Origin of the sequence: Enterococcus durans NBRC 100479 = LMG 10746, assembly GCF_001544215.1 — a bacterium.
GTDB classification, from domain to species: Bacteria; Bacillota; Bacilli; order Lactobacillales; family Enterococcaceae; genus Enterococcus_B; species Enterococcus_B durans.
In genome coordinates this window covers 1-51,702 of the sequence record NZ_BCQB01000020.1, presented here as the reverse complement: position 1 = coordinate 51,702, position 51,702 = coordinate 1, and the positions used below count along the sequence as shown (strand labels likewise).

General features: G+C 38.7%; 48 protein-coding genes and 1 pseudogene. 39 read left to right on the top strand and 10 right to left on the bottom strand.

The genetic code is table 11. The features are described 5' to 3' along the window. The coding region (locus ED2_RS07525; RefSeq protein ID WP_161114995.1) for a transposase family protein at positions 1 to 312 on the bottom strand (312 nt) is incomplete at its 3' end. A gap of 351 nt (positions 313 to 663) precedes the next feature. On the opposite strand from ED2_RS07525, the gene ED2_RS07520 reads away from it, so the two are divergent. The 10 genes from ED2_RS07520 (at position 664) to gshAB (ending at position 15,227) form a co-directional block, all read left to right on the top strand. Continuing rightward, the gene (locus tag ED2_RS07520; RefSeq protein WP_005880714.1) at positions 664 to 1,668 is read left to right on the top strand and encodes an ABC transporter ATP-binding protein; all 1,005 of its coding nucleotides are present in this window, start codon (positions 664 to 666) and stop codon (positions 1,666 to 1,668) included. After that, the gene (locus ED2_RS07515; protein WP_005880712.1) at positions 1,669 to 2,613 is read left to right on the top strand and encodes an ABC transporter ATP-binding protein; all 945 of its coding nucleotides are present in this window, start codon (positions 1,669 to 1,671) and stop codon (positions 2,611 to 2,613) included. Beyond that, a complete protein-coding gene (opp4B, locus tag ED2_RS07510; RefSeq protein WP_005880710.1) occupies positions 2,613 to 3,575 on the top strand; it encodes an oligopeptide ABC transporter permease in 963 nt (320 codons plus the stop codon). Before ED2_RS07515 ends, opp4B begins: the two co-directional genes overlap by 1 nt. A 26-nt stretch (positions 3,576 to 3,601) precedes the next feature. After that, positions 3,602 to 4,516, top strand: coding sequence for an ABC transporter permease (locus ED2_RS07505; protein WP_005880708.1), 915 nt, complete (start codon positions 3,602 to 3,604; stop codon positions 4,514 to 4,516). Between the two features lie 22 nt (positions 4,517 to 4,538). Continuing rightward, positions 4,539 to 6,323 carry an oligopeptide ABC transporter substrate-binding protein gene (locus ED2_RS07500; protein ID WP_005880706.1) on the top strand — a complete coding sequence of 595 codons (1,785 nt, stop codon included), beginning with the start codon at positions 4,539 to 4,541 and terminating at the stop codon, positions 6,321 to 6,323. 219 nt (positions 6,324 to 6,542) lie between these two features. Next, positions 6,543 to 7,229: a ribonuclease III gene (rnc, locus tag ED2_RS07495; protein WP_016177197.1), complete on the top strand. Its 687-nt coding sequence runs from the start codon at positions 6,543 to 6,545 to the stop codon at positions 7,227 to 7,229. Positions 7,230 to 7,251: 22 nt separating this feature from the next. Next, complete coding sequence (gene smc, locus ED2_RS07490) at positions 7,252 to 10,830, top strand: chromosome segregation protein SMC (RefSeq protein ID WP_016177198.1); 3,579 nt, start codon at positions 7,252 to 7,254, stop codon at positions 10,828 to 10,830. A gap of 8 nt (positions 10,831 to 10,838) precedes the next feature. After that, positions 10,839 to 11,648 carry a Cof-type HAD-IIB family hydrolase gene (locus ED2_RS07485; RefSeq protein ID WP_005880700.1) on the top strand — a complete coding sequence of 270 codons (810 nt, stop codon included), beginning with the start codon at positions 10,839 to 10,841 and terminating at the stop codon, positions 11,646 to 11,648. 10 nt (positions 11,649 to 11,658) lie between these two features. Continuing rightward, the gene (gene ftsY / locus ED2_RS07480; RefSeq protein ID WP_005880698.1) at positions 11,659 to 12,657 is read left to right on the top strand and encodes a signal recognition particle-docking protein FtsY; all 999 of its coding nucleotides are present in this window, start codon (positions 11,659 to 11,661) and stop codon (positions 12,655 to 12,657) included. A 296-nt stretch (positions 12,658 to 12,953) separates the two neighbouring features. Beyond that, positions 12,954 to 15,227 carry a bifunctional glutamate--cysteine ligase GshA/glutathione synthetase GshB gene (gene gshAB, locus ED2_RS07475; protein WP_025481373.1) on the top strand — a complete coding sequence of 758 codons (2,274 nt, stop codon included), beginning with the start codon at positions 12,954 to 12,956 and terminating at the stop codon, positions 15,225 to 15,227. Between the two features lie 180 nt (positions 15,228 to 15,407). Here the strand turns inward: gshAB and ED2_RS07470 are convergent, their stop codons facing one another. Then, positions 15,408 to 15,854 (bottom strand): YueI family protein, encoded by a 447-nt coding sequence (locus ED2_RS07470; protein WP_005880695.1) that lies wholly within the window; start codon positions 15,852 to 15,854, stop codon positions 15,408 to 15,410. Between the two features lie 147 nt (positions 15,855 to 16,001). Between ED2_RS07470 and ED2_RS07465 the strand changes: the two genes are divergently transcribed. Genes ED2_RS07465 through ED2_RS07450 form a run of 4 tightly spaced genes read left to right on the top strand, consistent with a single transcriptional unit; the run spans position 16,002 to position 19,628 of the window. Beyond that, positions 16,002 to 16,952, top strand: coding sequence for an ABC transporter permease (locus ED2_RS07465; protein ID WP_005880693.1), 951 nt, complete (start codon positions 16,002 to 16,004; stop codon positions 16,950 to 16,952). After that, positions 16,945 to 17,901, top strand: coding sequence for an iron chelate uptake ABC transporter family permease subunit (locus tag ED2_RS07460; protein ID WP_016177200.1), 957 nt, complete (start codon positions 16,945 to 16,947; stop codon positions 17,899 to 17,901). Before ED2_RS07465 ends, ED2_RS07460 begins: the two co-directional genes overlap by 8 nt. Continuing rightward, on the top strand, positions 17,898 to 18,653 hold the full coding sequence (locus tag ED2_RS07455; protein ID WP_005880689.1) for an iron ABC transporter ATP-binding protein: 756 nt from the start codon (positions 17,898 to 17,900) through the stop codon (positions 18,651 to 18,653). Before ED2_RS07460 ends, ED2_RS07455 begins: the two co-directional genes overlap by 4 nt. Positions 18,654 to 18,674: 21 nt before the next feature. Further along, positions 18,675 to 19,628: a siderophore ABC transporter substrate-binding protein gene (locus tag ED2_RS07450; RefSeq protein WP_016177201.1), complete on the top strand. Its 954-nt coding sequence runs from the start codon at positions 18,675 to 18,677 to the stop codon at positions 19,626 to 19,628. A gap of 242 nt (positions 19,629 to 19,870) precedes the next feature. On the opposite strand, the gene ED2_RS07445 is transcribed toward ED2_RS07450, so the two are convergent. After that, positions 19,871 to 20,167 (bottom strand): hypothetical protein, encoded by a 297-nt coding sequence (locus ED2_RS07445; RefSeq protein WP_005880685.1) that lies wholly within the window; start codon positions 20,165 to 20,167, stop codon positions 19,871 to 19,873. Between the two features lie 237 nt (positions 20,168 to 20,404). On the opposite strand from ED2_RS07445, the gene ED2_RS07440 reads away from it, so the two are divergent. From ED2_RS07440 to ED2_RS07430, 3 genes are read left to right on the top strand one after another with little or no spacing between them, the layout of a single operon-like run. Beyond that, entirely contained in the window at positions 20,405 to 20,986 is a 582-nt protein-coding gene (locus ED2_RS07440; RefSeq protein ID WP_005880682.1) for a GNAT family N-acetyltransferase, read from the top strand. A 47-nt stretch (positions 20,987 to 21,033) separates the two neighbouring features. Beyond that, positions 21,034 to 21,390 (top strand): iron-sulfur cluster biosynthesis family protein, encoded by a 357-nt coding sequence (locus ED2_RS07435; RefSeq protein WP_005880681.1) that lies wholly within the window; start codon positions 21,034 to 21,036, stop codon positions 21,388 to 21,390. Positions 21,391 to 21,414: 24 nt separating this feature from the next. Next, positions 21,415 to 22,314 (top strand): metallophosphoesterase, encoded by a 900-nt coding sequence (locus ED2_RS07430; RefSeq protein ID WP_016177202.1) that lies wholly within the window; start codon positions 21,415 to 21,417, stop codon positions 22,312 to 22,314. A gap of 26 nt (positions 22,315 to 22,340) precedes the next feature. Here the strand turns inward: ED2_RS07430 and ED2_RS07425 are convergent, their stop codons facing one another. The 3 genes from ED2_RS07425 to ED2_RS07415 form a co-directional block, all read right to left on the bottom strand. Beyond that, complete coding sequence (locus ED2_RS07425) at positions 22,341 to 22,526, bottom strand: hypothetical protein (protein WP_016177203.1); 186 nt, start codon at positions 22,524 to 22,526, stop codon at positions 22,341 to 22,343. Positions 22,527 to 22,530: 4 nt separating this feature from the next. Continuing rightward, the gene (locus ED2_RS07420) at positions 22,531 to 23,388 is read right to left on the bottom strand and encodes a hypothetical protein (protein WP_231373186.1); all 858 of its coding nucleotides are present in this window, start codon (positions 23,386 to 23,388) and stop codon (positions 22,531 to 22,533) included. Positions 23,389 to 23,757: 369 nt separating this feature from the next. Further along, entirely contained in the window at positions 23,758 to 24,492 is a 735-nt protein-coding gene (locus ED2_RS07415) for an MIP/aquaporin family protein (RefSeq protein WP_005880675.1), read from the bottom strand. 318 nt (positions 24,493 to 24,810) lie between these two features. Here ED2_RS07415 and ED2_RS07410 point away from each other — a divergent pair, with 318 nt between their 5' ends. The 6 genes from ED2_RS07410 (at position 24,811) to ED2_RS07385 (ending at position 29,164) form a co-directional block, all read left to right on the top strand. Next, positions 24,811 to 25,221 (top strand): CidA/LrgA family protein, encoded by a 411-nt coding sequence (locus ED2_RS07410; protein WP_005880673.1) that lies wholly within the window; start codon positions 24,811 to 24,813, stop codon positions 25,219 to 25,221. Then, on the top strand, positions 25,214 to 25,915 hold the full coding sequence (locus ED2_RS07405; protein ID WP_005880671.1) for an LrgB family protein: 702 nt from the start codon (positions 25,214 to 25,216) through the stop codon (positions 25,913 to 25,915). Before ED2_RS07410 ends, ED2_RS07405 begins: the two co-directional genes overlap by 8 nt. Before the next feature lie 63 nt (positions 25,916 to 25,978). Next, a complete protein-coding gene (locus ED2_RS07400) occupies positions 25,979 to 27,499 on the top strand; it encodes an AcpB/EbpR/MafR family transcriptional regulator (RefSeq protein ID WP_016177205.1) in 1,521 nt (506 codons plus the stop codon). Between the two features lie 5 nt (positions 27,500 to 27,504). Next, positions 27,505 to 27,726: a DUF2829 domain-containing protein gene (locus ED2_RS07395; RefSeq protein ID WP_005880667.1), complete on the top strand. Its 222-nt coding sequence runs from the start codon at positions 27,505 to 27,507 to the stop codon at positions 27,724 to 27,726. Next, positions 27,723 to 28,484 carry a 3-oxoacyl-ACP reductase gene (locus ED2_RS07390; protein WP_005880665.1) on the top strand — a complete coding sequence of 254 codons (762 nt, stop codon included), beginning with the start codon at positions 27,723 to 27,725 and terminating at the stop codon, positions 28,482 to 28,484. The genes ED2_RS07395 and ED2_RS07390 overlap by 4 nt, the downstream gene beginning before the upstream one ends. A 170-nt stretch (positions 28,485 to 28,654) precedes the next feature. Then, positions 28,655 to 29,164, top strand: coding sequence for a QueT transporter family protein (locus ED2_RS07385; RefSeq protein ID WP_060789737.1), 510 nt, complete (start codon positions 28,655 to 28,657; stop codon positions 29,162 to 29,164). A gap of 128 nt (positions 29,165 to 29,292) precedes the next feature. Here ED2_RS07385 and ED2_RS07380 read toward each other — a convergent pair whose 3' ends face one another. Next, entirely contained in the window at positions 29,293 to 29,850 is a 558-nt protein-coding gene (locus ED2_RS07380) for a biotin transporter BioY (RefSeq protein ID WP_005880661.1), read from the bottom strand. 539 nt (positions 29,851 to 30,389) lie between these two features. Next, a complete protein-coding gene (gene rpsD, locus ED2_RS07375; RefSeq protein WP_005880660.1) occupies positions 30,390 to 31,001 on the bottom strand; it encodes a 30S ribosomal protein S4 in 612 nt (203 codons plus the stop codon). A gap of 322 nt (positions 31,002 to 31,323) precedes the next feature. On the opposite strand from rpsD, the gene ED2_RS07370 reads away from it, so the two are divergent. The 3 genes and pseudogenes from ED2_RS07370 (at position 31,324) to ED2_RS07355 (ending at position 33,573) form a co-directional block, all read left to right on the top strand. Continuing rightward, positions 31,324 to 32,121, top strand: a complete 798-nt coding sequence (locus ED2_RS07370) for a formate/nitrite transporter family protein (RefSeq protein WP_016177207.1) — start codon at positions 31,324 to 31,326, stop codon at positions 32,119 to 32,121. 23 nt (positions 32,122 to 32,144) lie between these two features. After that, a pseudogene (locus ED2_RS14930) lies at positions 32,145 to 32,780 on the top strand (DNA alkylation repair protein). A 19-nt stretch (positions 32,781 to 32,799) separates the two neighbouring features. Beyond that, on the top strand, positions 32,800 to 33,573 hold the full coding sequence (locus ED2_RS07355) for a Cof-type HAD-IIB family hydrolase (RefSeq protein ID WP_005880656.1): 774 nt from the start codon (positions 32,800 to 32,802) through the stop codon (positions 33,571 to 33,573). 304 nt (positions 33,574 to 33,877) lie between these two features. On the opposite strand, the gene ED2_RS07350 is transcribed toward ED2_RS07355, so the two are convergent. Beyond that, positions 33,878 to 35,173 (bottom strand): ISL3 family transposase, encoded by a 1,296-nt coding sequence (locus ED2_RS07350; protein ID WP_016177209.1) that lies wholly within the window; start codon positions 35,171 to 35,173, stop codon positions 33,878 to 33,880. 565 nt (positions 35,174 to 35,738) lie between these two features. On the opposite strand from ED2_RS07350, the gene ED2_RS07345 reads away from it, so the two are divergent. From ED2_RS07345 to ED2_RS07315, 6 genes are all read left to right on the top strand, one after another. Next, entirely contained in the window at positions 35,739 to 36,677 is a 939-nt protein-coding gene (locus ED2_RS07345) for a DMT family transporter (RefSeq protein ID WP_005875261.1), read from the top strand. Between the two features lie 420 nt (positions 36,678 to 37,097). Then, complete coding sequence (locus tag ED2_RS07335) at positions 37,098 to 37,895, top strand: TIGR00282 family metallophosphoesterase (RefSeq protein WP_005875264.1); 798 nt, start codon at positions 37,098 to 37,100, stop codon at positions 37,893 to 37,895. A 14-nt stretch (positions 37,896 to 37,909) separates the two neighbouring features. Next, positions 37,910 to 38,284, top strand: a complete 375-nt coding sequence (locus tag ED2_RS07330; RefSeq protein WP_005875266.1) for a YlbF family regulator — start codon at positions 37,910 to 37,912, stop codon at positions 38,282 to 38,284. Continuing rightward, entirely contained in the window at positions 38,268 to 40,886 is a 2,619-nt protein-coding gene (gene mutS / locus ED2_RS07325) for a DNA mismatch repair protein MutS (protein ID WP_060789736.1), read from the top strand. The genes ED2_RS07330 and mutS overlap by 17 nt, the downstream gene beginning before the upstream one ends. 15 nt (positions 40,887 to 40,901) lie before the next feature. Next, positions 40,902 to 42,992, top strand: coding sequence for a DNA mismatch repair endonuclease MutL (gene mutL, locus ED2_RS07320; protein WP_016177211.1), 2,091 nt, complete (start codon positions 40,902 to 40,904; stop codon positions 42,990 to 42,992). A gap of 19 nt (positions 42,993 to 43,011) precedes the next feature. Then, positions 43,012 to 43,569, top strand: a complete 558-nt coding sequence (locus ED2_RS07315) for a Maf family protein (protein WP_016177212.1) — start codon at positions 43,012 to 43,014, stop codon at positions 43,567 to 43,569. Between the two features lie 514 nt (positions 43,570 to 44,083). Here the strand turns inward: ED2_RS07315 and treP are convergent. Next, complete coding sequence (gene treP, locus ED2_RS07310; protein ID WP_016177213.1) at positions 44,084 to 46,039, bottom strand: PTS system trehalose-specific EIIBC component; 1,956 nt, start codon at positions 46,037 to 46,039, stop codon at positions 44,084 to 44,086. 237 nt (positions 46,040 to 46,276) lie between these two features. Here treP and treR point away from each other — a divergent pair, with 237 nt between their 5' ends. The 7 genes from treR to ED2_RS07275 all read left to right on the top strand — a co-directional run bounded on the left by treR (position 46,277) and on the right by ED2_RS07275 (position 51,300). Beyond that, on the top strand, positions 46,277 to 46,990 hold the full coding sequence (treR, locus tag ED2_RS07305; RefSeq protein WP_005875275.1) for a trehalose operon repressor: 714 nt from the start codon (positions 46,277 to 46,279) through the stop codon (positions 46,988 to 46,990). A 76-nt stretch (positions 46,991 to 47,066) separates the two neighbouring features. Further along, positions 47,067 to 47,507, top strand: coding sequence for a peptide-methionine (R)-S-oxide reductase MsrB (gene msrB, locus ED2_RS07300; RefSeq protein WP_005875277.1), 441 nt, complete (start codon positions 47,067 to 47,069; stop codon positions 47,505 to 47,507). A 556-nt stretch (positions 47,508 to 48,063) separates the two neighbouring features. Next, a complete protein-coding gene (gene ruvA / locus ED2_RS07295; protein WP_005875279.1) occupies positions 48,064 to 48,666 on the top strand; it encodes a Holliday junction branch migration protein RuvA in 603 nt (200 codons plus the stop codon). Positions 48,667 to 48,678: 12 nt separating this feature from the next. Then, complete coding sequence (gene ruvB, locus ED2_RS07290) at positions 48,679 to 49,680, top strand: Holliday junction branch migration DNA helicase RuvB (protein WP_005875281.1); 1,002 nt, start codon at positions 48,679 to 48,681, stop codon at positions 49,678 to 49,680. Between the two features lie 48 nt (positions 49,681 to 49,728). Continuing rightward, the gene (locus ED2_RS07285; protein ID WP_005875283.1) at positions 49,729 to 50,310 is read left to right on the top strand and encodes a TetR/AcrR family transcriptional regulator; all 582 of its coding nucleotides are present in this window, start codon (positions 49,729 to 49,731) and stop codon (positions 50,308 to 50,310) included. 15 nt (positions 50,311 to 50,325) lie between these two features. After that, positions 50,326 to 50,790, top strand: coding sequence for a low molecular weight protein-tyrosine-phosphatase (locus ED2_RS07280; protein WP_005875285.1), 465 nt, complete (start codon positions 50,326 to 50,328; stop codon positions 50,788 to 50,790). A gap of 135 nt (positions 50,791 to 50,925) precedes the next feature. Next, positions 50,926 to 51,300: a hypothetical protein gene (locus tag ED2_RS07275; RefSeq protein ID WP_005875287.1), complete on the top strand. Its 375-nt coding sequence runs from the start codon at positions 50,926 to 50,928 to the stop codon at positions 51,298 to 51,300. Positions 51,301 to 51,702: the final 402 nt, after the last annotated feature.

The window sequence follows — 51,702 nt, the reverse complement described above, 5'->3', positions numbered from 1 at the left end:
GACAGAGGTATCCGCTACGAATGTTCTTTGACAAGACTTACATTTAAATCGTTGTTTCTTCAACTCCAGATAAGTGCGATACTCAGAGACATCATTCAGTAACAACCGAACGGTTGTCGTCCCCCAACGAATGATCCTAGAGGGGACGACACAAAGACAATGGGGACACTCTTCTGGCGTGTACTGAAGAGTTCCTTTGTAAATCAAGCAAATTTGCCCTTTATATTTTTCTTTAGTTAAACAATTTTCCTCGAAATAGATATTTAGGTCTAGAATATTTAGGGTATCTTTGATAAGCTGAGTATGAGACATCTTGAATCCTCCTATGAATTTGTTAGCCAAATTAATTCTAAAGGATTTCAGGGTGTCTTTTCTATATTTTTTTATACAAAAAAAGATGTTGGCGAAGTTCACCAACATCAAAAAGTATAGAGCCACTTTTTTTTAATCTTTTCTGAAAATGAAAAGGGTTTTAAATAGATTTTTCTGACAATTCTGGCAACACTTCGAAATAATCTTGCATTATAAAACGATTTTCTATATAATTATTAATAATCTATTACACGAAGCTTAAAATAATGCTTGTTATAAAACGTTTTACTCTGTGTAATATTATTTTTTATTAATAAAACTTACGTCGTGGGAGCAGAGAGGGGTATTCGATTGTCAGATAATCAACTATTAGATGTTCAAAACCTACATACAGGCTTCCGTCTTAAAGATGAATATTACGATGCAGTAGATGACGTTTCTTTTACGTTAGATAAAAACGAGATCTTAGCAATCGTGGGCGAATCTGGGTGCGGGAAAAGTACATTAGCTACTACTATCATGGGGTTACTTGATCCAAATAATACAAAGATCACAGGTGAAATTTTATATAATGATTTAAACTTGATCGAATTAAACGAAACTTTATATAACAAGATTCGTGGAAATGATATTGGCATGATTTTCCAGGATCCATTATCTGCATTAAACCCTTTGATGAAAATTGAAGACCAAATAAAAGAAGGTTTGTCTTACCATACAAAAATGAACGCAGAACAAAGACAAGCACGTGCTTTAGAATTATTAGAACAAGTTGGTATCCCTAACCCTGAACGAGTAGGACGACAATATCCTCATGAATTATCAGGTGGGATGAGACAACGTGTGATCATCGCCATTGCTATTGCCTGCAAACCACCGATCATCATCGCTGATGAACCAACTACTGCTTTAGATGTAACGATCCAAGCACAGATCCTTGATTTATTAAAAGATTTACAAGAAGAAACAAAAGCAGGAATCATCCTCATCACGCACGATTTAGGTGTCGTTGCTGAAATGGCGGATCGTGTAGCTGTGATGTATGGCGGTCAGTTTGTTGAAGTAGCAAGTGTGAAGGAATTATTTGAAAATCCACAACATCCATATACACGTTCTTTATTGAACTCTATTCCTCAAGAAGGAAATCATGATGCGGAACTACATGTGATTGAAGGGGTTGTTCCATCTTTAAAAAACATGCCGCGTGAAGGGTGCCGTTTTGCTCCTCGGATTCCTTGGATCCCTGCGAGTGATCATGAAGAAAATCCAGTTCTTCATGAAATTGCTCCGAATCATTTGGTTCGTTGCTCATGCTACAAACATTTCCACTTTAGAGACGAAAAAGGAGAGGTGTAGATGTCAGAATTAATCACAATCAACGATTTGAAAGTTCACTATCCGATTCGTAGTGGTTTCTTTAATCGAGTAACGGATCATGTTTACGCAGTAGATGGCGTAGATTTTATCATTGAAAAAGGAAAGACTTATGGGTTGGTCGGTGAGTCCGGCTCAGGAAAATCGACAACCGGAAAAGCGGTTGTTGGGTTGGAAAAAGTTACATCTGGTCAGATCATTTACGAAGGCAAAGATGTGACTCATCGAAGTAACCGAAAAAAAATCGGCTATAACAAAGATGTCCAAATGATCTTCCAAGATTCGATGTCCAGTTTAAATCCTAAAAAACGAGTATTAGATATCATTGCTGAACCTATTCGGAATTTCGAACGCCTGAGCGATCAGGAAGAAAAGAAAAAAGTAAAAGGATTGCTAGATATCGTAGGAATGCCTGAAGATGCATTGTACAAATACCCCCATGAATTTTCGGGTGGTCAACGTCAACGTCTCGGTGTTGCTCGAGCAGTAGCAACGAATCCAAAATTAATTGTAGCAGATGAACCAGTATCTGCCTTAGATTTATCTGTACAAGCGCAAGTACTAAACTTCATGAAGCGAATCCAACAAGAATTTGGCCTCAGCTATTTATTTATTTCTCATGACCTAGGAGTCGTAAAGCATATGTGTGACAACATTGCTATTATGTATAAAGGACGCTTTGTTGAGATTGGTACTCGTGAAGATATCTATAATGACCCACGTCACATCTACACCAAACGTTTGCTTTCGGCTATTCCTCAGATTGATGTGGAAAATCGAGAACTTCATAAAGAGAATCGTCGGAAAGTGGAAAAAGAGTATATTCAAAACCAAAATGAGTACTACGATCAGACGGGACGAGTATACGATTTACGTACGATTACAGCAACGCATGAAGTAGCGTTGAAAGACGGAGGTGCTAGTTAATGTGGAAAACGATTCTAAGACGTGTGCTACTGATGATCCCGCAAGTGATCATACTTAGTGTATTGATCTTCATGTTGGCAAAAGCGATGCCGGGAGATCCATTTACCGGATTGATCAATCCAAACCAAGATCCAGCTGTTATTGAACGAATGAGACAAGCCGCAGGGTTGAATGATCCGTGGTATGAGCAGTATTTCCGTTGGATAGGCAACGCACTGCATGGAGATTTGGGGCAAAGTTTCTTATATAAACGTACAGTTGCTGATTTGATCGGTGAACGAATCATCAATACACTCTATCTATCAGTTTTGACAGTTATTATTACGTATTTGATTGCTGTACCGCTAGGAATGCTAGCAGGTAGATACCAAAATTCGATTTTAGATAAAGTGGTCGTGATTTATAACTTCTTCAGTTTTGCTGTACCATTGTTCATTTTTGGTCTGATCATGCTGTTTATTTTTGGTTATCGCTTAGGCTGGTTTCCAACGAGCGGGTCACAGACCTTGGGCTTACAGGGCGGATTTATTACGCAGCTGTTTGACCGAATGAAATATATCATTTTACCATCGATTACCCAAGCCTTCTTAGCAACAGCTGTCACGATCCAGTATTTAAGAAGTGAAGTCATTGATTCTAAGTCTCTGGATTTTGTACGGACAGCCCGTTCAAAAGGTGTACCAACGAAAAAAGTATTTAGTCGTCACATTTTCCGTAACGCGGCATTGCCGATGGCTTCGCAGATGGGATATGAAATCACTTCCTTGATTGCAGGTTCAGTAGTTATTGAAAAAATCTTTGGTTACCCTGGGGTCGGGAAATTGTTTATCGATGCGATTGGTCAACGAGACTATACGGTTATTACATCCTTAGTATTGATTTTAGGAATTGCAACGTTGATCGGAACCTTGCTATCAGATATCATCATGAGCATTGTCGATCCACGTATTCGTATCCAATAAAATCAATCTGAAAGGAGCAAAAGCAAATGAGCGATAAAAAGAAAGAAGTTACGCAAGAAAGCATCCCACCAATGGGTTTGCGAATGATTGCGCGTGAATTTAAAAAAGATAAAATAGCCATTTTTTCATTAGGCTTACTAGTGGTTTTATTGTTAGTCATTTTTATTGGTGCGCTATTCACTGACCAAGACAAAGTGATGTACGTAAGTATCTTTGACAAGTATGCAGCTCCGGGTGCTATTTCCGCTGAAGGTACAAAATTTATTTTAGGTGCAGATGAAGGTGGCCGTGATGTTCTTGGACAATTAATTATTGGTGCCAGAAACTCTGTGACGATTGGCTTTGCGATCACAGTGATTACGTCCATCATTGGTGTAGGTTTAGGGATCATCTCTGGTTACTACGGTGGGATCGTCGATAATATCTTGATGCGCGTCGTTGACTTTATCATGATTCTACCAATCATGTTGATCATCATCGTGTTTGTATCGATTATTTCAAATTACAATGTATGGTCATTTATTTTCATCATGAGTGCTTTTTATTGGGTGGGAAAAGCCCGATTATTCAGGAGTAAAACATTATCTGAAGCAAGACGTGATTACGTGAGTGCTTCGAAGACGATGGGAACAGGCGATTTTAAAATCATGTTCCGTGAAATCATGCCGAATCTAAGTTCACTGATCATCACTAACTTAACGATGAACTTTGCGGCAAATATTGGGATCGAAACCACTTTGACTTTCTTAGGGTTTGGTTTGCCAACGAATGTTCCAAGTTTAGGAACATTGATTGGCTATGCCAGCAGTGGAGAAGTTTTAGTGAATCGACAATGGATCTGGTTACCTGCGTCAATTCTAATTTTAGTTTTGATGTTAAGTATCAACTATGTCGGTCAAGCATTCAAGCGTTCTGCTGATGCCCGACAACGACTAGGATAGAAAGAAAAGGGGGATATAGGATATGAAAAAAACGGTTTTAGGATTTGCAACACTGCTTACAGTAGTAGCACTAGCTGCTTGCGGTAGTGGCGGGAGTACTGATTCTTCAGGAAGTAATTCCGCAGATAAAGGGGACAGTAAAAAAGAGTTAACGTTTCCTTTAGCAACAAAAAATGATAAAGATTCAGTGAAAGACGGCGAACTAGAGGCTGCGGTAGCAACAGACAGCCAGTTCAAAGGACTTTTCCAATGGGAATTCTATCAAGATGCTTATGATGCTGCATTCATGGCACCTTCTCATGAAGCATTGTTTGCTAATGACGCTAGTTTCAAAATCAATGATAAAGGGGCTGCAACGTTAGATTTAGACCAAGATGCGAAAAAAGCAACAATCAAAATCAAAGACAACGTAAAATGGTCTGATGGCAAAGCTGTAACAGCAGATGATGTTATTTTCCCTTATGAAATCATCGGTAACAAAGATTACACGGGTATTCGCTATGACGATACTTTCCAAAATATCGTAGGTATGGAAGAGTATCATGATGGAAAATCAGATACAATTTCTGGTATCAAAAAAGTAGACGATTCAACTGTTGAAATCCAATATAAAAAAGTAGAACCAAGTATGCTACAAGCTGGCGGTGGAGTTTGGTCCTATGCTGCACCAAAACATACGCTTGAAGGCGTTGCAATCAAAGATATGGAATCAAGTGATCAAGTACGTAAACATCCAGTTACTTTTGGTCCTTACTACATGAGTAATATCGTCTCTGGTGAATCTGTAGAATATTTACCAAATGAATACTACTGGGGCGGCAAACCTAAGTTGAAAAAAATCACTATGAAATCAGTACCAATTGCAAGTGCAACAGAAGCAGTGAATTCAAAATTGTATGATATGGTTTTCCAAATGCCTACAGACACGTATGACACATACAAAGACGTAAAAGGCTACACAAACTTAGGTCGTCAACAAACATCTTATACTTACCTAGGCTTCAAACTAGGCACATGGGATGCTGCTAAGAATACTGTAAACTATGACAAAAATTCAAAAATGGCAGACAAATCATTGCGACAAGCAATGGGGTATGCATTAGATAATAATGCAGTAGGTGAACGTTTCTATGCTGGTTTGAGAAGCAATGCAACATCATTGATTCCTCCAGTATTTGAAGGTTACCATGACAAGAAATTAAAAGGCTATACTCAAGATATGGACAAAGCGAAGAAATTGTTAGATGATGCTGGTTACAAAGATGTAGATGACGATGGTCTAAGAGAAGACAAAGATGGTAAGAAATTGACAATCAACTTTGCATCAATGGCAGGTGGCGAAACAGCTCAACCATTAGCTGACTACTACGTTCAACAATGGAAAAAAATCGGGTTGAATGTAAAATATACAACAGGTCGTCTGATCGAATTCAACTCATTCTATGACAAATTAGAAAATGATGATCCTGAAATCGATGTATACCAAGCAGCTTGGAGTACTGGTACTAATCCAAATCCAAACGGCTTGTGGGGCAAAAATGCTGCATTCAACTACACACGCTTTGCTTCAGATGAAAATACGAAATTGATTGATGATATCGGCTCTGATAAATCATTTGATGCGGATTACCAAAAAGAAGCTTATAAGAAATGGCAAAAATATGCTTTCGATGAAGCTTTTGCAATCCCAACATTATTCCGTAATGAAGTATTGCCAGTCAACGATCGCGTAAAAGATTGGAACTGGGCATACGATGGACCAAATCCATGGGCTAAAGTTTCTGTAACAGCAGATTCACGTTCATAAAAAAATCAGAATAAACCACAAAACAGTTGATCTGTTTTGTGGTTTTTTTGTATTTATAGCCTTTATTGCTTACTTTTTTCTAGAATGGATAGCAAAAATCAAAATTTTTGGGGTGTTTATTAAGGCTTTGCTTACCTTTTATTTCAACCATTTCAAATTTATGAAAAAACCAGTATAATAAGGAAGTATTGAAAAAATATCCATAAAGGAATGTGGAAAATGGACAATCAGCTGACAAAAGAACTAAAAGAAAAGTATACTATCGTTTTTCACGATCTAAATCTACTTGAACAAGCTTTTACCCATTCATCCTATGTGAATGAGCATCGCAACCTTCAATTATCTGATAACGAACGATTGGAATTTCTAGGAGATGCCGTCTTAGAATTGATGGTCTCTGAATATCTATATCGTTTATATCCAGATATTCCAGAAGGAAAATTGACGAAGACCCGTGCAGCAATCGTACGTGAAGATAGCTTATCAAAATTTGCAAAAGAATGTGGTTTTGATAAATACATCATGTTAGGCAAAGGGGAAGAAAATTCTGGAGGACGTACTAGACCAGCACTTCTTTGTGATCTGTTTGAAGCCTTCTTAGGCGCTTTGTATCTAGATCAAGGTTTTGAAGCAGCCCATGACTTTCTCAAAGCAGTCGTCTTTCCAAAAGTTAAAGCAGGTGCTTTTTCACATGAGATGGATCATAAAACGAAACTACAAGAAGTATTGCAAAAATCAGGGGACGTCTTCATTGAATATCGCTTGATCAAGGAAGAAGGACCCGCCCATGAACGTATTTTTTGGATCGAAGTATACGTTGACAACAAGTTGATCGGGACAGGTCAAGGAAAATCGAAAAAATTAGCAGAACAAGCTGCTGCTGAAAATGCACTAGCAGCATTGTAAAAAGTGAGTGAGGGAATGCTTAGTGTATTTAAAACGAATTGAAATAGCTGGGTTTAAATCCTTTGCGGATAAAACAGTGATTGATTTCGAAAACAGTGTAACAGCAGTCGTTGGGCCAAACGGAAGCGGAAAAAGCAATATTACGGAAGCCATCCGTTGGGTCTTAGGCGAGCAATCAGCTAAAAGCCTTCGTGGCGGAAAAATGCCTGATATTATTTTTGCTGGTTCAGATACGAGAAAACAACTAAATGTAGCGGAAGTCACAGTCACTTTGGATAATACGGACCATTATCTTCCGTTAGATTACAACGAGATCAGCGTGACTAGACGGTATCGCAGAACAGGCGAAAGCGAGTTTTATATCAATAAACAAGCTTGTCGATTGAAAGATATCCAAGAATTATTTATGGACTCTGGGCTAGGTAAAGAATCATTTTCGATTATTTCGCAAGGAAAAGTCGAAGCAATCTTTAGCAGTAAACCAGAAGACCGCCGCGGAATCTTTGAGGAAGCAGCAGGGGTCTTGAAATATAAGCAACGTAAGAAAAAAGCAGAACAAAAATTGTTCGAAACAGAAGATAACCTTAGCCGTGTGCAAGATATTATCCACGAATTGGCAGAACAATTGGCGCCCTTATCTGTTCAAAGTAAAACAGCTAAAAAATTCTTACGCCTAAAAGAAGACTTGACGCAAACAGATATTGCTTTGATGATCGCAGAGATCAAAGCAGCGAAAAAAGATTGGGAAGAGAAACAAGCAAGACTTGTTCAGTTCAATCAAGAATTGTCTTCTTTGACCACACAGATCCAAGCGCAAGAAGAAGTCTTGGCAGGAAAACGCAAACAAAATCTGCAGGCAGATCGCCAGATCGAAAAGGGGCAACAAACATTACTTGCTTTGTCCGAGAGTTTAAAACAAGCAGAAGGCCAAAAAGATGTGTTACTTGAGCGGACAAAACATACACAAAAAAGTTCTGCAGAGTATCAAACCTCTTTAGCGGAAGCGCAGAAGAAAGTCAGACACTTCGAAAAGATGCAAGAAAACTTGACTAAAGAAGTGAATGAAAAAGAAATAGAGATCCAACAAGCGCAAACTCAGTTGATGAAGACCCAACATGAATTAGAGAAATACCAAAAATCAACCAAAGAATTGTTGGCTGAATTACGCGATCAATATGTTGATTTGATGCAAGAACAGGCAAATGTGGGGAATGAACTGAAATATCTAGAACGCCAATATTTGCAAGAAACATCAAAAAGCAAACAGGCGTTGGCAAAACAATCAGAAGTGGAAGCTTCTGTGCTAGAGTTGACAGCCAAACGTCAGGAGTTGTCAAAGAAACAAGAACATCTCCAAACTGGATTAGCAGCAAATAAAAATGAACTGGAAAAAATCCAACTAAATGGAAAAAAATACCAGGATCAATTAGCACAAGAACAACCAAAAATGTATCAGTTGATGAATCAGGTGCAACAATTGCGCGCACGCCAAAAAAGTTTACAGGAGATCCAAGAAAATTATTTTGGTTTTTATCAAGGGGTACGTTTGGTTTTACAACACAAACAACAACTGTCAGGGATCATCGGAGCTGTAGCTGAATTGATCGATGTGCCATCTTCTTTCACTTTGGCGATCGAAACAGCTTTAGGTGGGGCGGCTCAACATGTCATCGTGGAAAATGAACGCGATGCGCGTCAGGCAATCACTTATTTGAAACAACAAAGAGGTGGCCGTGCAACTTTCTTACCTCTGACAACGATTAAACCTCGACAATTGCCAGCTCATATTCTTTCACAAGCTGAAGCTGTAGACGGCTTTTTAGGCATTGCGAGTGAACAAGTGACTTTTCCTGATAAGATCCAAACAGTTGTCCATAATTTGTTAGGAACGATCCTATTAGCTAAGGATCTTGAGAGTGCTAATGCCATCGCCCAAACCATTCGCTATCAGTACCGAGTTGTTTCATTGGAAGGCGATGTGATGAACGCCGGCGGTTCGATGACCGGTGGGGCGAACAAACGTGGAAATCAAGGAAGTTTATTCTCACAAAACCAAGAATTGAAACAATTGACAGTAGCGTTTGAAGAAGCAGATCAACAACTGCAACTTCAAGAAAAGAAAGTACAAGAATTACAGCAAGAAGTAACGATTTTGGCTGAAAAACAAGAAGTTTTGCGTACGCAAGGAGAACAGTTGCGACTTGAAGAGCAAGAAGTAACGAATCACTTGCAAAATATCATGAATGATTTAGCTCGTTTTGAAAAAGAAAAGCAAGTATCGAATTTTGAAACACGTGAACTACAGCAATTTATTGAAACGTATCAGAAGCAGCAGTCAGAGCTTACAGCAAGACAGAGCGAAATCGAGTTGCAACGCCAACAGATTGATGAAGAAATAAAATCACTTAGTCAAGAAAGTGATCAAATGGAAGCGAAAAGAGCCCAAGTCCAAGCTGAAAAAGCGCAAGAACAAGCAGATCTGGCTGTTTTAAAAGAACAATTCAATCATTTACAGATCCAATTGCGAGGAGCACGTGTCCAAAAAAATGAAGCATTGGAACGTCAAGAAAGTTTGGAAAAGCAGCTAGCAAATTTAACTGCTGATTTTACAGACCATGAGATGACAGAAGAAAGTTTAGAGAAAAAAATCGGCGAGCTATCAGCGAAACGTGAAGCATTACAAATAGAATTAACAACAACTAAGGCACAGCGTGAGAATATCCAGAAAGAAATCGACCAGATTGAAATCGTGTTGGCAGAACAAAATCGCCAACAAAAAATCCAACTGACAGAACAATCGAAACTGGAAGTGCAAAAAGACCGGGCAGAAGTACTTCTTGATACTCATTTAGGTTACTTACAAACGGAATATCAAATCAGTTTTGAAAAAGCAATCGCTGATTATGAAGAAACAGAAGATGTAGCAGCGAGCCGTGTTGAAGTTGCGTCATTGAAAGAGCAGATCGAGGACTTAGGCCCCGTCAACTTGAGTGCTATCGAACAATTTGAACAAGTCAATGAGCGACATACATTTTTAGCGACTCAACGGGATGATTTGTTGTCTGCGAAAAATCAGCTTTTTGAAACGATGGAAGAGATGGATGACGAAGTACGTACACGATTCAAAGAAGTCTTTGAGGCAATTCGTCAAGAATTCAAAGTGGTATTTCCGAATATGTTTGGTGGTGGACGTGCGGAGTTAGTGCTGACAGATCCAACAGATCTTTTGAAAACAGGGATTGAGATTGAAGTTCAACCACCAGGAAAAAAATTACAAAGTTTGAGTTTGCTTTCAGGTGGAGAAAGAGCGTTGACAGCTATTGCTTTGCTGTTTTCGATCATTCGAGTCTGTCCAGTTCCATTCTGTATTTTAGATGAGGTTGAAGCTGCATTAGATGAAGCAAACGTGAAACGCTTTGGACGCTATTTAAGTGACTTCCAAGATGGCACACAATTCATCGTGGTCACACACCGTAAAGGAACGATGGTTGCTGCCGATGTTTTATACGGCGTAACGATGCAGGAATCGGGAGTTTCAAAAATCGTTTCGGTTCGTATGGAGGATATCAACGAAGAAGGAAAAATGGAAACGAAAGTGTAGGAAAATAAATGATCAAATTAATTGCGATTGATTTAGATGGTACATTATTAGATGAAGAGAAAAAAATCTCAAATGAGAATAAGCGTGTGTTGGCCGAAGCTAAAGCAAAAGGGGTCAAGATCGTGTTATGTACAGGGCGCCCATTAGCAGCGATGGCTCACTATCTGCAAGAACTAGGTTTAGTAGATGAAGGCGATTTTAGCATTACTTTCAATGGAGGTCTGGTCCAAAAAAATGACACAGGCGAAATCATGGAAAAGAAAGTGATGACAGTCGCAGATATCCATCGATTGTATGATTTAGCCCAACAGTTGGATTTGCCGCTAGATGTTTTATCAGATAATCGGGTGTTGCAGTTGCCAAGTGCGCCCAAGAAGCAATCACTATATAATGTGTTGAATAAATTGCTGCAATTTCAACCAGCAACATTGGCAGATATTACAGATGAATTTGTATTGAATAAAGCAGTCATTGCTTACCCACAAGAAGAATTAGATCCAAAAATCAAAGAGATACCAGCTACATTCCATGAAAGATATGAAATCATCAAAACACGAAGCATGCTTCTAGAATTCATGCCTAAGGGTGTCACAAAAGCTTATGGAATCTCTCTATTAGCGAAAGATCTAGGATTAGAACCGGCAGAAATCATGGCAATCGGGGATGAAGAAAATGATTTACCGATGATCGAATATGCTGGATTAGGTGTAGCGATGGAAAATGCGGTGCCAGCTGTGAAAGAATCAGCAGATTACATTACTTCAAACAATGTTGAAAATGGTGTGGCAAAAGTCATTCAAAAATTTGTTTTAGATTAGGAGGGAACTTATGGGATTCTTTGATAAGATCAAACGTGCGTTTACTGGAGAAGAACAACCAGAAGAAGTCGAAGTACAAGAAAAGTACGACAAAGGACTAGAAAAAACCCGAAAAACATTTGGGGAACGCATGAATGAGTTATTTGCAAATTTCCGAACAGTAGATGAAGATTTCTTTGAAGAACTAGAAGAAACACTGATTGGCGCAGATGTGGGCTTTGAAACAGCGATCCAGATCACGGAAGCGCTCCGGCAAGAAGTAAAACTCCGGAATGCGAAAAAACCAGCAGAGATCCAAAATGCAATCATTGAAAAATTAGTTGATCTGTATGAAGAAGAGGGAATCAACGAAGTCAATGAATTGAACATTCAAGAAGATGGCTTGACAGTCATCTTGTTTGTCGGCGTGAACGGAGTTGGAAAAACCACAAGCATCGGGAAACTTGCGCATCAGTATAAAAACGAAGGTAAGAAAGTTTTGCTGGCTGCCGCTGATACTTTCCGTGCAGGTGCGATCGACCAACTAGTTGTGTGGGGCGAACGTGCTGGGGTAGAAGTAGTTCGTGGAAATGCCGGAGGCGACCCTGCGGCTGTTGTCTATGATGCAGTGGAACGAGCGAAAAATGAACAAGTGGATGTTTTATTGGTGGACACAGCAGGCCGTTTGCAAAATAAAGTCAATTTAATGAACGAATTGGAAAAAATCAAACGTGTCATCCAACGGGAATTACCAGAAGCACCCCATGAAACATTACTTGTCCTTGATGCGACAACTGGCCAAAACGCAATGGTCCAAGCGAAACAATTCAAAGAAACGACGGATGTTACTGGGTTAGTATTGACGAAACTAGATGGTACGGCAAAAGGCGGAATCGTATTAGCCATCCGTAATGAATTGCATCTACCAGTCAAATTAGTCGGTCTTGGCGAAGGTATCGATGATTTGGAACCATTCGAGCCAAACGATTTTGTTGTGGGCTTGTTCAAAGGCTTGTTAAAAGAAGAATAAAATCTGTTATGACTGTTCTTTGAAAGAAAGTACCTGATTTAGGGGAAAAACTACTATGATCAACTGAATAATTGATCACACAAACGTAGCTAAAGAAAAAGCTGGAGTACCATGAGAATATGAAAATATTTTCTGGTTCTTCAGCTTCTTTTTTAGAATGAGAAGAGGACATAAGAAAGTAAGATGGGGCTCTACATAAAAGTTGAATTTTTCTTTTTTCTCATTTTAAAACAATTTCGTTCTTTTTCTAGAGGTTTTTTACTATAATTAGAGGCATATGAACTGGAGGACAATGAATAATGAATTATAAATATTTACTCTTGCATCCTAACACACGTCCGTTTATCGATCAAGCACGTTTTGGCGTTGAACGTGAAGGACAACGAGTGGATCTGACAGGAGCTTTAGCACGAACCGATCACCCTGAAGTATTTGGTGATCGAGCATTCCATCCCTATATCCAAACAGATTTTAGCGAAACACAAATTGAATTGATCACACCCGTCACTGATTCAGTGGAGGAACTATTCCAATATTTAGCGGCTATTTATGATGTCGCTTCTCGGTCGATCTCTGATGAGGAAATGATCTGGCCGTTAAGTATGCCTCCTGCACTACCGACGAAAGACGAAGAAATCATGATCGCAAAATTAGCGAATTTCGAAGATGTACTTTATCGCCGCTATCTAGCCAAAGAGTATGGAAAAAGAAAACAGATGGTGAGCGGTATCCATTTTAATTTTGAATTTGGCGATGATTTATTACGATCATTGTTTGCGCAACAAACGGAATTTCCTGATTTTACATCATTTAAAACAGAACTGTATCTAAAAACGGCGCGAAATTTCTTGCATTACCGTTGGTTGATCACTTATCTATATGGGGCTTCTCCTTTGAGTGAAGCAAATTATTTCGTCGATAAACCTGGACCAAGTGAGCCGATTCGAAGCATCCGCAACAGTTCATTTGGCTATACGAATCATCCAAATGTCAAAGTATCTTATTCATCAATGGAACGCTATTTATCCGATATCGAACAGATGGTGGAAGAAGGAAAATTGTCAGAAGAAAAAGAATTTTACACACCTATACGCTTCCGTGGCGGGAAACGAGTAGCGGATCTGACGACAACTGGAGTACGATACATCGAGTTGCGAAATATTGACCTGAATCCCTATGCACGTCTCGGGATCAATCCAGAACAAGTGAAATTTTTGCAACTATTTTTGACGTACATGTTGTGGGTAGAAGAAGAACAAGAACCAGATGCTTGGGTAAAAGAAGGTACGAATAAAAATGAAGTAGTTTCTCTTGAACACCCATTGAAGCAAACCGCTTTTCATGAAGAAGGGCTTAAGGTATTGAATGGGATGAAAGAAATGCTGATCAAGTTAGAACAGCCAACAGCGATCCCTTTGATTGAGAAAATGATCGAGAAAATGCTACAACCAGCAGAGACTTTAGCAGGAAAAATCTATCAAGAAGCAAAGGAAAAAAGTCAGCACGAGTTTGCCCTGAACCTAGGTAAAAAATATGATGAAGAAGCACATGCACGTCCTTATCAATTAGCAGGTTTTAGAGATATGGAACTTTCTACACAACTCTTTTTATTTGATGCGATCCAAAAAGGAGTAGAAGTGAAAGTAATTGATGAAGCTGATCAATTTTTACGATTGCAACATCAGGAACATATCGAATATGTGAAAAATGCAAATATGACAAGTAAAGATAGCTATATCGTTCCTTTGATCATGGAGAATAAGACAGTCACGAAGAAAATTTTAAAAGAAGCAGGATTCCGTGTACCAAATGGTGCAGAATTTACGTCAATGGAAGAAGCGATAAAAGCATATCCGCGATTTGCCAAGCAAGCATTTGTGATCAAACCGAAGTCTACGAATTATGGGCTAGGAATCACTATCTTCAAAGATGGAGCAAGCTTAGAAGATTATCAAGCGGGATTAGCTATCGCATTTAGTGAGGATGCTTCTGTTTTAGTCGAGGAATTCATGCCGGGAACGGAGTACCGTTTCTTTGTGATCAACGGTGAGGTCCAAGCTATCTTGCTTCGAGTCCCTGCAAATGTCGTAGGGGACGGTGTGCGAACAGTAGAGGAGTTAGTTGCTGAAAAGAATCTTGATCCGTTACGAGGAACGAACCATCGCGCACCATTGGAACTGATCCAACTGGGAGAGTTAGAACAATTGATGTTGAAGGAACAGGGATTAACGGTATCTTCTGTACCCGCCAAAGACAAAATCGTTTATTTGAGAGAAAATTCAAATATCAGTACAGGAGGCGACTCCATTGATGTGACGGATGAATTTTCTGAAGACTATAAACAAATTGCAGTTTCAGCGGTGGAAGCATTAGGTGCGAAAATCAGTGGAATCGATTTGATCATTCCAGATAAAGAAGTAGACCCTGAGAAAAATCCAACTGCCTATGGAATCATTGAAGCGAACTTTAATCCAGCGATGCATATGCATGTCTATCCATTTGCAGGAAAAGGCAGAAGACTGACAATGAATGTTTTACAATTGTTATATCCAGAAATTTTTGAAAAGTAACAGAGCGAAAAAAACACATTTATCTCTTCTGCTAGACCAAAATAATTGGGGCAGAGGTGAATGTGGGACAAATCTAAAAATCAGTTTTGCTACAGACTCTGATTCCGAATAAAACGACCGCCAAAAGTTAGGATTCCTGACTTTTGGCGGTCGTTTCAGTTGGGAAAATACTTATTTGAATTAAAATAAGCGATCCCACAAACTTTTCTTTTTATTTTTTTCTTCGGGTTCTGCTTGTTCTTCTTTGGGATATTTTTCTTCTACATCAATGACGGGTTCATTCACCGCTTGTTTCGCAGCTAAGAGTAACCCAATGCTGTCTGGAGCGTCGGAGACAAAGTCATTGACGACTGTAAAACGGATATTGTTCTTCGTTGCAAGCTGGATGTATTGATTTTGGATCGCAATTGGGGTTTCACCATTCAAGAGAATCGTTGCATCAGGCTGCTTTTCAATTTCTTCAATGAATTTCTCCTTGTTTGTCGGATCTTTCATCTCAGCGATCGTCATACTCAAATAACAACGTTCACGAAAAGTACCTAAATATTTGTGTTGTTCCTCGGGATTTACTAATGGGGTACCATACATTCCTTTGTCTAAATGGCTTTGTACATCGTCTTTTGACATCGGATTATCCTCCTTCTCAGTTCTTCTAATAGGATTATAACATAGAAGATGAAAATGCTTAAAAAAGAAAAAAGCGGTTGCTTTTGTTCAAACCTTCACTTAGAATAAGAATGAGAATCATTATCAATTAGAAACGAGGAGGATTTTATGCGGTACTTTTGGTTAATTGCTGCCTTGATTGGACTAGGCTGCTGTTCCTTATTTATCGGTGTATCAAATGTGCAGTTTTCTGACCTGATTCACTTAAGGGGACAAAGTACCCAACTTTTTTTAGCGACTCGCTTCCCTCGAACGATTTGTTTGATCTTAGTTGGAGCGACAAGTAGTATTTGTGGACTGATCATGCAGCACTTGACTCAAAATAAATTTGTTTCACCAACGACTGCGGGGACGATGGATAGTGCAAGATTGGGAATTTTAGTCGTTATGTTATTTTTACCTCAGGCACCTTTACTTTTACGTTCTCTGACAGCTTTTTTCTTTGCTTTCGTAGGAACACTTTTATTTTTATCTTTTGCACGGTTATTTCCGCAAAAAAATCAGCTTATGCTCCCGTTAGTCGGAGTAATGTTGGGTAATATCATTGGTTCTGTAGCGTCTTTTTTTGCTTACCAATTTCAATTGGTACAAAACATGTCTTCATGGCTACAAGGAAATTTTGCGACGATCATACGTGGTGAGTATGAATTACTGTATGTAACGGTTCCTTTGTTGGTGGTTATTTACATCTTTGCGTACCGCTTTACCATTGTTGGCTTAGGTGAATCTTTTGCAGTCAACCTAGGGATCAATTATAAAAAAATGCAATTATTAGGAATAGGACTTGTTTCTTTTGCGAGTGCAATCGTATTGATCATGGTTGGAACGATTCCATTTCTTGGTGTGATCATTCCCAATATCACTGCTAAGCTATATGGGGATCAGGTACATAAAACGTTGGGATTCACTGCACTATTGGGGAGTGTGTTTTTACTTGCTTGTGACATCATCGCTCGAGTCGTTATTTATCCCTATGAAGTACCGGTCAGCGTGGTGGTGGGGATCATTGGCGGTATTATTTTCCTTTATTTGCTGGTTAGGAGGAAAAAGAATGCATAGAAAAAGGATACGATTTACCCTTTTGGTTATCCTTACCATAGGAGTGATCGCCAGCTATTTGATGATCAATACCTATGGGAATTGGCAATTCGCCTGGGCACTTCGCAGTAAAAAAATTTTTGCATTTCTTTTGGTTTCTCTCGCTACAAGCAGTGCAACGATCAGTTTCCAAACGATCACACAAAATCAATTTTTGACCCCATCTGTTTTAGGATTGGATTCATTGTATGTATTGGTACAAACAATTCTCTTCTTTTTCTTTGATGGAGTGACGATGCTGCAACAGGTAGGAACAGGGATGTTTTTACTGAATATTGGATTGATGGTGGGGTTGAGTCAGCTCTTATTCTTCTTTTTATTGAAGAAAGGTCAGACGAATGTCTTTCTTCTTTTAATGACAGGGATGATCTTAGGTACCTTGTTTAGCAGTATCAGCACTTTTTTACAAGTTGTCATGGATCCAAATGAATATGATCTTTTACAAGGAAAGCTCTTTGCTAGTTTTGGGAATATTCCAAATCAGTATTTATTGCCAGCTACGATCATCATTAGTTTGTCTTGGTTCTTCTTATTTTATAAAAGACACTATCTTGATGTGTTCCATCTTGGAAAAGAACAAGCAATCAATTTAGGGATCGATACAGATCATTTCCAGTTTTTTGTATTATGCTGTGTCAGTCTTCTGACGGGTACTGCTACTGCATTGGTGGGACCGATCACTTTTCTAGGGTTTATTGTAGCGAATATCAGTTATCGTTTCTTTGCTACTTATCGACATGGGGAATTGTTTCTAGGGAGTTTTTTGATTTCCGTCCTCTTTTTAGTGGGTGGGCAATTACTCGTAGAACAGCTTTTTGGTTGGAACACGACTGTTAGTATTGTGGTGGAATTTTTAGGTGGCGTTTATTTTATTACAAAATTGATTCGTGAAAGGAAGACGATCACATGATCGACTTAAAAGAAGTTAGTAAGAACTATCATGAAAAAGCGGTGGTGAAAGGAGTCAATCTGACTATCAAGGAACAGCAATTGACGGCATTTATTGGACCGAATGGAGCAGGAAAATCGACAGTTCTGTCAATGATCAGTCGGCTGATTGCTAAGGATACGGGTGAAATTTATTTGGATCACAACGAGGTGAAGGCTTGGCGCTCAAAGGAACTAGCCAAAAAGTTATCCATTTTACGACAAACCAATACGATCAGTATGCAGATCACCGTCAAAGAATTAGTTGAATTTGGTCGTTTTCCTTATACAAAAGGGAAACTAACTATACACGATCAACAAATCGTCAAGGAATCGATGGAACATCTAGGTTTAGACGCATTAGCGGATCAAACAATCGATACACTCTCTGGTGGTCAGTTACAGCGAGCTTACATTGCGATGGTACTTGCCCAAGATACAGATTATATTTTGTTGGATGAACCGTTGAATAATCTGGATATGAATTTTGCTGTACAAATCATGCAGATTTTAAAAAAATTAGTGAACGAATTAGGAAAAACGATCATCATCGTTCTCCATGATATCAATTTTGCAGCGAGTTATGCAGATGAAATCATTGCCATGAAAGATGGAGAGTTATTTGTTCAAGGCACAACGAACGAAATTATCAAAAAAGAAGTTTTAGATGATTTGTATGAAATGGACATCCGAATTTGCGAAATTGAAGGACGCAGATTCTGTCTTTATTTCTAAAAAAATTAAAGGAGAAAAGAGATGAAAAGATTAGTACTTAGTATTTTATTGATGGCAACATTTGGATTGGCGGCATGTGGGAATACTGGAAACAGTGGTACGGTGTCTACCCAAACAAGTAATACAACCGAACAAACGACCGTATCTATTAAAGACAGCAATGGAGATCGTGTGGAAGTACAAAAAAATCCACAAAAAGTCGTTGTTTTTGATAACGGGTCTTTAGATACATTAGATGCATTGGGAGTTGGGGATAGAGTGATCGGAGCAGCAACTAAAAACTTACCTAGTTATTTAGATAAGTATAAAGATGTAGAATCGGCTGGTGGGATCAAAGAGCCTGATTTAGAAAAAATCAATCAGTTGCAGACTGATTTAATCATTATTTCTGGTAGACAAAGTGATTACAAAGAAGAACTAGCTAAGATTGCGCCAACCCTTTACTTAGCGGTCGATACAAAGGAACCGTGGGAATCTGTACAGCAGAATGTAAATGCGTTAGCTGAGATTTTTGGTAAAGAAGACAAAGCAAAAGAAGAACTAGCTACATTAACGAAAGAAATTGAGGAAACAAAAGAAAAAGCAAGCAAGCTTGAACAAACAGCTTTAGTTACGCTAGTGAACGAAGGACAGCTTTCAGCTTATGGTTCAGGTTCACGCTTTGGCCTTGTCCATGATGTATTTGGATTTAAACAAGCGGATGATCAAATTGAAGCTTCTACGCATGGACAAAGTGTTTCCTATGAGTATATCTTAGAAAAAAATCCAGGAATCCTTTTTGTTGTCGATCGTACGAAAGCAATTGGTGGAGATGACAGCAAAGATAACGTGTCGGCAAATGAATTAGTTGCGCAGACAGATGCTGGAAAAAATGATCAAGTCATTTCTTTACAACCAGATGTATGGTATTTAAGTGGCGGTGGCTTAGAGTCAATGAAGTTGATGATAAAAGACGTCAATCAAGCATTCAACTAAAAGAAGACTAGAACAAAACGGAAAACGGCACGAAAACGAGGTCGAGACAAAAGTCGTTTAGGTTTGAGAAATTGAATAAAAAAACGAACAATACGCTTTTTGTATTGCTCGTTTTTTTTTGAAATTCCCGAAAATCTGACTTTTAAACGCCGTTTATTTGAGAGAGGTTGGGACAGAAGTGTTTAACTCCGAGAAATAAGAAGAATGGATCGATATGGTCTTTTAGTTGGATCTTGAAGGGGTCAGATTTTTGTCTCTGCTAGTGCTCGGTAATTCAAAATATTCATTCTTCGATAGAAGTCAGCAGGAAGCTTTGTCCAATGTTTTAATAACTGATAAAAATAGCTTTCTTCTGCTTTGATCTTGTATTCACTCAGAATCAAACCAAATGAGCTTGATTTTTTTTGCGCTAATTTTTCAAAAATTGAAATTGCTTTTTGCTTATCATCATTGACAAACAAAGTTTTGACTTCAATGTAGGAACCTTCGATATTTTGTGTTTCTTCGATAAAGTAGATCGTTTTTGCGTATTCAGCCATAATGATTCCTCCAGGTTTTAATTGAATAAGATAACAATACTGAAAAAATGTTAACAAACCGTGAATAAAAGGTTATTCTTTTTCAAGTAATGTTTAAAGCTTTTTTATTTTCAATCTTTTTTGATGGTACTTAAGGTTCAATTAAGAAAATATCAATGAAAATTCGTGAAACCCTTGATTCTGTCGCATATTTTCGATAAAGTAGTTAGAAATATATACGTAGGGGTGGGAAAGACAATGGAATTACTGATTGATCGAAATTTAATTTTTGCCCAGCACCAAAGAATCGAAACAGAGCGTTTGATCTTGCGCCCAGTTACTCTAAAAGACACAGAGGATATGTACGAATATGGAAAAGATGAAGAAACAACGTATTATGTATTTCCTACGTACCAGACGATAGATGATGCGAAACAGGGGATCGCTAATGTTTTCATGGCAGCTCCTCTAGGCAAATATGGTATCGAGTTGAAAAGCAATCATAAAATGATCGGTACCATCGATTTGAGAGTTAATGAAATACAGGATAATGCAGAACTTGGTTATGCATCAAATAAGGCGTATTGGGGAAACGGATATATGCCGGAAGCTGCCAGAGCATTATTGACACTTGGTTTTGAAGAATTAGCACTTGTGCGGATCTTTGCGCAACATGACGTAGAGAATCCTAAATCTGGACGGGTCATGGAAAAAATCGGTATGAAGAAGGAAGGAATCATTCCTGATGCGAGACATTGGAAAGGGAAAATCGCTTCAACCGTTTTACGTGGCATCACAAAAAAAGAATGGCAGGAGCAACAGCACAAAAAAACAAGTTAGTTGCATCTAAAATATAAAATCAGTAAGCTATACTTGAGGTGATGACAATGGAACTATTGTTAACAGAGGAAGCAAAAGAAAAGATCCAATCTCAAGTCAATGCAGATGAACAATTATTATTAGATATTGAAGATGGTGATGGTCCATTCGCAGATACTCGGGTAACTTGCCAAATCGATACGTCCTTTCGTTTATTGATCGTCAAAAAGGATACGGACAAAGATTTGAGTTTATATTCAGAAACAGCGGAAACCACAGTTGGTCCGATCCGAATGAAAAAAAGTGCTTTGATGTATATGGATGACCCTACAACAATTGCAGTGGAACCAACGTATAATAGTCTTCAATTAAAGGGTCCAAGTGGTTTATTAAAAGGGAATTTACAAATGCTTCATAGAGACTAAGAAGAGAACAGAAGGTAGTCGTAAATGGGAAAGTTAGCGATCATCAGTGATTTGCATGTTGACATCAACAAGTTTAGCGAAAATGAATTGCTGATCCTATGGCAAGTATTAAAAGAAAAAGAAATCACGAGCCTTCATTTGGCAGGTGATGTAGCGAACAAAGTAGATCGTTGTTTAGCTGTTGTGGAATATTTTGCAAAAAAAGGCTTGCCGACGACCTTTCATTTTGGCAACCATGAATTAGCTGATGTCAATGGCGAGGAAATGATGAATCATTTTCCAGATGCGCATTTCCTGAATGAACGCTATATTCCTCTTAATGAGAAACTAGTTTTAGTAGGAATGAACGGTTGGTATGATTATCGTTTTTCTGAATTGAAAGAGTTGGATGCCATCGTTCGAATGAAGAAGCTTTACTGGTATGATCGGTTTATTCAGCGAGAAGGAACGGATCTTGAAGTGAATGATCGCTTGCTTCAAGAAACAAAAAATCTGTTGGATATCCTTTCTGCCAAACAGTTAAAGGTGATTTTTTCTACGCATTTTGTTCCTAAAAAAGACTTTATAGTGTATCAGTCAGCTCCCTATGAACGTTGGAATAATCTAAATGCTTTTTTAGGGTCAGAGTCATTGGGTGATTTACTGGATCAGTATGACAATATCACACATGTGGTCTTTGGACATACACATCGCAGGTTTGCCGACAAAGTCATTGGTGGCGCGACATATAGTTGCCGGCCATTTGGGTATTATTATGAATGGCAACTGACGAGAGACTTCGTTTTGATGAATCACTTGGTTGACAGCTACAATCCAATGAAATTGCGAACGTTATTGCGTGCGCATGATTCAGAGTTCAGCGCGTATCGTACGAAACATTTACATGAAGAATTTGAAAAAGCAATGACTGTTATTTTGTATTGATTCCATACAAAATAACAGTCATTTTTTCAGTTGAAGTCAACGAGAAAGAGAATCCTTTTTTTAGATTTTTGGATACAAGTTAATTTTGATGGTGATACTTTTGCGTATAGTTCTGCGATTGCCGTTTTTTGATAATCTTCTTTTATAAGATTTTGAACTCTTGCTTTTGGAAGGCCATTTAAAGGCATAATAGAGAAATCGCGTTTCATCATATTGTTAAATCCATGATGAATGGTGTACTGTTTTTTGGATACTGGTTTTTTTCAGATGATAGATTAGCTTAAGAAGTGGATTTCTTGAATTTTTCCATGTTTTGTTAAGCTTTAAGAGTTTCTTTTTCATTTTTTTCCTTTCTTCATAATAAGAAAAAATACGATCTAATTTTTTATTTTCGTTGTGATCATTGCCCTTTAAGGCGTGGAGGAAACGTCGACGCATCTGAAATGTAGCGTTCTCTTTTACATTGTATTTTGGTGTAAGCTTTTCTTTACGCGTATCGATAGTTTGGAAAATATCCGTATGACAATGGTACAAAGCTGTTTTGAAAGCTGCATCGACACCAGCTATAATACAATTTCCTTCGATTTGTCTACTTAGGTTTATTTTTAAGTCTTTTGCTTGAGGCTCATTTGAAAGAGTAGTAAAGGCTTTTAAAATCCCATAATTCGACCACCTATCATAGCTAACAGTAGGGCTATTTCTGTGAATCTCATCAGAGTTTTTACTATCTAAAAGTAGTTCACTGAACTTTTCTATATTTTTCTCAGGGATCGTGAGATAGCTGCCAGTCCGTTGTTGAAAAAAACGTGCTTTGTCTAATATGGAAAGGACATACTGATCATTGTGTCTATGTATAAGTAATCCAGACGCGTGTTTCTGTTCTCCTTCTGTCAAAAATTGGATGGGAAGGATCATGAAGGAGGTGCGATCATCAGGCTTTAGGTTTTCCAGTAATTGTTTGATCTCGCCTTGTTTAGCAGATTGATAAAAATCAATGGTATTTTGTAAAGAGGTGGAGATAGCAGATTGCTGTTGTTTGGGTATAAAAAAATTTTGTTGATCTTGTTCAATCATTTTCTGATATGTCGTAAATAGTAATGTATAAAGTATCTTGCCATCCGAACCTGTCGAATGATACGAACCATTTTCTTTCAATGCAAGAAGTAAGGCTAAAAGTTCAGCTTTTCGTTCACTTTCAGTATAGTCAGTTATTGCCATGATAACGCTCCTTAGTTAAGTTTTAGTGATAGATGATAGGTTAAATTTGTTGCTACTGTCTTTACCTTTCTATGGCATGAATTGGAACCTTGATTTCAGTTGCTACTGTTTTTCTTACTTTTTTACTGTATTATTCCATACTCAAAAGAGTAAACAGAATATATCTTTCCAAAAAAAAGAAAACTGGGTGCGAATTTTCGCATCCAGTTTTCTGCTTGACTTTGATTAAGCCATAAAGATGAATTTGTATAAGAAGACTGCAACAATACCGGCACAAATCGGTGCAACAACTGGCACCCAAGCATAACCCCATTGTGATGAGCCTTTGTGTTTAAGTGGTAATAAAGCATGTACCAGACGTGGAGCAAAGTCACGCGCTGGGTTCAATCCAGGACCAGTAGGACCTCCAAGAGAAGCGACTAATGTCCAAACTAAGAAACCAAGAGCTAAATGAGCTGTACCAAGGTTATCTTGGAAGAATGGTGCTTTAGTGATACCTAGGGCACCAAAGAATAAAACGAATGAACCAAAGAATTCATTGACGAAACCATTGAATTTAGAACCAACACTATTGATAGTAGAGAATGTACCTAAAACATGGTTTACATCATCTGTTTGGTCATAGTATGGTTTGTAGCAAGCTACAACGATCAATTGACCAATTACGGCACCGACTAATTGAGCTGCAATATAAGGTAAAACTTCTGACCAAGGGAATAAGCCGTTTGATGCAAGAGCGATTGTGAATGCTGGGTTGATGTGGTTTCCGCTGATTCCGCCAAAGATCATTGCTGGGATCATAACCCCACAGCCATAACCTACAGCTATCAACATCCAGTCACTTCCGTAACCCTTCGTTCCTTTTAAATCTACGTTAGCTACAGCACCGTTTCCTAGAACGATCAATAAGGCTGTACCAATCATTTCCGCCGCTAGACGCGTCATAAGTGAGTAATCCATATATACCTCCAAAATATTATAAAAATGCAAAAAAAAAGAAACATCAACACAATAGGTGCAGTGTTTCGCCTGTCCTTTTCTTCCGTGGTCGCAATAAGTGCAGATTAAAAATGCGATTTCTATGTATGAAAGAAATCAGACCAACTTCCAAAAATCAACGTTCGAAACTTTCTCGCAAAACACCAACCTTAATTATAAATATACCAAAAAAAAACAAGTATTTTTTTCAAATGTTGTTGCTTAGAAACAGCATGTTTTGAAACTTTCAGAAAAAGTTTGTTAGTAAAATGAAAACAAGACATAAGGAGTGTTTCATATATGAAATTTTTTCAAGAGTTTTTTATCATCACATTTTTTTCTGTATTAGGAGAAGCGACACGAGTTTTTGCGCATCTACCTATTCCCGGAAGTATCCTTGGCATTTTATTCCTGTTTTTGGCATTTGAGATGCATTTGGTAAATCCTGAAAGATTAGGAGCAACAGGGGATTTTTTGTTGAATAACTTAACGATCCTTTTTGTACCTGCTGGAGTGGGCTTACTTGATTATTTTGACGATATTGCAACGATCTGGCCTATTTTGCTTGGTGCTGTTGTCGTTTGTTCCGTAGTGACAATGGTCGTAGCAGGAAAAACTGCAGAAGGTGTTGAAGCAATCGTCCGATATGTCACGAAGAAACGAAAAGCAAATGATCCAGAAATAGAGATGGAGGAACAACAAATTGACTGAATTTTTCCGTAATCCTTTGTTTGGTTTAAGTGTCACTTTAGGCGTGTATGTTCTATCCGATAAATTTTTGCGCAAATATAAATTACCAATCATCAATCCATTAGTTTTATCGATCCTTGTAATCATTTTATTTTTACATTTTTCTGGTATCGATTATCAAGACTACAATGTCGGTGGCAGCTTTTTGACGATGCTGATCACACCAGCAACAGTAGCATTAGCCATTCCGTTGTACAAGAACTTTCATTTATTGAAGGAAAATGTTTTTTCAGTCCTGGCAGCCATTATCGCCGGGATCGTTGCCAATTGTTTGGTCAGCGTAGGTATCGGCTATTTCTTTTCATTAAAGAAAGATATGGTTATTTCATTATTGCCAAAATCAGTAACTACAGCAATATCAGTGGATCTTTCTCATAGTATGGGCGGGGTAAATGCAGTCACACTTGCCATCGTTGTTTCAACAGGTATTTTTGGTTCGTTGATTGCCACACATATTTTTCGAATATTCAATATCAAGAGTCCTGTCGCTCGTGGAGTTGCTTTAGGGAGTACTTCCCATGCAATCGGGACAGCTAAAGCAATTGAGCTGGGCAAAATAGAAGGGATCGTTTCTGGTTTAGCAATCTGCGTCAATGGTATTCTAACAGTTTTCATCTTACCTTTATTGTTCCAACCATTTGCTGGCTTGTTTTAATGTCGAAGCAGTTGTTTTATGCTACAATGAAACCAACGTTCTAGCATAAAGGAGTGAGTGAAGTTGTATTTGTCATCTGAATATTTAAAGAGATTCGACAAAGATCTCTACTATAAAATCCTTCTGCTGGAAAGCTTTGAAGATCATGGATGGCATACAGCTGTACAGCTTGCGCAAACAGTTCAATTAGATGCACGCAGTGTCTCGAAATATTTAAGTGAACTATCTAAAAATTATCAGCACTTTAGTGGGAAAGCACAACCTCTATTTGTAAAGTCCCACCGTGCTGGTTATAATTTTCATGATTCCTTAGATTCGATCGAGCACGAGCGTTTTCTCATCTATCTTGTGCAAAATACGTTGAAATATCAATTGTTGCATGATATTTTTTTTGAAGATTTCCACACGATGTATCAGTTTGCACAAAAACATTACATCAGTGAATCAACTGCTCACCGAAAAATCAATGAATGGAAACAACAATTAAAAGCCTATGGTATCTCTTTGCAACGTGGGGACTATGTGGCCCAGGGAGAAGAAGAAATCATTCGGCTCTATTTACATATGACTTTTTGGCAGTTGTTCCGTGGAAAGATCTGGCCGTTTGCGACGATTTCCCAAACAGATGTGAAAAAAATCGCAGAACAAATCATGGCTTTTTTTAATGTACGGTTAAATGAAATCAAAAAACGAAGATTGGAATATATGTTGGGAGCCTTCTTTTTGCGTAAGTCTCAGAAACACTATGTGGACTTAAACAAGCGCAAACGGCGGTTGATTACAGATAATCCATTATTTAAACAATTTTGTCAGTGGATGCAACCAGTATTTCCAAATTATTTTCAAAACGAGGACGAGGTAGGCGCGCTTTTTTTAGTGTTGATGACAAGAGAAGAATATTATACGGATGAAGAAATCCGTACCAGTATTTTTACGTTCCACCAAAAATATCAGACCCCGCCTTATACTGCACTTTATGAAGCGAAAGAAGCACTAGAATTCTACCAAACAGAACAAGGACTTCCAACAGAAACTTTATCTAAAGAAGCAGAAAACTATTTATTCAGTAGCCATTTGTTTGCGTATCTTTTTCCGGAAGCAAAAGAAACGATTGATGGCAACGACAGTGATTTCATGAACCATCTAGTGATTGAAAACAAGGAATTAAAACATTGGCTCGATTTATTCTTTGAAGTAGAACGTAGAGAAGTCCGACATCCGGCTTTTCAAAATATTTCCTTTTTGATGGGGAGATATCTGACGGTTTTAAAAACAATGGGCGCATTCACTCAACAGTTGCCTCAGATAACGATTTTGCTAATGACAGATTTTCCGTTATTTGAAGAACAACTGATCCAAGAGGGGCTACGTAATTTTTTCCGCAATGACTATCAGTTGCTTTTTTTACCTACAGACTATCGTGGAAGAGATGTCGATTTGTTGCTTTCAACGAGCAAAGTTCACCGTAAGCCATGGGCAGACTTAGAATACTTTATCGTAACAGGCGAATTACAATTGAAAGACTATATTGAACTTTTTGAAAAGATAAGACTGATCCAAGAAAAAAATAATCGCAGGAGATGAAGAAAATGACATTTGAAGAAATATTACCAGAAGTAAAAAAAGGAGCAAAAGTGATTCGTGAAGGCTGGAGTGGTTTTGAGCTTTACGTCGTTCTTGTATCTGGAGATGAATTTGACGGTTGTCCCGTTACTCCTTATTTTTTGATCAAAACTAGCGACGAAGGATTTTCTAGTTTTGCCCCAACTGTTTGCGATATCTTGGCAGATGACTGGGTCATTGTAAAATGAAAAACCACTATACAGATCTAGTTGAAAAAGTTGTTTTTGTGACTGGTGCAGCTTCGGGAATCGGACATGCACAAGCTAAAGCATTTTTAGAGCAAGGCGCCCAAGTTTTTGGACTGGATCAGCAAAATGGTGGGATGGGAGAACTTTCCACGAGTTATCCAGAATCTTTTATGTATTACTTGGGAGATATCACAAAAAAAGAAGTACTTTTAGAAGCGGTAGAAACTTGCCATCGTCACTTCGGTGAAGTAGAGATTTTATTGAATACGGCTGGGATACTTGATGCCTATCACCCGTTGTTAGAAACGGATGAAGCGTTGTGGGATCGGATATTTGCGGTCAATGTAAAAAGCATGTATCGTTTGACTCAATTGCTACTTCCAGAGATGCTTCAACGAACCTCTGGAACGATCATCAATATGGCTTCTATCGCTGGCTACGTGGCTGGTGGAGGCGGTGTTGCCTACACAAGTGCCAAGCACGCGATTATTGGTTTTACCAAACAATTAGCGCTCGACTACGCTTCCCAAGGTATTTGCGTAAAAGGAATCGCACCAGGAGCTATCCAAACGCCAATGAATACGGCTGATTTTGCAGGAGATGGTAAAATGGCAGAATGGGTGGCAAATGAAACGCCAGTCAAACGCTGGGCCAAACCAGAAGAAGTGGCTGAATTGACGTTGTTTTTAGCAACACCTCAAGCCAGCTATATCCAAGGAGCAATCGTTCCGATCGATGGTGGTTGGCTCTTAAAATAGCTTTTTTGTTGCTATTGTAAAACGAGCTATCGGTTATACGATCACTTATTCTTAAAGTATAGGCAGTATGACCAAAAAAAACTTACACTACGGCACTTCAGTTGGAAGAAAATTCCCATCCTTTGGTCGTAGTTATTACCAAGAATATTATCTTGCAAAGGAGAAAACAAATGGACCATAAAGAAATAACTTCAAAAAACCGTTGGACGACAGCAGAAATCGCGCGAATGGCTTTGGTCACAGGTTTATATGTAGCAGTCACCCTTGTATTGTCTGTAATCAGTTTTGGTGCCATCCAAATACGGTTATCAGAAATGTTCAATTATCTGTCCCTCTATAATAAAAAATATATTTATGCTTTAACACTAGGTGTAGCATTAGCTAACTTGGCTTCGCCACTTGGGTTGGTCGATGTCGTCGTTGGTAGTGTCAGCACACTGATCGTTCTATTGCTCAATTATAGTGTGACGAAACGAGTAAAAAATATGAAACTGAAAATGGTGATTACAACGCTTATTTTTGCATTCTCCATGTTTACAGTGGCAGGACAGTTAAAATTATTGTATCAAGCACCCTTTTTCTTTAATTGGGGAGTCATTGCTTTAGGCGAATTGGCTTCTATGATTGTGGGGGGCGTCATCATCTACCGGATCAGTAAAAAAATCGATTTGACTAAATAAAGTGTGAATTAAATGGTATAGCTTTGTACATGAATGAACATGATAAAAATAAGTGGTGCACTACTGTCCCGCATTGATTGTCGAATAGTAGTGCACCGCTTATTTTTTTATTGTAATGGGAAAAATAGTTATTTTTTAGGTGAAGCAATAGTCGAGTGAGTAATCAGGTGCAGTCTTTTTCTCAATAAGATCCCTAGATAAGCCGCTGCAGTTCCTTTGATCAGTTCTGGGAGTAGGAAGGGAACGAACCCACTTAAAAATGCCGTTTGGATCGATAACCCGCCACTGATTTTCAACCAAAATGTGCCAAAAATCAAAGCAATCACAGAACCTAAGAGATTTGCAATAAAAGCTTGCGGATAATTTTCGCCCCATTTTTCAATCAGCCAACCAATCAGCAAGGTCTGAAAAATAAACCCAATCAAATATCCACCAGTAGGGCCAAATAGGACACCGATCCCACTAGTCATGCCAGAAAAAACAGGTAAGCCGATCAATCCTAGCAATAAGTAAATAAAGACGGCTACCGTTCCTGTTCGTTTACCAAGAAAGGTGGCGGTCAGCCCGATCGCAAATGTTTGGCCTGTTAAAGGAATGATACCTAAGGGGATGGTAAATTGTGAGAGGACAGCGATAATCGCTGCAAATTCAGCCGCAAGTATAAGTTCTTTCAAAGATTTTGTCATAATTTCTCCTTTTCGTTAACTTTATATTTTTAATAGGTTAACGAAATTGTACGTGATATACATAGAATTGTAAAGAGAAAAATGAAAATATGTTGATCATAACCAATGAAACGGATTCAGAACTATTTAAACAAAAAAACAAGTCGAATACTCTGGAGAAAAAGAACGTCTGCTCAAAACAGCAGTTTTTTAAGCGAACTTTTTGGATTGTACTTCAAAAAAACGACTCTCAGATTATTCGGTTTATTTCCGAATGAGTTGCTTCTGCTCCCGCCGTTTATCCGGAATTAGGGTCTGTAGCAAAACTGATTTTTAGATTTGTCCCATATTCAAGCTTAGTTTTTCTTCTTTAAAACTTATAATAAAACGGTGTTCAAAGAGCTGACCTTCGGCAATAAGTCAAAAAATCTCAAAACATGGAAAGCTGTTTCGAGTTTTTCCTCCTTATCGCTAAGGCCAAAGCGCTCTTTTCACAACCTCTAAATAAAAAAGCCCAACTACCGAAGTGGTAGTGGGCTTGTAAACCGAAACTTTTGAAATTATAGGCTTTGGTTGTAGTATTCAACGACAAGTGCTTCGTCGATTTCTGGATATAGTTCGTCACGTTCTGGTAAACGAGTTAATGAACCTTCCAATTTTTCAGCGTCAAAGCTTACAAATGCTGGGCGTCCAACAGTTGCTTCAACAGCTTCTTTAACTGTTACGATGTTTTGTGATTTTTCACGAACTGAGATCACTTGACCCACTTCAACGTGGTATGAAGGGATATCAACGCGTTTGCCATCAACAGTGATGTGGCCATGGTTAACTAATTGACGTGCTTGACGACGAGTAGTTGCAAGACCTAAACGATAAACAACATTGTCTAAACGTTGTTCTAGTAAGATCATGAAGTTAACCCCGTGTTTACCTTCTTTGATTTTGCTAGCTTTAACGAACAAGTTACGGAATTGACGTTCGTTCATTCCGTACATATGACGTAGTTTTTGTTTTTCAGTTAATTGCATACCGTATTCTGATTGTTTGCCACGGCTGTTTGGTCCATGTTGACCTGGAGCGTAAGGGCGACGTGCTAATTCTTTTCCTGTGCCTGATAATGAAATACCTAGGCGACGAGAAATTTTCCATGATGGTCCTGTATAACGAGACATTAAAATTTCCTCCAATAAATAAATGTAGTTTTTGGAGTAAAATAATCCGATGAAAAATTCATAATCGTGTAGTCCGTTCTTCAATCTTCACCTTTGCAGCCGCGGTTACACAATTGAACCCGAATCGGGGCAACGAACTAGGGACGTATTATTATTCTTCTGCTGCATTATTTTACACAAATTCCAGTATAAAGGAAATCACTTGGTGATGTCAAGTGAAAAAGCTTCTAAAAACGCTTTACAAACGCTTCCGCACTCTATAAAATAAGGAGGTATATGCCAAAAGCATGAAAATAATTGAACAAATCAAAGGAGAAAAGAGATGAACCCAGTATCACCGTTGTTTGAAAAGATCGATGCCTCGATCGAAAAGAAAGTCGACTTGTTCGACAATAGTTTTGCACGTTATGCACTACGCGCCATATTTGCTTGTTTATTTTTAACATTAGGAACAGCTGTGGCTTTTGCAATCGCAATGAAAGGCGAAGCAATCGCTCACGGACTTGGGAAGATCCTTTATGCATTTATGTTTAGTTGGGGTTTGGTAATGATTTTGTACATGAATGCAGAGTTAGGGACTTCGAATATGCTTTATATGACAGTCGGTGTTTATCGTAAGCGCTTGAATCTATCGAAAGCACTAAAAATTTTATTTACTTGTATTTTGTTTAATCTGATCGGCGGCTTGTTGTTTGGATTTTTGGTTTCTGCTACTTCGCCATTTCAAAGTTTGGCATTGGACAATTATATGTTAGAATCAGTTGCAACGAAACTGACAAAGCCGACGATGACGATTTTGGTGGAAGCGATGTTTGCAAATATCCTAGTCAATACAGCTGTTTTGATCAGTATGCGTATGAGGGATGATGCAGGTAAAGTATTAACGGTTGTGTTCATTATTTTCATTTTCTCATTTTTAGGTTATGAACACGTGATTGCGAATTTTCCTGCTTTTACATTGGCTTTCTTTGCTTCAGGAGGACAAATGGATGCGATGACGCTAGGCAACATCGTACATAATTTATTGTTTGCCTTGCTTGGAAATTATATAGGAGGCGGACTAGTCATGGGGCTAGGGTACGCTTGGTTGAATCAGTCAAAATCAGCTTATGTGGACTGACCCCTTCAAAAGGAGGAGGAAAATTGGAAAAGCTTGTTTTTCCAAAAAATGAAGAGAAAGCTAAACAGATGGAAGACTATATGCGTAATCAGTTTTTATTTGCCGGCGTGCCAAAACCAGAACGAGCACATATGCAAAAAAAATTGTTGCTTGAGAGTAAATACCTATCTGTTTCAGAAATTATTGCTTTGGCTGACTATTATTATGGTCAAATCGAAAGAGAGTATCAGTATTTAGCCATCGATTTAGTCCAACGTAACGTTCAACGTTTTACTTTTGATGAGTTGCGGGCATTGATAATGCTTGTAGAAAGAAAAGAATGGTGGGACAGTATTGATCTATGGCGGAAAGTTTACAGTACATGGTGCCTTCGCCATCTAGAGTAACTGGAATCAGTTTTTAATGTTTTTGCACAACAAGATGATTTTTGGTTGCGGCGTATTGCCATTACGCTACAATTAGGTTTTAAAGAAAAAACGGAGACACAGCTACTTGCAAAAGCAATCGAAGCCGACCGTATGACCAATGAGTTTTTTATCCAAAAAGCAATTGGGTGGGCTTTAAGGGATTATAGTAAAACCGACGCAGATTGGGTAAGAGAACAATTAGCAAAAGACTTGAGTCCTTTGGCAACAAGAGAAGCAAGCAAGTATTTATAAGAAAGAGAGACGACAAAAAATGAAACGCAAACTATTTGTATTTGATATTGACGGAACATTGTTGGACACGAATAAGCAAGCACTAGATAGCACGAGAGAAGCGCTCGATAAATTACGAAAAGCAGGTCATTTAGTGACGATTGCTACGGGACGTAGTCGTTTCCATGCACAGGAAGTGATCCGTGACTTAGATTTTACCAACTATATTTTATGTAATGGAGCTGCAGGTTTTTTAGATCATGAACAAGTCTACAAAAATCTTTTGGATCGTGAACAGTTAGACCGCTTTGTCGAAGAAGCACATAGTGAGAATATCGATACGGCATTTGTTAGTCTAGATAATATCAAGCGCTCTTCTTCGAATCATGTCGGAGTGATGGAAGAAGCAATGCATTCATTTGGCGCCGTTTTGCCTGAGTTGGATCAATATTTTGTCGAGGAACAAGAGATTTACCAAGCTTTAGCCTTTTTTGATAAAACCTATGATGATCGTTTTGCTGATTATGATAAGATCCGTTTTGTACGTTGGCATGAAAATAGTGTAGACGTTGTTCCTCATGACGGTTCAAAAGCAGCGACAATCGTACATTTAGCCGATCAAGTTGGTATTGCGCAAGAAGATATCATTAGTTTTGGTGACGGACAAAATGACCGAGAAATGTTGCGTATGTCAGGAATCGGAGTAGCAATGGGAAATGCTGCGCCGGAAGTCCAAGCAGAAGCAAAAATAGTCACAGATACAAATGACCAAGATGGTATTTGGAAAGCGTTGAAAGAATTGGCTTTTATTTAGTCTATTCCCACTGATTATTCGAATGACGAGTCAAAAATCGTTTAGGTTTGAGAAATTGGAAAGAAAAGAGGTTGGGACAGAAGTGTTTAACTCCAAGAAATAAGAAGAAATGAACGAAAATTGCTTTTTCAAATTTTTGTGAATTTCGGCTTATTTCCGAAAGATTTGCTTCTGCTCCCACCGTTTATTCGTTTTTAGAGAATGAGACAAAAGTGTTTCGGCTCTTTGTCAAATGATGTTGGTAAAGAGAAATCTTAGAATAATTTGGACAGAACAGAAAGAAGAAAACCTCTTTCTGTTCTGTTTATTTGGTTAAAAATGTTTTGCCATGACGAATCATGATTCGTAGTTTGAAATTGTAAAAGTTGCGAAAGCCGTAAGCATTGCGTTTTAATACTTTGATGTGGTTGTTTAAACATTCCAATGGTCCATTTGAATAGCTGTAGTGAAGCGCATTTTGGATCTGTGGCAGAAACTTTTTAAACGTTCGTAAAGTTGTTGTATAGGTTTCAGGCAGACCGCTAATGTCTCTAGTTAAACAATCCTCAAATAGTGACTGATCTCTTTTCTTTACCGCATAAAGAACGTCTTGGTATAACTGATAGCCTTGGCGTAGGTTGGGACAAGCAGCTAACAGTCGATCGACAATCTCACTTTCAGTCAAATAATCTTTAAAACTGGCACGCCAAACCCGTTTTTCGTAGTTTAACTTTGCTTCTTCTTTTTGTAGGAGTTTCCAATAGCGTTTCAATTTTTTCCCTAACCCTCGTTGAGAGTGGGAAGTTCCTTTAAGCCGTGCCGTGGTTTCTTTCACTCGATGATTCAAGAAGGTTCTGCCAATATGTTGGACGATGTGGAAACGGTCGATGATCAACTGAGCATTCGGGAAAAGCTTTTTAACTAACGAAGCATAAGGCGCATACATATCAATAACAATCAATTGAACGGCTTCACGAGTCGCTAATGAAAACCGAGAAAAATAGCGTTCTAAATAAGGCAAGCGTCGATTTTCGACAATATCCAATAATGCATGGCTTTGTCCGTCCATCATGATAAAACTCATTGCACTGGCAACACTTCGAACCGATTTGAATTCATCAAAGCATAAGACCTTTGGCAAAGTCTGTTTGAAAGGATTCAATGGGCGGTAGAATCGCTTCATGACACGATAGACCGAAGAAGTGGAGATATTTTTCTGACGGGCGATTTCCGTCATGGAAGTATTCTCTTTTAAGCGAGCAATGACAGACCAACGAACTTTTTGACTAATGAAACAGTGTTTTTCAGCAACAGAGGTATCCGCTACGAATGTTCTTTGGCAAGACTTACATTTAAATCGTTGTTTCTTCAACTCCAGATAAGTGCGATACTCAGACACATCATTCAGTAACAACCGAACGGTTGTCGTCCCCCAACGAATGATCCTAGAGGGGACGACACAAAGACAATGGGGACACTCTTCTGGCGTGTACTGAAGAGTTCCTTTGTAAATCAAGCAAATTTGCCCTTTATATTTTTCTTTAGTTAAACAATTTTCCTCGAAATAGATATTTAGGTCTAGGATATTTAGGGTATCTTTGATAAGCTGAGTATGAGACATCTTGAATCCTCCTATGAATTTGTTAGCCAAATTAATTCTAAAGGATTTCAGGGTGTCTTTTCTATATTTTTTTATACAAAAAAAGATGTTGGCGAAGTTCACCAACATCAAAAAGTATAGAGCCAGTGTTTCTTACTTTTGTCCTATGCTCTTTTTTTTTGATCTTTCCAAAAAAACTGGCTTTTGTACGCTGCTTATTCGAGAGTCTGTGGCAAAACTAATTTTTAGATTTGTCCCACATTCTTTTCGACAATAAGAAAGGGGACCAAATAGATACTTTTGACTCAGGTTTTAAACAAGAATAAACGGTGACGGAAGAAGAAAATCAGCTTGATATCCCAGAGCAAAACACTTCTGGACCGGTCTCAATCGTAGGGTTATAAGCTGTATTTCTTCAGGTATGCTTGGCAAATTGATCGTTTAATCGAAGCTTTTTTGCGTGTTGCTGTATGTTAACCGTTTTCTCGGTAGTGGATGCTGAATAAATTTACTTTTTCAAATTGATATATGAAGAAAGCTGGTGTATTCTTTTAACTAAATGTTTTAGTGAAGGTGGGAAAAGGGTTTGTCTGTACGTCTACGGGGGTTTATTTATGTAATCAGTGGTTCGATTTTATGGGGAGCATCTGGGAGTGTCGCCCAATACTTTTTTGCAAAAAATGCTGTTAGTACGGAATGTATTGTTGGTCTGCGGTTGTTAGGTGCTGGTTTTTTATTGTCTTTATGGGCTTTTTTTACGCAACGAAAACAGTTGACTCAACTGTTCAGTCGGCCGAAAGATATAGGTCATGTGTTGTTGTTTGGTTTTGCTGGTGTTGTGCCATCGCAATTTACTTATTTTATGGCGATCCGCTTGGGTAATGCCCCGACCGCCACTATTCTGCAGTTTTTAAACCCGGTTTTTATTCTGCTTTATTATTCGATCCGTCAGAGAACAGCTCCGCGACGAATTGATCTCTTATCGATTGTTTTAGCGATTGCAGGGACCTTTCTATTGGTGACACATGGTAGTTTGAATCAACTCGTTTTATCACCGTGGGCGGTTTTTTGGGGGATCATGGCTGGGATTGCGGCAACTTTATACACCTTGTTACCGAGAACCCTTTTGCGAACGTATGATGCTACCTTAGTAACTGGCTTGGCAATGTTAGCGGCTGGAATTGCTCTATTGCCGTTTATTTTACGGGAGTGGCCGCTGCATTTATCAAGATCGAGTATTCTTTCTTTGGCCTTTATTATTATTTTTGGTACGTTGTTTTCTTATTTGTTTTATCTCAAAAGTTTGCAGTTTATCAATCCCACTACGACAAGTTTATTGAGTTCGTTTGAACCGTTAACGGCCACTTTTTTATCTGTTTTATTCTTGAACACGTTATTTGATTGGTCTTCTTTGGTGGGAATGGGGTTGATTTTATCTACTACGATTTTACAAGCTTTAGCAAGCAAGTTGCCTTTTAGACGTTACCGTGATAAAAGGATAGGAGTTGTGGGAAAGCCGAAATGAGATCTTTTAGGGCTTTTGCAGCACTTTAATGAAGAAAATGACAACCAAAAATGGTATGAGAAGGCTGATGACTGGTTGTTGGATTTTTTGAACGATAAAAATAGTGATGCTGAGAAGACTATGACTTTAGTCTTCTTAGCATTTTTTACTTTGTTTTCAGAAGGTAAAAGTAGCATAGAAAATTCAATTATGGCAACACACGATCATATGATTTTTACTAGGAGTGAAGGATCATTGAATGGAGAGAACTAAAAGAATGTGGGGCATGTTCTAAATACAAATAAACTGCGGGAGCATAAGCAATTCCTACATAAACAAACCAAAAGCACTTGGAGTGAAACACTTCTGTTTCAGCCTCTTTTCTTTCTTCTATAAAACAACTATAATATAAAGTGACGTTAAAAGAGAAGAGGAAAAAGTGTGCGGGTTTTATTTATTGGTGATGTAGTAGGTTCAATGGGGCGAGAAATGATTACAGAGTATCTTCCTCGATTAAAGAAAAAATTTCGACCACAGGTGACGATTGTCAACGGGGAAAATGCAGCTGCTGGAAGAGGGATCACAGAAAAAATCTATAAGAAGTTCTTACAAGATGGTGTAGATGTGGTCACTATGGGGAATCATACATGGGACAATAGAGATATTTTTGAGTTTATTGACCAAGCAAAAAAAATGGTACGTCCAGCTAATTTCCCAGAAGGAACACCAGGACAAGGGATAGTATTTGTCAAAGTCAACCAGCTTGAATTAGCAGTTATCAATATGCAAGCTCGTTCTTTTATGGTGGATCTAGATGACCCTTTCCGTAAAATGAATGAATTGATCGAAGAAGCAAGAAAAAGAACGCCAATTATTTTTGTTGATTTTCATGGGGAAACAACTAGTGAAAAACAAGCAATGGGTTGGTTCCTAGATGGAAAAGTTTCCGCAGTCGTTGGAACACATACCCATGTGCAAACGAACGATGCGCGTATCTTGCCTCAGGGGACAGCTTATTTAACTGATGTTGGTATGACTGGTCCGTATGATGGAATCTTAGGAATGCGACGTGAACCTGTTATCGAGAAATTCCTAACTGCCCTACCTAAACGTTTTGAAGTGGTAGAAAACGGCAGAGGGCTTTTGAGCGGTTGTTTGTTAGAGATCGATGATGTGACTGGAAAAGCAAAAACGATTGAATTGATCCAAATCAATGAAGATCGGCCATTTTTAGAATAGAGAGTGAGCGAATATTGCCAAAAGAAGCGAACATTCAAAAAGAAGCAGACAAGCTTATGGAACAATTAAGTCTGAATGAAGTAATCATCCGCTACAAAGAACTAGAAATGAAAGTACAAGAGAATCACTATCTAACGCAACTTACAGAAGAAATCCAAAAAGCACAAAAAGAAGCAGTGAACTTTGCACATTATGGCAAGAAAGAAGCGGAAAAAGAAGCGATTGCACGAGCGAATGAGCTGACTGAAACAATGGATCAGCATCCGCTTGTCTTGGCTTACCGCCACCAATTGGTTGAAGCAAACGACCTTTTGCAACATTTGACGAAGATGATCCAAGAGGAAATCAATGAATGGATAGAGGAGGAAGAGCATGCCTCAAAAAACTAAGAATACTCCGATGATGGAACAATATTTAAGCATCAAGGCTCAATACCAAGATGCTTTTTTGTTCTATCGTTTGGGTGACTTTTATGAATTATTTTATGAAGATGCTATCAAAGCATCGCAAATTTTAGAATTGACGTTAACGAGTCGTAACCGAAATGCAGATGATCCGATTCCGATGTGTGGCGTGCCACACCATGCAGCCCAAGGGTATATCGATATTCTGATCGAAAAAGGCTATAAAGTGGCAATTTGTGAACAAGTCGAAGATCCCAAGACAACTAAAGGAATGGTCAAACGTGAAGTGATCCAATTGGTCACTCCAGGAACAGTCATGGACAGTAAAGGTCTTTCGGCTAAAGACAATAATTTCTTGACAGCTGTAGTGAATGATGGAACTGATTTTGGTTTTGCCTATGTTGATTTGAGTACGGGAGAATTAAAAACAGCCCATTTACATGATGAGGAAGCTGTTTTAAATGAAACTTCTGCTTTGCAGACCAAAGAACTTGTTCTGGGAAATGAAATCAGCGAAACACTTTCTGAACAATTGAAGAATCGTCTAGGTTTAGTTTTTTCAAAACAAGAAACAAGTGAAGAAAATGCGGAATTTAGTTTTTTGACAAGTGAATTGAATGACCCGCTTGAAAAAGAAGTGACTGGCAAATTATTGACTTATTTAGCAGTTACACAAAAAAGAAGTCTCTCGCACATCCAAAAAGCGGTAGAATATCAACCCGATCATTATTTAAAGATGGACTACTATTCAAAATTCAACTTGGAACTAAGTCAGTCTATTCGGACAGGCAAGAAACATGGGACACTCTTATGGTTGCTGGATGAGACAAAAACAGCTATGGGTGGTCGTCTGTTGAAACAATGGCTAGATCGTCCTTTGATCCAGTTGAAGCAAATCAACGCACGTCAGGACATGGTAGATTCACTTTTAAATAGTTATTTTGAAAGATTGGATCTTCAAAGTGCCTTGACGAAAGTCTATGATTTAGAACGCCTAGCAGGAAGAGTGGCTTTCGGGAATGTCAATGGGCGTGACTTGATCCAATTGAAAACTTCATTAGAACAAGTACCGTTACTTCGTCAGTTGATTGAAGGCATCAATGAAGGACAGTGGACAGAACTATTAAAAGAAATGCAACCGATGGACCAATTAGTACGCCTGATCGATCAAGCGATCCAAGATGAACCTCCTTTACAGATCACTGAAGGAAATGTCATTAAAGATGGATTCAATGAACAATTGGATGCCTATCGTTCAGCAATGAAAAACGGTAAGCAATGGCTAGCAGAGTTAGAAGCAAGAGAACGACAAAATACAGGGATCAAAAACTTAAAAGTTGGTTTCAACCGCGTTTTTGGGTATTATATTGAAATCACGAAAGCCAATCTTGCGAACACTGAACTAGAAAAGTATGAAAGAAAGCAAACACTAGCGAATGCAGAGCGCTTCATAACCCCTGAATTGAAAGAATTAGAAACACAGATTCTTGAAGCAGAAGAAAAATCAGTAGATTTAGAATATCAGTTGTTTTTGGCAGTAAGAGAAGAAGTGAAAAAAGCCATCCAACCATTACAAACACTTGCCAAGGCTATTAGTACAGCAGATGTTTTGCAAAGCTTCGCTACTATCAGTGAACGCTATCAATATGTGCGCCCTGAAATGGTTACAAACCGTCATGAACTAGTGATTCAAGAAGGACGCCATCCAGTAGTCGAAAAAGTTTTAGGACATCAAGAGTACATCCCGAATAGTGTGGAGATGGCAGAAGATGAAATGATCTTGTTGATAACAGGACCAAATATGTCAGGTAAAAGTACGTATATGCGGCAGTTGGCATTGACTGTTCTAATGGCACAAATGGGTTGTTTCGTACCCGCGCAAAAAGCCATCCTACCAGTATTCGATCGGATCTTTACTCGTATTGGAGCAAGTGATGATCTTATTGCTGGCCAAAGTACATTTATGGTTGAAATGATGGAAGCGAACCAAGCATTGCTCCATGCTACACCGAATAGCTTGATTCTATTTGACGAGTTAGGTCGAGGAACGGCAACGTATGATGGTATGGCATTAGCCCAAGCAATCATTGAGTATATCCACAAAAACGTACAGGCAAAGACATTGTTCTCTACGCACTACCATGAATTGACTGTTTTAGACCAAGAATTACCTCAGTTGAAGAATGTCCACGTGGGTGCGGTGGAAAAAGAAGGGGAAGTGGTCTTCCTCCACAAGATGATGGACGGACCCGCAGACAAAAGTTATGGGATCCACGTAGCGAAAATTGCTGGATTACCTCCTAAATTATTAGAGCGGGCAGCTAAAATTTTAGAAACGCTAGAAGCGGGCGATACTATCCATCATTCAGTCGCTGTCGAAGTTGAAGTGGCATCAAGCAAAGAAATCTCGTATCCAGAAGCTAACACGCTACAAGAAGAGCCAGCAGAAACACAACAACTTTCATTGTTTAGTGAATTAAGTGAATCAGAAACAGCTGTCATCACCGCTTTAAAACAGATGAACCTTCTAGAAATGACGCCGATGGATGCATTGAATCAATTATACGAACTAAAAAAACAACTATAGGAAGAAGGCGTTGAGATGGCAAAAATTCAGGAACTATCGGAACGATTAGCCAATCAGATCGCAGCTGGTGAAGTTGTCGAACGGCCAGCATCCGTGGTAAAAGAACTCGTTGAAAATGCCATTGATGCCGGAAGTACGCAAATTGATATTTTAGTTGAAGAAGCAGGCTTGAAAAAAATCCAAGTCATTGATAATGGCGAAGGTATCTTGACTGAAGATGTGGAAAATGCGTTCAAACGCCATGCTACAAGTAAGATCCATAGTCGTGATGATCTTTTCCGCATCCGTACGTTAGGGTTTCGCGGAGAGGCGCTTCCTAGTATTGCTTCCGTATCGTTGCTTACGATTGAGACAGCAAATCAAGAGGAAACACAAGGAACCTACTTAGAATTGAAGGGCGGAGAAGTAATAGAGCATCGCCCGGCGCCACTAAGACAAGGAACAAAAATCACCGTTGACAATCTGTTCTTCAATACACCTGCACGGTTAAAATATGTAAAAACATTGCATACGGAGTTAGCCAATATTGGCGATATCGTCAATCGCTTAGCTTTAAGCCATCCCACGATTGCATTTCGTTTAGTCCACGATGGCAATAAAATGTTGGCAACAGCAGGAAATGGAGATCTAAAACAAACGATTGCGGGGATCTATGGATTAGCTACAGCAAAAAAAATGTTGAAAATTGAAGCGAACGATTTAGATTTTGAAGTCTTTGGGTATGTTTCTTTGCCAGAAGTTACTCGTGCAAGCCGAAATTATTTATCGACGATCATCAATGGCCGCTTCATCAAGAATTTCTCGTTAAACAAAGCAATCGTGGCAGGTTACGGCTCGAAACTAATGGTTGGTCGTTTTCCAATTGCTGTTTTAGAAATCAAAATGGACCCGTTATTAGTCGATGTCAATGTCCATCCTACAAAACAAGAAGTCCGTTTATCCAAAGAACAAGAACTGACAGATTTGATTGCTCAGGCGATCCAAACAGCACTATCACAAGAAAACTTGATTCCTAGTGCTGCAGACAATTTAAGATTTAAGAAAAAAGTACCGGATCAACCAAAAGCTGAACAAATCGAGATTGATTTATCTTATGCGTTTGAAGAGCAGAAACCAAAAACCCCGCAAAGTTTGGGTTACGATCAAACGACAGGCGCATTCTATGTTTCTGAGGAAAAGAGTCCAGTTGTGAACGATTCTGTTGATAACTCTGTGGAAAGTGTTGAAAACAATGAGGAATTTTCTGAAGAAACAGGGGATTATCCAGAAAAACAGGGAAAAACGGTGGATAAACCTGGTGATACTGTGGATAACTTTGTAGAAAAATCAGTGGATAAGTCTGCAGATGAGTTATCCACTGTGGGCAACTTTTTAGAACAAGAAGTTCCTAGTCAAGATGTAGCGGAAACTGTGTACGAGGAAGAATTAGCTTTACATCCAGAATTTGAGCTAGGGAAAAAAGATCGTGGATTGGAGCAAGCAATCCAAAAACTCGAGACTGAAAAGGCAACACAACGTTTTCCTCAGTTGGAATATTTTGGACAAATGCATGGAACATATCTCTTTGCTCAAAGCAAAGAAGGACTCTATATCATTGACCAACATGCCGCTCAGGAACGGATCAAATATGAATATTTCCGAGAAAAAATCGGGGAAGTCACAGATGACCTTCAAGAACTGCTTGTTCCTTTTGTTTTAGATTACCCGAATAGCGACGCATTGAAATTAAAAGAGCAGAAACCTGTACTTGAAGAAGTCGGGATTTATTTAGAGGAATTTGGCCAAAATAGTTTTATTGTTCGTGCGCACCCAACTTGGTATCCAAACGGGGAGGAAGAAGCGATCATTCGAGAAATGATCGATATGTTATTGTCCACTGGAACGGTTAGTGTGAAGAAATTTCGTGAGGCAACAGCAATCATGATGAGTTGTAAACGATCGATCAAAGCGAACCATTATCTGAATGAAGCACAGGCTAGGGTACTGTTGAACGATCTTGCCCAATGTGAAAATCCGTTTAATTGTCCACATGGAAGACCAGTACTGATCCACTTCACTAATTCAGATATGAAAAGAATGTTCAAAAGGATCCAAGATCCACATTAAGGCGAAGAGGGGAAAACAGATGAAAGTTGTTTTGGCTTCACAGTCACCAAGAAGAAAAGAATTACTAGGACGATTGGTTTCCACATTTGAGGTTCAACCTGCTGATATCGATGAAACGCCATTTGAAGGGGAAAACCCTAAACAATATGTACAACGAATGGCTCTTGAAAAAGCGAAGGTTGTTAAAAGTAAACAACTACCAGATACATTGATCATTGCAAGCGACACGACGGTGGTGCTTGAAGATGAGATCATGGGTAAGCCTGAGAATGAGGAAGAAGCGCAAGAGATGCTTCGAAAACTAAGTGGCACGACCCATGATGTCTATACAGCAGTCGTTCTAACAGATCATCAAAAAGAAGAAAAAATCTTAGCACATGCGGCAGTTACTTTCTACGATCTAACAGATGTAGAGATCGCTGCTTACTTAGCAACTGGTGATTATGCTGATAAAGCAGGCGCATATGGTATCCAAAGCCTGGCTGGTGCGTTTGTCAAAGCAATTGATGGCGACTATTACAGTATTGTGGGATTTCCCATTGGTGCCGTCAATCAAGCGCTGAAAAAATTTAACTGAAACTAAAAAAAGGCTCATTATCAAAGGATAGTGGTAATGAGAAATTCTGGAATAAATTAGACGAGGTCGAGACAAAAGTCGTTTAGGTTTGATAAATTGGAGAGAAAAACGAACAATACGCTTTTTGTATTGCTCGTTTTTTTTTTTTGAAATTTCCAAAAAACCTGATTTTTAGATTTGTTCCATATTCGTTTATTATTGTAGGTTTTGAAGACCCTTGTATAGTAGGCAGTTCCGGAAAGCTTCCAACGAGGTAAAAAAGCCTCTTAAACTGGTAAGATGAGGAAAATGGGACAAAAGTAAGAAACACTTTTGTCTCGACCTCATTTTATTTCCAAAGATTAGTCCTTGTTGCTTATAGATGTCAAATTCATTCTAAAGAATTTCAAGCTATCTTTTCTATACTTTTGAATCACAAAAAATGTTGACGAACTTCACCAACATCAAAAAGTATAGAACCAAAAAAATGAGCCAAGTAACCTCGTTATGCAGAGGTTATCTGGCTCATTTTGTCTTACTTGATTTTTGCTTTACCGACTTGTTCGCCGTGGCGGACAAGTCCTGTTTGATCGAGTGATAATCCAGCTACTTTTTCATCGTTAGTTAGAACAACGAGGATATCGGTCTTTTTCCCTGCTTGCTCAACCGCAGCTAGATCCATTTCAGCTAAACGTGTATTTGGTGTGACAAGGTCGCCTTCTTTCACGTGTATAGTGAAAGGCGCTCCTTTTAACTCAACCGTATCAAGTCCCATATGAACAAGGACTTCAAGGCCTACATCACTTAAGATACCGATAGCGTGTTGTGTTTCAAAAACGCTAGTGACTCTACCACTGACAGGTGCATACACATTGTTGTTTGAAGGTTCGATCGCGTATCCTTCACCCATCATTTTTTGAGAAAAGACAGGGTCATCAACTTCGATGATCTCTTTAACTGGTCCATCTGCTACTGCAAACAATTCTTCAGTAAGAGCTACGCTAGTTGTTGCTGTGTTGACTGGTTCGAACTGTTTTGGAGCAACAGTGCTACCGTCTGCTGTTTGTAATTGGACACTTGATTCAGCAACAGGTACAGCTCGATCAATTTTATTCAAAATACCTTGACGTCTAAAGATGACAGTCAAACCGAAAGGAACAATGACTGCAATGACCATTGCAATGATAAATGGTACCCATGCTTGTGCTTGGATAGCCAAGATGCCAGGCAAGCCTCCTACACCGATAGCATTTGCGCGTACACCCATCAAGTTAGCGAACATCCCTGCTAGACCCGAGCCAACCATTGCTGCCACAAATGGATAAACGTATTTCAAGTTGATCCCGAACATTGCAGGTTCTGTTACACCTAAGTAACAAGAGATCATTGCAGGAATAGAGATTTGTTCTTCTTTTTTATTCCCTCTGTGTAAGAAGATGATTGCCAGTACAGCTGAACCCTGTGCGATATTTGATAGAGCAATCATAGGCCAGAGGTTCGTTGAACCAAAATCAGCAATCAACTGCATATCGATCGCATTTGTCATATGGTGCAATCCAGTAATTACTAATGGGGCATATAAGAAACCAAATACTGCACTGAATAGCCAGCTGATTGAAGAAGTCAACCCTGTATTTACGACATTTGAGATCCAGCTACCAATTGTCCAGCCGATAGGACCTAAAATTACATGAGCTGCTAAGACTGTTGGTACCAATGAGAATAATGGTACGAAGATCATTGAGATCGACTGTGGGATATACTTACGGAAGAAAATTTCCAAATAAGCTAACATGAATCCGGCAAGCATTGCTGGAATCACTTGTGCAAATCCGAAATCCCAGAAAGGAATATCAGCAGCAGTTGTAGCTACACTATAGGCATTTAATAATTGCGGTGAAACTAATGTGATCCCTAAAACAATTCCTAAAATTTGTGTAGTACCCATTTTCTTCGCGATACTCCAAGTGATCCCGACAGGTAAGAAGTGGAAGATTGCTTCACCTGGTAACCATAAGAATCCATTGACACCATTCCAGAACTGAGAATGTTCAACGATCGTTCCACCAAGACTCGCAAATTGGATACCTTCTAATACATTACGAAAACCTAAAATCAGTCCACCCACGATAATTGCAGGAATCAGTGGTGTGAAAATTTCCGCTAAAACAGCAATTGCTCGTTGGACCGGATGAAGATTTTGCTTGGCTGCGACTTTACTTTGTTCTTTGGATACGCCTTCAACACCAGATACAGCGACAAAATCATTGTAAAATGTGGCTACATCATTGCCGATAATTACTTGAAACTGGCCTGCGTTAGTAAACATTCCTTTGACACTGGGAATATCTTCGATTGCTTTTTCGTCTGCTTTTTGCTGATCATTCAAAACGAAACGCATACGTGTAGCACAGTGACTCACAGCGGCAATATTTTCTTTTCCGCCGATACTCTCTAGTAGTTTTTCGGCATCTACTTGGTACTTTGCCATAGGAATAAACCCCTTTCTTTTCAACTTGTGTATACAAGTTGTTCATATCCATACTATACTGTTTTATTTAGTGAATTGCAAGCGTTTTATTTGAAAATAAAAAAATCTTGTAACCGCTATAAAAAACGATGGAGTGAATGGAGTAAGAAAGTAGCCAGAACATTGAAATCAGAAAAAAGCTGTAGTATAGTTGATTAACGAGTAAGAGATTTCAACTGTTTAGTGGAGGAGAAACGAATGAATAAATTCAATGAAATTTTTTTAGATTTGGAACAAAAAATTTTGGAAAAAGAATATCCTCCCCATACGTTGTTGCCAAGTGAGAATCAATTGATCAAGATTTATGGTGTTTCACGGGAAACAATCAGAAAAGCGCTTAATCTTTTGACAACAGAAGGTTATATCCAAAAAAAACAGGGAAAAGGGTCAATCGTATTAGAACGTAATCGATTTGATTTTCCAATCGCTGGTTTAACTAGCTATAAAGAGCTACAAGAAGCACAACATATTCCTAGTGAAACCATCGTGCAGACGTTAGAAGAAACAACAGTTGATCAAGCACTTAGCGATGTTACTGGTTGGGTAAAAGGAACACCGGTCTGGCATTTGATACGTCAAAGAAAAATCAATGGGGAAATCGTGATCTTGGATAGAGATTATCTATTGAAGGACGTAGTTCCTGTGTTGACAAAGCAGATCAGTGAAGGGTCTATTTATGAATACTTTGAAGATGAGTTACAGCTGACGATTGCTTATGCCCAAAAAGAAATCACCGTTGAACCTGTGACAGCAGCGATAGAAGAAGCTATGGATCTAAACGGAGACCAATACGTAGTGGTTGTGAGAGGCTTAGTCCATTTAGAGGATACGAGTTGTTTCGAATATACCGAATCGATCCACCGTTTAGACAAATTCCGCTTTGTAGAGTTTGCAAGAAGACGAAAAGTATAAACCTGTAGCAAAATGAGCAGATTGTTTGCTTCTCCCTCCTTTGTCATTATGATTAAAAGACAAGGAGGCGTTTTTGATGAACGAAATTGAAAAGAAAAAACAAGAGTTAAAAGAACAAGAACCAATTTCCTATGCAGTGACACAAGAAAACGCGACAGAACGACCATTCACAGGAAAATATGATGATTTTTATGAAAAAGGGATCTATGTTGATATTGTCAGTGGTGAGCCACTATTCAGCTCTGCCGAGAAATATGATGCAGGCTGTGGGTGGCCAGCTTTCAGTAAGCCAATCACAAGAAAAGATATCAAAGAAAAAGCTGATTTCTCACATGGGATGCATCGAGTAGAGGTGAGGAGCAATCAAGCAGACTCACATTTAGGGCATGTCTTCAATGACGGCCCCACAGAAAAGGGTGGCTTACGCTACTGTATCAATTCTGCGGCTTTAAAGTTCATTCCTTATGAGGAAATGGAACAGCAAGGATATGGCGACTATCGCTCGTTAGTTGAATGAAAGGTCTGACCATGACAAATTATCAAGTATAATCAAGAAAACGTCTAAGGCGGACAATCAAACGGCTTTCAGTAAAAGAATGACCAATATCTGAACTTTTTATCCACGATCAAGCGCTGTGAACGATGAAATTTGAGGCTGGGACAGAAGTGTTTAACTCCGAGAAATAAGAAGGAGTTGCTTCTGCTCCCGCCGTTTATTCGTTTTTAAAGAATGCGACAAAAGTGTTTCTACTTCTGGCCCAGCCTCGCCTACTGGGGATAGTCACAAATTTCATTGTTTGCGGCTTTTTCCGTCGTATTTTTTTATCCGCTTATCGAGTCCAGTACTGTTTTTGACCTGTACCCGAGATGCTGGCTAGAGATGAGGGCAGAGAAAGCAACACTATGAGATTAAAACAGCTATTTCTCTCTGTTCCAAAGTTTATATGATTTTGGATACATATGACTTGATGATGCGGGAACAAAAATAGCGACCTCTTTTTTCAAAAGCCAAAGTGTGCTACAATAGGAGAAAATATGCGAACGTATGTGTGTGAAAGAAAGAGGATAACAAGATGTATGAATATCTGACAGGTGTGGTCACTTTTATCAATCCCTATTACATAGTAGTTGAAGCAAATGGGATCGGTTATCAAATTGCTTTGGGAAATCCTTACCGTTATAGCAGTCAAATGAACAAAGAAGTAAAAATCTACGTCCATCAAGTCATCCGAGAAGATGCGCATCTTCTCTATGGCTTCGGTTCTCTAGAAGAAAAACAATTATTCTTACGATTGGTCAGTGTTTCAGGCATTGGTCCTAAGAGCGCCTTGGCTATTATGGCTAGTGACGATCATTCGGGATTGATCCATGCAGTAGAATCTGGAGATGTCACTTATTTGACGAAATTCCCGGGTGTTGGTAAAAAGACAGCGCAGCAGATGATTCTTGATCTAAAAGGAAAATTTGGCGAGTTGAGCATCGAGACGCCCTTCAATTTATTTGATGAGACTGCACTGCAAGATGCAACGGCTCTATCTGAGGCAATGGAAGCTTTATCTGCATTAGGATACAGTGAAAGAGAAGTCAAACGTGTAGAAAAACAACTAAAAGAAGTGGAAAATCAAACCACTGATGAATATTTACGTCAAGCATTGAAATTGATGATGAAAAAATAAGGAGGGCTATGAATGACAGACGAACATCTATTATCGCCTGAAACGGGTGAAAATGAACTTAGTTTGGAAAAATCCCTCCGCCCGCAGTATCTTTCGCAGTATATCGGGCAAAACAAAGTCAAACAAGAACTAAAGATCTATATCGAAGCAGCTCGTAATCGGGAAGAGCCTTTAGATCATGTATTATTATATGGTCCTCCAGGTTTAGGAAAAACGACAATGGCCATGGTGATTGCAAACGAAATGGCGGTGAATATCCGGACTACGAGTGGACCGGCTGTTGAACGACCAGGGGATCTAGTGGCGATCCTCAATGAATTAGAAGCTGGAGACGTATTATTTATTGACGAAATCCATCGGTTACCGCGGGTAGCAGAAGAAATGCTTTATTCGGCGATGGAAGATTTCTATGTAGATATCATGGTAGGCCAAGGACCGACTGCTCATCCAGTCCATTTTCCGTTGCCACCATTTACATTGATTGGCGCAACAACTAGAGCAGGAATGCTGTCGGCACCACTTAGAGATCGGTTTGGGATCATTTCCCACATGGAGTACTATGAAGAATCTGATTTAAGAGAGATTGTTATCCGTTCTTCTGATATTTTCCAAACAGAAATCATCGAAGAAGGTGCGTTAGAGATTGCACGACGCTCGAGAGGAACACCTCGTATCGCAAATCGCTTGTTGAAGCGAGTCCGAGATTTTGCGCAAGTCCAAGGCGATGGAAAAATCGATCAGCAGATCGCAGATCGAGCATTGACTTTATTACAAGTGGACCAAGCTGGGCTAGATTATGTGGATCAAAAACTGTTGCGGACAATGATCGAATTATATGGTGGAGGACCGGTCGGACTAAGTACTTTATCCGTCAATATCGGGGAAGAACGAGAAACAGTAGAAGATATGTATGAACCTTTTTTGATACAAAAGGGATTTTTAAAGCGTACACCGCGAGGAAGAATTGCGACTGCCTACGCATACGAACATTTTGGCTACGACTATCAGGTCTGATTTTGTAGTGAATTCAATTCTTTAAGTGGAAAGATAGGAGGAATGTGGATGGGTGATACACTGCACACGAAACAATTGATCAAAACCGTGTTTATCGATCTATGTCAAGAACAGTCTCTACAAAAAATCAGTGTTCAGCGGATTGCGCATGAAGCTGGAATCAATCGTCAGACGTTTTATTATCATTTTACAGATAAATATGATCTATTACGCTGGGTCTATTATGAAGACTGTTTACACTATCTAGATCCTGATTCTCTTTCTTTAGACAATTGGGAAGAACAAGCTTTGAAAATGTTAAAAGCAATCGCTGCTCAAAAAGATTTTTATGCAAGTACAGTAGTTTCAGACCAAGAAGTAATGCAAAAAGAATTTATAACGATCATCCAGCAATCATTTATCAAGATTTTTGAAGAAATGGACGAGGAAAAGCAATTATCTTCAACAGATAAATTGTTTTATGCCCGTTTTTTCTCCTACGGTTGTAGTGGGGTATTGATCAATTGGATCACTCACGAGTATACTGAAACGCCAATGGAGATTGCGATGCAACTCTTTCGTTTAGCCAAAGATACAGAGTTGTATTCTTACCGGTTGTACGCAAAAGAAGAACTAGAAGAAAATGAATGAGGGGAGAACCTGTCAATGACTAGCGTTTTATTTGTGTGCTTAGGAAATATCTGTCGCTCACCGATGGCTGAGGGACTATTGAAAAAGCGGATTGTAGATGCTGGGATGTCGCATCGATTTAGGATTGATTCAGCAGCCACTAGCACGTATGAAATTGGACGTTCACCTCATCCAGGTACGCAAGCGATCTTAGCAAAAGAAAATATTTCTACAGAGGGTATGATTGCCCGCCAAATCCAGCCACAAGACTTCCAAAAATTTGACTGGATCATTGGTATGGATCAGTCGAATGTCGAGGAACTAAAACAGTTAGCACCTACAGATGCTCAAGCCAAAATCCATTTATTTTTGAGTAGTGTACCAGGGAAAGAAGAACAAAATGTTCCTGATCCATATTACACACATGATTTTGATGAAACCTATCAACTGTTGAGCCAAGGTCTTGATTATTGGCTAAAAATATGGAGAAAAGATCAATAAAATAACAATATATATGATAAGTTAACGCTTACTTTTTTTAACTGAAGCAAATCATATTCTTGTTTTTTCGCTAAAAATTAGGTAAAATAGACTTAATTAAGTAACACTTTCTTAGTTAAAGGAGGAGTGCATTCGATGAATGAAGAACCAGTATCACCTATGAAGAAACTGACCAAGTTAGTGACACATACGTCCTACCAGCTTTTCGATTCTTTTGTAAATGACACTGAGAAAATAGCAGAGAATGTACGTCTGCAAGGAAAGTTTGTTCTTGAACTACAAAAAGCGGCAGCGCAACACAGTTTAGTCATTCTGCAAGTCAGAGAAAATCGCATGAGTAATAAATATGAAACGATCTCGGGCTGGGTCGCAACGAAAACAGTGGAAAAAGAGCGGGTCATGATCCGTTTACAAAACCAAGAACAACAAATACGTATGATACCAATTGAACAAATCGAAAAAATCACTAGCCTTTCACCAGCGGGAGAGCAAGAACGATTATCAAAATAAATCAAATCGAAGAGGTTGGGACAGAAGTGTTTAACTCCGAGAAATAAGAAGAAATTAACGAAAATTACTTTTCAAATTTTTGTGAATTTCGGCTTATTTCCGAAGGAGTTACTTCTGCCCCCCACCGTTTATTCGGAGTTAGAGTCTGTGGCAAAACTGATTTTTAGTTTTGTCCCACGCTCTTTTTTTTGTATCAAAGGATCGAATAAAAGCAGAAAATATAGTAGAAATAAAAAAAGGTCCTGCTAGCCGGGGAGCTAGCAGGATAAGGAGTTAAAAATGAAAAAGTGTTGTTAGGGTTGTTTGTTGGTATGCTTATATAATAGCGAGGAGTTGTGAATTTTTTGTGACGAAAGTTTTTGAAAGTTGTTAAATTTCTTTGTAAAAATTATTTCTTATTGT

What these genes read in the sequence shown, in the direction of transcription:
- ED2_RS07515 (WP_005880712.1), top strand. Translation starts at nt 1,669, where the DNA reads ATGTCAGAATTAATCACAATCAACGATTTGAAAGTTCACTATCCGATT.
- opp4B (WP_005880710.1), top strand. Translation starts at nt 2,613, where the DNA reads ATGTGGAAAACGATTCTAAGACGTGTGCTACTGATGATCCCGCAAGTG.
- ED2_RS07505 (WP_005880708.1), top strand. Translation starts at nt 3,602, where the DNA reads ATGAGCGATAAAAAGAAAGAAGTTACGCAAGAAAGCATCCCACCAATG.
- ED2_RS07500 (WP_005880706.1), top strand. Translation starts at nt 4,539, where the DNA reads ATGAAAAAAACGGTTTTAGGATTTGCAACACTGCTTACAGTAGTAGCA.
- rnc (WP_016177197.1), top strand. Translation starts at nt 6,543, where the DNA reads ATGGACAATCAGCTGACAAAAGAACTAAAAGAAAAGTATACTATCGTT.
- ED2_RS07485 (WP_005880700.1), top strand. Translation starts at nt 10,839, where the DNA reads ATGATCAAATTAATTGCGATTGATTTAGATGGTACATTATTAGATGAA.
- ftsY (WP_005880698.1), top strand. Translation starts at nt 11,659, where the DNA reads ATGGGATTCTTTGATAAGATCAAACGTGCGTTTACTGGAGAAGAACAA.
- ED2_RS07470 (WP_005880695.1), bottom strand. Translation starts at nt 15,854, where the DNA reads ATGTCAAAAGACGATGTACAAAGCCATTTAGACAAAGGAATGTATGGT.
- ED2_RS07465 (WP_005880693.1), top strand. Translation starts at nt 16,002, where the DNA reads ATGCGGTACTTTTGGTTAATTGCTGCCTTGATTGGACTAGGCTGCTGT.
- ED2_RS07460 (WP_016177200.1), top strand. Translation starts at nt 16,945, where the DNA reads ATGCATAGAAAAAGGATACGATTTACCCTTTTGGTTATCCTTACCATA.
- ED2_RS07455 (WP_005880689.1), top strand. Translation starts at nt 17,898, where the DNA reads ATGATCGACTTAAAAGAAGTTAGTAAGAACTATCATGAAAAAGCGGTG.
- ED2_RS07450 (WP_016177201.1), top strand. Translation starts at nt 18,675, where the DNA reads ATGAAAAGATTAGTACTTAGTATTTTATTGATGGCAACATTTGGATTG.
- ED2_RS07445 (WP_005880685.1), bottom strand. Translation starts at nt 20,167, where the DNA reads ATGGCTGAATACGCAAAAACGATCTACTTTATCGAAGAAACACAAAAT.
- ED2_RS07440 (WP_005880682.1), top strand. Translation starts at nt 20,405, where the DNA reads ATGGAATTACTGATTGATCGAAATTTAATTTTTGCCCAGCACCAAAGA.
- ED2_RS07435 (WP_005880681.1), top strand. Translation starts at nt 21,034, where the DNA reads ATGGAACTATTGTTAACAGAGGAAGCAAAAGAAAAGATCCAATCTCAA.
- ED2_RS07430 (WP_016177202.1), top strand. Translation starts at nt 21,415, where the DNA reads ATGGGAAAGTTAGCGATCATCAGTGATTTGCATGTTGACATCAACAAG.
- ED2_RS07425 (WP_016177203.1), bottom strand. Translation starts at nt 22,526, where the DNA reads ATGATGAAACGCGATTTCTCTATTATGCCTTTAAATGGCCTTCCAAAA.
- ED2_RS07420 (WP_231373186.1), bottom strand. Translation starts at nt 23,388, where the DNA reads ATGATTGAACAAGATCAACAAAATTTTTTTATACCCAAACAACAGCAA.
- ED2_RS07415 (WP_005880675.1), bottom strand. Translation starts at nt 24,492, where the DNA reads ATGGATTACTCACTTATGACGCGTCTAGCGGCGGAAATGATTGGTACA.
- ED2_RS07410 (WP_005880673.1), top strand. Translation starts at nt 24,811, where the DNA reads ATGAAATTTTTTCAAGAGTTTTTTATCATCACATTTTTTTCTGTATTA.
- ED2_RS07395 (WP_005880667.1), top strand. Translation starts at nt 27,505, where the DNA reads ATGACATTTGAAGAAATATTACCAGAAGTAAAAAAAGGAGCAAAAGTG.
- ED2_RS07390 (WP_005880665.1), top strand. Translation starts at nt 27,723, where the DNA reads ATGAAAAACCACTATACAGATCTAGTTGAAAAAGTTGTTTTTGTGACT.
- ED2_RS07385 (WP_060789737.1), top strand. Translation starts at nt 28,655, where the DNA reads ATGGACCATAAAGAAATAACTTCAAAAAACCGTTGGACGACAGCAGAA.
- ED2_RS07380 (WP_005880661.1), bottom strand. Translation starts at nt 29,850, where the DNA reads ATGACAAAATCTTTGAAAGAACTTATACTTGCGGCTGAATTTGCAGCG.
- rpsD (WP_005880660.1), bottom strand. Translation starts at nt 31,001, where the DNA reads ATGTCTCGTTATACAGGACCATCATGGAAAATTTCTCGTCGCCTAGGT.
- ED2_RS07370 (WP_016177207.1), top strand. Translation starts at nt 31,324, where the DNA reads ATGAACCCAGTATCACCGTTGTTTGAAAAGATCGATGCCTCGATCGAA.
- ED2_RS07355 (WP_005880656.1), top strand. Translation starts at nt 32,800, where the DNA reads ATGAAACGCAAACTATTTGTATTTGATATTGACGGAACATTGTTGGAC.
- ED2_RS07350 (WP_016177209.1), bottom strand. Translation starts at nt 35,173, where the DNA reads ATGTCTCATACTCAGCTTATCAAAGATACCCTAAATATCCTAGACCTA.
- mutS (WP_060789736.1), top strand. Translation starts at nt 38,268, where the DNA reads ATGCCTCAAAAAACTAAGAATACTCCGATGATGGAACAATATTTAAGC.
- mutL (WP_016177211.1), top strand. Translation starts at nt 40,902, where the DNA reads ATGGCAAAAATTCAGGAACTATCGGAACGATTAGCCAATCAGATCGCA.
- ED2_RS07315 (WP_016177212.1), top strand. Translation starts at nt 43,012, where the DNA reads ATGAAAGTTGTTTTGGCTTCACAGTCACCAAGAAGAAAAGAATTACTA.
- treP (WP_016177213.1), bottom strand. Translation starts at nt 46,039, where the DNA reads ATGGCAAAGTACCAAGTAGATGCCGAAAAACTACTAGAGAGTATCGGC.
- treR (WP_005875275.1), top strand. Translation starts at nt 46,277, where the DNA reads ATGAATAAATTCAATGAAATTTTTTTAGATTTGGAACAAAAAATTTTG.
- msrB (WP_005875277.1), top strand. Translation starts at nt 47,067, where the DNA reads ATGAACGAAATTGAAAAGAAAAAACAAGAGTTAAAAGAACAAGAACCA.
- ruvA (WP_005875279.1), top strand. Translation starts at nt 48,064, where the DNA reads ATGTATGAATATCTGACAGGTGTGGTCACTTTTATCAATCCCTATTAC.
- ruvB (WP_005875281.1), top strand. Translation starts at nt 48,679, where the DNA reads ATGACAGACGAACATCTATTATCGCCTGAAACGGGTGAAAATGAACTT.
- ED2_RS07285 (WP_005875283.1), top strand. Translation starts at nt 49,729, where the DNA reads ATGGGTGATACACTGCACACGAAACAATTGATCAAAACCGTGTTTATC.
- ED2_RS07280 (WP_005875285.1), top strand. Translation starts at nt 50,326, where the DNA reads ATGACTAGCGTTTTATTTGTGTGCTTAGGAAATATCTGTCGCTCACCG.
- ED2_RS07275 (WP_005875287.1), top strand. Translation starts at nt 50,926, where the DNA reads ATGAATGAAGAACCAGTATCACCTATGAAGAAACTGACCAAGTTAGTG.